Below are 57,671 nucleotides of genomic sequence, written 5' to 3' on the forward strand. Positions count from 1 at the left end.
CGACGCCGAGGTGCTCGACCTGCGGACGCTGCGCCCGCTCGACGGCGAGGCGATCCTTGCGAGCGTGCGCAAAACCAGCAAGGCGCTGATTGTTCACGAAGATAACCTGACCGGCGGCCTGGGCGGCGAGATCGCCGCGCTGATCAGCCAGCACGCCTTTGAGCACCTCGACGGCCCGGTGATGCGCGTGTGCGCGCCCGATGTGCCGGCCATGCCCTACAGCCAGCCGCTTGAGGCCGCCTTCATGCCCTCGCCCGCGAAGATCGCCGATGCCATGCGCGAGCTGGCAGCCTACTGAGCTGCCGAGTGCGATTGCGCCGGCATTCGCCGCGCTCCACGATCGCCGAGCGGCAAAACAGTTTAGGAGTTACGCATTTGCGTGATTCGGCTTCTCGAAGCCGTGCATGGTGCCTGCGGCAGCACGGTACTTTTTGATCATCGTGTGCGATTTTCCGCGCGGAGCTAGGAAAACCGCACACGGTACATGAAGATAATACGGCTCTGCCGAAGGCTGAGCACGCCAACAATGTACAGCAATCGGAGAACATATGCCTACCGAGATCACCATGCCAAAGCTGGGCGAGAGCGTCACCGAGGGCACGATCGGCAAGTGGCTGAAGCGGCCGGGCGAGCGCGTCGAGAAGTACGAGGCGCTGCTGGAAGTGACCACCGACAAGGTCGACACTGAGGTGCCGGCGCCCGAGGCCGGCGTGCTGCGCGAGATCGCGGTGCCCGAAGGCACGACGGTGAAGGTCGGCACGCTGCTGGCGCTGCTCGATAGCGCGGCCGATACCGCGGCGAGCGGCAAGCCCGCCGAAGCGACGGCGGACAAGCCGGCGGCCGGCGCGGCAACGCACAATGGCAGCGCACCAGCGGCTGGGTCGCAGGCGTTTGTGTCGCCGGTGGTGGCGCGCCTCGTGGCCGAGCACAACCTCGACTTAAGCCAGATCGCCGGCACCGGCCAGGGCGGGCGCGTCAGCAAGCAGGATGTGCTGAAGTATATCGAAAGCCGCGCTGCCGCCCGCGCTGCCGCCAAGCCGCCCGAAACACGCGCGGCCGGCAGCGCGCCGCCCACCGCCCCAACGCGCGAGCCGGCGCTGCAAGAGGCCGCCAGCACGGGGCCGCAGCCCGGCGCCCCAGCCGAGGCTCCTAGCATCCCCGACGACGCCGAGCTCGTGCCGGTGACGCCCATGCGCCGCGCGATTGCCGAGCATATGCTGCACTCGCGCCGCACCGCGCCGCACGTCACCAGCGTGTTCGAGATCGACGCCAGCCGAATCGTGGCGCACCGCGAGCGCCGCAAGGCCGAGTTCGCGCGCCAGGGCGTGAAGCTGACGTTCACACCATACTTCGCGCAGGCGGCGGCGGCGGCGCTGCGGGCGGTGCCAAGCGTCAACGCCAGCTACGCCGAGAGCGGGATCATCCAGCATGAGCGAGTGCATATCGGCGTGGCCGTAGCCCTCGACGACGGCCTGATCGTACCGGTGCTGCGCGATGCCGACGAGAAGAACCTGCTAGGCCTGGCGCGCGGCGTGAACGACCTGGCCGATCGCGCGCGCGCCCACCGGCTCAAGCCCGACGATACCAGCGGCGGCACGTTCACCATTACCAACCACGGCGTCGGCGGCAGCCTGTTCGCCACGCCGATCATCAACCAGCCGCAGGCCGCCATTCTGGGCATCGGCGCGATCCAGAAGCGCGCGGTGGTGGTGAGCCAAGGTGGCGTCGACGCGATCGCCATCCGGCCGATGTGCTTCGTCTCCCTGACGATCGACCACCGGCTGCTCGACGGCGCGGTAGCCGACCAGTTTCTCACGGCTGTAAAGGATTTCGTCGAGCAGTACGCCGAGTAGCGCTCAGCGCGGGCTGGCTCGCAGCGACCAGCCGCCGCGCTCGACCAGGCCCTGCGGCGCGGGGCTAGCTGCCTGCCCGCGCCGCAGGCGCTAGCGGTCACGGTGCTCCTCGTAGGCGTTGTAAAGGCTTTCGCACTCAGCGGAGGGCCAGAGGCGCAGCGCCCCACCGATTTGCGCGGAGCGCCCCGGCTCGTGTATACTCGCGTCATCATGGAATCAAAACGCATCCTGCTGCTCACCACGCCAAACTCCTACCGCGACGCGGCATTTCTCGCGGCCGCCGCGCGGCTGGGCGTCGAGGCGGTGCGCGCCGTCGATATGCCGCCGGCGCTCGCCAGCTGCGGCGAGCACACGCTCGGCCTCGACTTCGCCGACCACGACGCCGCCACCGCGGCGATTGCGCGCTACGCCGCCGCGCGGCCATTCCGCGCGATCACCGCCGTCGACGACAGCGGCAGCCTGCTGGCGGCGCACGCCAGCGCGGCGCTCGGCCTGCCGCACAACGCCCCCGCCGCCGCCGAGGCTGCGCGCGATAAATACCTCATGCGCACGCTGCTGGCACGCCACGGCGTGCCAGTGCCCGAGTTCCGCCTGTGCTCGACATCCGATGACATCGCGGCCCTCGCCGAGCACGCGCCCTACCCCTGCGTCGTCAAGCCGCTGAACCTCAACGGCAGCCGCGGCGTCATCCGCGCCGACGACCCGGCCGAGCTTGTGGCCGCCGTCGCGCGCCTCAGCGCGCTGCTCGGTGCGCTTGAGCCTGGCGCAGGCCCGCGCCCGTTCCTGGTCGAGCGCTTCATCCCCGGCTTCGAGGTAGCGCTCGAGGGCCTGCTCGACGGCGGCAGGCTGCGCGTGCTGGCGCTGTTCGACAAGCCCGACCCGCTGGATGGGCCGTTTTTCGAGGAAACGATCTACGTCACGCCATCGCGGCTACCGGCCGAGGCCCAGGCCGCGATCGGCGAGTGCGCCGCGCACGCCGCCGCCGCGCTCGGGCTGCGCGGCGGGCCGATCCACGCCGAGCTGCGCGTCAATCGCCACGGCCCGTGGATCGTCGAGCTGGCCGGGCGCTCGATCGGCGGCCTGTGCTCGCAGACGCTGCGCTTCGGCACCGACGCCACGCTCGAAGAGCTGATCGTCGCCCAGGCCTGCGGCATCCCGGTCGAGTCGCTCGGGCGCGCCGGCGGCGCCGGCGGGGTCATGATGATCCCCATCCCCGGCGCCGGCATCCTCCGCCGCGTCGATGGCGTCGAGCAGGCGCGCGCGGTTGCAGGAGTAGAAGACGTGGCGATCACCGCGCCGCTGAACAACCCAATCGTGCCGCTGCCCGAGGGCGAGAGCTACCTGGGGTTTATCTTCGCGCGCGGCGACCGGCCGGCGGCGGTGGAGCGGGCGCTGCGCGAGGCGCACGCGCAGCTGCGCTTCCACATCCAGCCGAACATTCCCTTGCTATCGCTGGGGTAGCCGAGCACAGCGCCGAGGCAGCGGCAGCCACCGCGCTCGCGGCTCGTGCTTGCGCGGAGGGGCGGCTACTTCCGGCGGGGCGCGCCGCCCTTCGCAGGCCGCGCCGGCGGCGCCCAACCCTCGGGCACCTGCGCATTCTCGCCGAAGAAGAAATCTTCCATCGCCTGCATCAGCAGCTGCTGGGCCTGCGGGTCGGCCAGGTTGAGGCCATAGTGATTAATGATCAGCGTGGCCTGCGCCGGCCAGAGGTTCCAGGCCTGCTGCGACACCTGGTTGTAGATCCGCTCGCCCAGCGCGCCGGGAAACGGCGGCGCGCCGAGGCCGGGCAGCTCGCGGCCAAACTTCACACACTGAACCATTCGCGCCATAGGGGCCTCGCTTTCGCTTGATCGTGCGGCCAGTATAGCCCGTTTGGGTTGGGTGTCAAGCCGGAACCTGCGCGGCCCCGCGCCCCAGACGCTTTCGGGGCCTGCGCGGCCCCGCGCCCGGCGACAGGGGTGCGACGGCACCCCTGCACCCCCGTTTGGGGCTTCGCCCCAAGCCCCTTAAAGAATGCTGCCTCGGTTGCAGCCATCGTGGCGCATGCCTCGCGGCTCGGAATGACGTGTGGCGGTGCCTTGAGATATACTTTGTAGCACAGAATGATCTGCTGGTTTGCCCTGAGGCATGATCGTACGACACTGGTATTGGTACGGCATGCTTTCAGCCGGAAAGGTTGTAGGAAAACCGGCAGGGTTTTCCTGCGCGGGGGGCCGGGGGCGCAGCGCCCCGGTATGACCCACTGCGGAGAGTACAAGAAGCTAGAGAAAGAGAAAAGAACCTAACCGGCAGGGTTTTCCTGCGCGGGGGGCCGGGGGCGCAGCGCCCGGTATGACCCACTCGCAGAGGCTTGGAAGGAACAAAAACCTGCGCACAGTATTTTTCGGCATGGGCGGCGCCACCTCTGCGCTGGTGCTTGGCGCGCTGCTGGCCGCAGGCGTGGATGTGCGCGGCGTCGTGCTGGCGGCCGGGCGCTTCGCGCGCGCCACGCGCCCCGAGCCGATCGTGGCGCTGCCGCCGCCGCTGCTGGCGCTGCGCGCCCCCGGCGAGCCCTCGGCCGCGCAGCTCGCCCACGATCACGGCATCGCGCTGCTCGAGCTGCGCCACGCCGGCGAACCTGCTACCCTGCAGGCCATCGCAGCGCTGCGGCCCGATATCGCCTGCGTGGCGTGCTTCCCGCTGCGCCTGCCCGCGCCGCTGCTCGCCATCCCGCCGCTCGGCTTCCTGAACATGCACCCATCGCTGCTGCCGCGCCACCGCGGCCCTGCGCCGCTGTTCTGGGCCTTCCGCGCCGGCGAGCACGAAACCGGCGTGACGATCCACCGCATGGACGAGAATTTCGACACCGGCCCGATCGCGCTGCAGTCGCCGGTCGCGCTGCCCGACGGCATCGGCGGCGACGCGGCCGAGCGCGCGTGCTCCCGGCTCGGCGCCGAGCTGATGGTCGCGGCGCTGCGCAGCCTGGGCGGCGGCACGCTCGCGCTGCAGCCGCAGCCGCCCGGCGGCGGCTACGAGCCCTGGCCGGCGAGCGGCAGCTGGTGGATCGAGGCGGGCTGGCCGGCGCGGCGCGCGTTCAACTTCATGCGCGGCGCCGAGAGCTGGGGGCGGCTCTACCGGCTACGCGTGGCCGGCCGCGATCTCGCGCTGGCCGGCGCGCTCAGCTTTGCGCCGGATGCGGTTCTCGGCGCGCCGCTGCGCGAGCAGGGCGAAACCGTGCAGATCCAGATGTCGCCGGGGGTGCTGTGCGCGCGCCTGGCCTGGAGCAGGGCGCAGAGCGATTGAGCGTGGCCTTCGCGCCTTGGTGGCAAGCACGGCAAGTGCGCAGGGAATCGGCGCGGCTAGGCGGTGCGCGCGATCTCCACACGCGGGTGCGGGATCTCGGCCTGGAGCAGGGCGCCGCCTCCCGGCTGGTTCTGCACGTGCAGCCGGCCCTCGAGCAGCGCCACGCGCTCGCTGATGCCCAGCAGGCCATAGTGGCCATCGGCGGCCAGCCCGGCCAGGTCGAAGCCGGCCGGCAGCCCGCGGCCATTATCGGCGATAGCGATCAGCAGCGTGCGCGGCGACGTGTGCTTCAGGCTGATCTGCACCGCGCTGGCGCGGGCGTGCTTGCGCACATTGCTCAGCCCCTCCTGCACGATCCGGAAGATCGACAGCTCGATCGCCTCGGGCAAGCGCCCCAGCCGCGCGTCGAGATCCAGCGCCACCCCAACCCCGCTGCGCGCCGACCAGTCGCGCGTGAACGACTGCAGCGCCGAGCCAAGCCCCAGGCTGTCGATCGTCGGCGGGCGCAGGTTCCCGCAGATCCGCCGCACATCGTCGACGAGCGCGCGGATGCTGGTGCGCACCTCGGCCAGCTCGTCGGCCTCGGCGGCCTGCTCGGCCTCGGCCTCGATCTCCTCGAGCTGATAGTTGATGCTCAGCAGATCCTGGATCACCTGGTCGTGCAGCTCGCGCGCCAGCGATTTGCGCTCCTGCTCGCGCTCGGTCAGCAGGCGCCGCTGCGCGTCTTGCAGGGCCAGGTTCGCCCGATCGAGCGCCGACACCTGCTCGGCCAGCTTGTCGATCAGCTGGCGGTTGAGCGAGTCCTGCACCGCCAGGTTTTGCTCGAGCAGCGTCTGCTGGTGGCCGAGCTTCTCGGCCTGCTCGCGGGCGCGGTAGTAGCTGTCGAGCGCCCACATGATCGGCGTGAGCTGCTGGCGGTCGGTGGTGCCCACAAGCGCCGACACCACCTCCTCGCGCCCGGTGGTGTCGGTGCGGTAGTCGGCGACGCAGTAGCCCTGCCGCAGCACCACGATCCGGTCGGCCACGGCGAACAGGTGGTCGAGGTTGTTGCTGGCGAAGATCACCGCCACGCCCTGCTGCTGCCACTGGCGGATGAGGTCGAGCAGGCGCTGCTGGTAGCCATAGCTCAGCGGCATGGTCGGCTCGTCGACCACCACCAGCCGCGCCGGCCGCACCAGCGCGCGCGCGATCGCGATCATCTGGCGCTGCTCGCTCGAGAGGTTGCTGACTTTCTCGCGCAGCGTGGTGAAGTGCACTTCGAGCTGGTCGAGGATCTCGGCGGCGCGCTGATCCATACGCCGCCGGTTGGGCACGCGCAGCCAGCCGCCGGCCGCCGGCCAGCCCAGCTCGCCGCCCAGAAACACATTCGCGGTGATATCGAGCCGCTCGGCCAGCTCGGGGCGCTGGTGGATCACCGAAACCCCGGCGACGCGCGGGTTGATCGGCCAGCGCAGCCGCTGCCCGGCGATGTACATGTCGCCTTCGCTCGGCCGCTCGACGCCGGCCAGCAGCATTGCCAGCACCGACTTGCCCGAGCCGCTACGCCCGGCCAGCCCCACCACCTCGCCGGCGTTCACGGCAAAGCTCACCTGGCGCAGCACCGGCAGCGCGCCGTAGCTTTTCGAAAGGTTAATGCAGCGCAGTAATGGTTCCATGCTTTTCACTAAGGGCTCGGCAGCGGCTTGCTGAAATCGTTGCTCTGCCAGGCCTGGGCCATGGCGTCGACATTCTTGCGCGTCACGATATCCACGCCGGTGTCGATGAACGACGGGTAGCGCTTTCCGGCGGCGATATAGTCGTACACCATCTGCACCGACTCGTAGCCCCAGTTCCAGTACTTCTGGCCGATCAGCGCATCGAGGTAGCCGTCGCGCAGCAGGTCCAGCTCGATCGGCAGCGTATCGAACGCCACCGACTTCAGCTTGCCGGTGCGGGCGGCCTGCTCCCACAGCGGCATCGCGCCGCGATCGGCCACCAGTGGCCACAGCCCGACAAAAAACCAGCCGCGCAGATCCGGGTGCGCCTGCATGGTCTCTTCGACGCCCTGCACGCCCAGGTTGATATCTTCATTGCTGGCGATTGTGGCGACCACCTGCATCTGCGGGTAGCCAGCCGCCAGCCGGTCCTTGAAGCCACGCACGCGCTGGTCCAGGTTCAGCGCGCCCGGCACGCCCGTCAGCAGCGCGACCTTGCCGCTCCCGCCAGTGGCGCGCGCCAGCAGGTCGGCGGCGGTCTGGCCGGCCGCGTAGTTGTCGATGCTGAGAAACGTGAAGCGCTGGCTGTCGGGCGAATCCGAGTCCCAGGTCATCACCGCGATGCCGGCCGCCACCGCGCGGTTGATCGGCGCGATACAGGCGGTCGGGTCGTTGCACGAGATCGCGATGCCGTCGACCTTGCGGGCGATCAGGTCGTCGAGCATGCGCGCCTGCTCGGCCGCGTCGGCGGCCACCGGCCCCACCGGCAGCACCTCCACGTCGTACGGGCCGCTGGCGCTCAGCTCGCGGGCTTTCTGCTGCGCGCCGCTGCGTCCCAGGTTGAACACTGGGTTGCCGAGCGACTTATGCACCCAGGCGATCGTCAGCTTCTTGCGCGCGGCCGGCGCGGCGGGCGATTGGCAGGCGGCGAGAACGAGGAGCGCGAGCGCGACCAGTGATACGCTGCGAGCGGCCCGAGGCCAACGACCGAGGACGACATGTCGCGCTCTGTCAATCATCGCTCGTCTTTCGTCTTTCGTCTTTCGTCTTTCGTCTTTCGTCTCGGCACACTACACCCGCCGCCGTCGCCAGTAGTCGAGCAGCAGCACCAGCAGAATCATGGCGCCGATCGTCACGAACTGCCACTGGTTCTGGTTGGTGAGGCCCAGCAACACCACGCCGTTGCGCACCACCTGGATCAGCGCGGCGCCCAGCAGCACCCCCGTGACGGTGCCCTCGCCGCCGAACAGGCTGGCCCCGCCGATCACCGCCGCGGCGATGATGTCCAGCTCGTAGCCCGAGGCGGCCATTGGCGCGGCCACGCCCAGCCGCGCGGTCATGATCATGCCGGCGCAGGCCGCCAGCACGCCGCTCAGCGCGTACACCCCGGTCTTCAGCCGCACCGGCGAGATGCCGGCCACGCGCAGCGCGCGCTCGCTGCGCCCGACGGTATAGATATAGCGGCCGAGCACCGTCTGGTGCAGCAGAAAGCTCACCAGCGCGGCCAGCAGCGCCATCCACACCACCGGCAGCGGGATGGACAGCGCGCCGAGCCTGAGATCGGCCTGGCCAAGGTAGCGGAACCCCGCCGACAGATCGAGCACCGGCGCGCCGCTGGTGAGGCTCAGCGCCACGCCGCGAGTGATGCCCATGGTGCCAAGCGTAACCATAAACGGCGGCAGGCCGGTGCGCCCCACCAGCAGCCCGTTTGTCAGGCCCACCAGCGCGCCGCACAGCGCGCCGCTCAGCAGCGCCAGCGCCAGCGGCAGCCCGGCCTGCAGCACCAGCGCGCTGATCAGCGCGGCCAGCGCCATCACGGCGCCCACCGACAGGTCGATCCCGCCGACGATGATCACCATCATGGCGCCAAACGCGGCGATCGCATACCACGAAAAGCCCAGCGCCACATTCAGCAAATTGGTGCTGGTGAAGAAGGTGCTGGTGCCGAAGCTCAGCGCCACGCCGAACAGCAGCAGCAGCAGGCCCACCACCAGCTCCTGGCGCTCGATCAGCGAGGCCCAGCCGCGCCGCAGCCAGCGCACCAGGCGCGGGCGCTGCTCGGGGGTTGGAAACGTGGCGAGGTCTATGCGCTGGCTCATGGTTCCTGCTGCCTACCAGTGCATGCCAGCGCTCGCCGCAGGGCCGCCCGGGGCGCGGCCGGCGAGCGCTGGCACATGTTGCTCCGCCGGCTAGCGGCTCGTCCGGCGTGTGTAGACATCGAAAATCACCGCCGCCGCCAGCACGGCGCCGCGCACAATATACTGGTACGAGATGCCCACGCCCATCAGGTTCATGCCATTGATCAGCGAGGTCATCACCAGCGCGCCAATGATCGAGCCGGTGACGCGGCCGACGCCGCCGGCCGCCGAGACGCCGCCCACATACGCCGCCGCGATTGCGTCGAGCTCGAACAGCGTGCCGGCAGTGGTCGAGGCCGAGGTCAGGCGCGCCGCGAACAGGATGCCCGAGAGCGCCGAGAGCAGGCCCATCGAGCCGAACACCACAAAGATGATCCGCCTCACGCTGATGCCGCTCAGCTCGGCCGCGTCGGGGTTGCCGCCCACCGCGTAGATATGCCGGCCCAGCACCGTCTGCGTGCTGATAAAGTGGTAGATGCCCACCACTACCAGCATGATCACTACCGTCCACGAGAGCCCCTGGTAGTTCGCCAGGATCCAGGTGATCAGGGCGATCAGCAGCGAGATGAACACCAGCTGCAGCGTGAAGATATCGAACGGGATCACTTCAAAATGGTAGGCCAGCTGCTTGCGGCGGGTGTTGACCGCGTTGAATATATACAGCACGATCCCAACAATGCCCAGCAGCAGCGTCAGCTTGTGCACGCCCTCAAGCACGCCGATATTCGGGATATCGGGGATGAAGCCGTTGCCCAGCGCGTTGAAGGCCTGGTCTTTAATAATGATCGTACCGGTGCCTTCGGTCACCTGCTGCAGGAAGCCGCGGTAGATCAGCCAGCCCGCCAGCGAGGCCACGAACGAAGGGATGCCCAGCTGCGCCACCGGGAAGGCGGTGATCAGGCCGGCCACCAGGCCTAGCAGCAGCACCATCGGCACCACGAGGTACACCGACATGCCCCAGCGGCTCAGGGCGATCGCCGCGACCGCGCCGAGGAAGCCGGCCAGGAAGCCGACCGAGAGGTCGATCTGGCGGATCACGATCACCATCGTCATGCCCACCGCCAGCACCGCGATGTAGCCAGTCTGGTTCAGCAGGTTGCTCAGGTTGCGCGACGAGATAAACGAGCGCTGCGGGGTGAGAACCGTAAAGATCCCCATGATCACGAACAGCGCGATGAACATGCCATACTCGCGGATGTTCTTGCGCAACACCCGCTGCAGATTCTGGAGGAATGAACCGGACTGCGGCACATTCCGCACCGTGTCAACAGACATCGTTGTGCTCCTCGGTTACAGGACATACGCGGTCGCCCGCGTGAGCTCGGATTGCCTGGCCACTGCAGGCAGAAAAATGCCGGCGGCGAACGCCCGATCAGTTGGTTGCCAGGTGCATAATCTTTTCCTGAGTCGCCTCGGCGATCGGCAGCTCGCCGGTGATCCGGCCGGCCGATACGATATACACGCGATCGCTCATGCCCAGGATCTCTGGCAGCTCGGACGAGATCATGATGATGCTCATGCCCTGCTCGACCAGCCGGTTCATAATGGTGTAGATCTCATACTTCGCGCCCACATCGATGCCGCGCGTCGGCTCATCCAGGATCAGCACGTCGGGCTTGACGAACAGCCACTTACCCAGGCAGACTTTCTGCTGATTGCCGCCGCTCAGGTTGCCAACCCGCTGCTCGACGCTGGGGGTTTTGATGTTGAGCGAGGTTTTGTACTCGTTCGAGATCTTGATCTCGGCGTTGGCGTCGATCACGCTGCGATTCGAGATCGCGCGCAGGTTCGCAAGCGTGATATTCTCTTTGACATCCTGGATCAAGATCAGGCCGTTGCCCTTGCGATCTTCGGTGACGTAGGCCATCCCCGCGCGGATCGCGTCCTGCGGCCCGTGGAAGCTGCGCCGCTGGCCTTTCAGCAGCAGCTCGCCGCTGATCTGGTAGCTCACCGGGTTGCCGAACATGCTCAGCGCCAGCTCGGTGCGCCCCGAGCCCATCAGGCCGGCAAAGCCGACAATCTCGCCGCGCCGAACGGTGAAGTTCACGTCGCGCAGCACGGTGCGGCCGAGCGCCGGGTTGTAGGCGTTCCAGCCCTTGGCCTCGAGCACCACCTCGCCGAACTGCTTGTTGGCGCGCTGCGGGTAGATGTTATCGATCTCGCGGCCGACCATATGCTTGATCAGCACAGTCTCCGACACCTCGCCCTTGTGCGCGTCGAGGGTGCAGATCGTCTGCCCATCGCGCAGCACCGTCACCGAGTCGGCGATCGCGATCACTTCCTTCAGCTTGTGCGAGATCATAATGCAGGTGACGCCCTGGTCGCGCAGGCCGCGCAGCAGGTCGAGCAGGTTGGCGCTGTCGTCTTCGTTCAGGGCCGCAGTCGGCTCGTCGAGGATCAGCAGCTTGATGTCGCGGCTCAGCGCCTTGGCGATCTCGACCAGCTGCTGCTTGCCAATGCCAAGCTCGCGGATCTTGGCGGCGGGGTTGACGCTGAGGCGCACCTTGGCCAGCATCTCGCTGGAGCGGCGGATCGTCTCGTTCCAGTCGATCCGCGGACCCTTGCGGATCTCGTTGCCAAGGAAAATATTTTCGTAGACGGTCAGCTCGGGGATCAGCGCCAGCTCCTGGTAGATGATTGCAATGCCGGCGTGCTCGCTGTCGCGGATGCCGCGGAAGTGCTGCACCTCGCCGTTGAGCAGAATTTCGCCGCTGTAGGTGCCGTCGGGGTAGACGCCACTGAGCACCTTCATCAAAGTCGATTTGCCGGCGCCGTTTTCACCAACCAGGCAGTGGATCTCGCCCTGCGCGACGCGGAAGCTCACGTTGTTCAGGGCTTTCACGCCGGGGAATTCCTTGGTGATGCCGCGCATCTCCAGGATCGGGGTATTCATTGCGAAACTCGCTTTTTCTGTTTCGATCCTGCCGTCGTCGGTCAGGCCCGGCAGGGATCCGGTGGCCGGCCCTCCAGCATGCTCTGGGCCAGAATATTATCGTCGCTTTTGGGGAACTCAGCAAACTGGCCGCGCGCTTTCCGCCACACCGGCGAGCGAGGCCGCTCGGCACCGTGGTACGCCCGCGTGCGAGCGTACCACGGCACTCGATGTTTCACCCGCTCCCGCCAAGGGGGCGGGCGAGAGGAAAGCGGATGATGCTGCGCCTACAGGCCGGTGTAGTCGCTGACCTTGTAGTAGCCCGAGTCGAACAGCGCGGCCTTGACATTGGCCTTGTCGACCGAGATCACCGGCGACTGGATGGCCGGCACGTCGACCTTGCCGTTGTTGTAGCTGCCCTTCGAGTTCGGCGCCTTGCCGCCCAGCAGCGCCACCGCCGCGTTGATCGCGTCACCCACCAGCGTGCGCACGTCCTTGAACACCGTCATCGACTGCTTGCCGTCGATGATGTACTGCACCGATGCCGGCGCCGCGTCCTGGCCCGTGATCACGAAGCTCTTCACGTCCTTGTCGCCCGCAAAGGTATCGCCAATCGCGCGCGCCGTGTCGTCGTTCGGCGCCAGGATGAACACGTTGCCCTTGTCCGCCGCCGACGTCGCCGTCAGGTTCGACTCCGCCAGCGTCTTGGCCTTGTCCGGCGCCCAGTCCGTCGTCACCTGCCCGATGATCTTCGCCTCTTCGTCTCGCGTCAGCTCGGCCTTGCCCTGCAGCGCCACCGCCTCCGACGAGTTCTTGATCACGAACGTCCCATCGGCGACCTTCGGCTGCAGCACGCCCCACGCGCCCTGGAAGAAGATGAACGCGTTGTTGTCCGAGGCCGCGCCCGCGTACAGGTACAGCGGGTTGCCCTTGGTGCTGCCGGCTTTGTCCACCAGGTACTGCGCCTGCTGCGCGCCCACCGCGACGCTGTCAAACGTCACGTAGTAGTCCACCGCGTCGGTGTCGCGGATCAGGCGGTCGTACGAGATCACCTTCACGCCCGCCGCGCGCGCCTCGGCCGCGGTCGACGCCGCCGCCGTGCCGTCCACCGGCGTGATGATCAGCACCTTGATGCCCTTGGTCAGCAGCGACTCGACATTCGCCTTCTCTTTGGCCGAGTCTTTCTCGCTGAACAGGATCTCAACCTGGTAGCCGGCCTTGTCCAGCGCCTCTTTGAACCGCGCCTCGTCCTGCGTCCAGCGCGTCTCGTCCTTCGTCGGCAGCACAATGCCTACGGCGATCGCGGTGCCACCGGAGGTAGCGGCGGTTGGGGCGGCGCCGCCCGAGGCGGCGGTTGGGGCGGCCGCGCCGCCTGAGGCGGTAGTCGCGGCAGGAGTCTGAGGAGCGGCGCCACCGCACGCGGCGAGCAGCAGGCTCGCAAACGTGAGCAGCGCGAGGAGCGCGAGAAGTTTGCTTCGCATGGATTCTGTCCCCCTAACTAACAGTGTTACCGAGGATCAACAGATCGTCCCTTCGATACGAGCGAGGTGGATGAATTGGCCGGAACCTCCTTTCCAGCGCCGCCCGGCTGCGTTGGCGGCATGCGGCACATCAGGCCGATGCTCGGATGCTGAAGCGCCGCGCGTATTGCCGACACCAGGCGGTCATTCGTTCGCTAGAGAAGTTAAAAACGCGTAATGTCAGGGTTAGCTTTAGTCTAAAACGAACGGCGATATTTCTCAACCCTTAACGCCCCTTAATAGATCAAAGGACATCCCCTAGTCGCGTTAGGGGTTTTCCCCTATAGCCGAGCGGGGAGCGGTTGAGCGACGCGCCTCCACATAGAAGAAGGCCAGGCCACCACCAACGCCGTACGCTCATGCCCCAGGGCCAACCATCACCCGTATCCGCGCCACGAGGCATGCGCCACCGGCGTAGCGGCCGAGACAGCATTCTTTTACGGGGTCTGGGGCGCAAGCCCCAGCGCGGGAGTGCAGAGGGCGGGCGGCCACCCTCTGCCGCGGGGCACGGGGGCGCGCAGCCCTCGAGAGGGAGAAGGCGCGCACGATGCGCGCCCTACGGGAAAGGCCGTGCCAGTGGCAGCGTCAGACGCTCATGCCTCGTGGTGTGGACGGGAAAGGCCGTGCCAGTAGCAACGTCAGACGCGCATGCCTCGTGGGGCGGACGGGAAAGGCCGTGCCAGTAGCAACGTCAGACGCGCATGCCTCGTGGGGCGGACGGGAAAGGCCATGCCAGTAGCAACGTCAGACGCGCATGCCTCGTGGGGCGGACGGGAAAGGCCGTGCCAGTAGCAACGTCAGACGCGCATGCCTCGTGGGGCGGACGGGAAAGGCCGTGCCAGTAGCAACGTCAGACGCGCATGCCTCGTGGGGCGGAGTGCCGTAGCGCCGCTGGGCTGTGCTGCGGCGCCACGGCCGGTGTACACGCGGCAGCATTCTTTTACGGGGTCTGGGGCAAAGCCCCAGCGGGGGAGTGCAGAGGGCGGGCGGCCGCCCTCTGCCGCGGGGCACGGGGGCGCGCAGCCCCCGAAAGTACCTCGCGGGGCACGGGGGCACGCACCCCTCGAAAGCACCTCGCGTAGCCCCCAAAAGCACCTCGCGGCAGCCTCCCGCGCGAGCCGGGCCGCGCGCCCGGCCGGTACGGTATAATAGAAGGAGCTGGTTACCTCCGGCGTCCTGAGGTTGGAGCGGAGCGCCAACATCCGAGCGCCATACAAGATCAAGAACTGGTATGTCACATAGCGAAATAGTCAAGCGCGTGCGCGTCTACCTGAACGAGCGCGACATGGCCGAGGGCCAGCCGCTGTACCAGGCGGCGCTCGACCAGCTGAGCCGCGCGGGCGCAACCGGCGCCACAGCGCTGCGCGGCGTGGCGGGGTTTGGCGCCGGGCAGCGCCTGCGCGCCACCGGCGCGGGCGACACAGCCACCGCGCCGATCGTGATCGAGTGGATCGACCGCGCCGACCGGGTCGGGCGCATTCTGCCGCAGCTCGACGAGCTGCTGCGCGACGCGCTGATTACGATCGAGGATGTGCGCGTATACCGCGCGGTGCTGCGCTCGAGCGGCCCGTTCGGCGATCGCACCGTCGGCCAGATGATGCGCGCCCAGCCGGCGGCCGGCCACCCCACAATGCCAGCGCGCGCCGCCGCCGAGCTGATGCTCGCGCGCGAGCAGCCGCTGCTGCCGGTGCTCGACGAGCGCGGCGCGCTGGTGGGCACGCTCGGCGCGGCCGACCTGGCGCTGCGCGGCGGGCTGGCGCTGCCGCTTGGCCTGCTGCCGGCGCTCAGCGCCGCCGAGCGCCAGGCGCTGCTCGACCAGATGCCGGCGCGCACGCTGGCCGAGGTTATGGCCAGCGACCCGCGCACGGTGTACGCCGATCTGCCGGCGGCGCAGGCGCTCAGCCCGATGGTCGAGTGGGGCCTCGACACGCTGCCGGTGCTCGACCACGATGGCCGGCTTGTGGGGCTGTTTGGCCTCGAGCAGGCGCTGCGCGCGGTGGTGCGCCGGCCCGAGGCGGCGAGCGCGGCGGTGCGCGATGCCGAGCCGCCCACGCCGGTGGGCCTGGTGATGCAGCGCTCGGTCGCGAGCCTGCCGGCCGCCGCGCCGCTGGCGGCGGTGCTGGCGCTGCTGAACAGCAGCGCCGATCGCTTCGTGGTGGTGCTCGAAGATGGCAAGCCGCTCGGCACGATCGCCGACGCGCTCCTGGCGCGGCGCCTGGCCGAGCCGGCGCGATCGGCCTGGCTCGACGCGCTGCGCGCGCCGGATCTGCCGCTCGGCGCGCTGCCCGACGCGCCCGGCGCCGCCGCGCTGCTGGCCGATCGCACGATGCCCCGCATCGGCCAGCAGGCGCCGATCGACGAGGCGATCGGGCTCATGCTGGAGGGCAACCACGAGCGCCTGCTGGTGCTCGACGACGAGCGGCTGGTGGGTGTGCTGACGCGCCCCGGCCTGCTGCGTGCGCTGGCCCAGTCGCTCGGCTAGCCCCCTCGCCGGGCGGCCATACGTACTGCCGGTACGTATTCGGAATACGTAATTTCCACGATCCGCCGCGCGGGCGAGTGCGCTACAGTACAGGCAGCACATCTGGCTGCTGAAATACTGCAAGGAGCACTCGCATGGCCGATCTTCAGTCCGACCTCCAGGCGCTCGGCGCGATCCGCGATTCGCTTGACGCCTCGAACCCGCTGGCAGGCATGAGCTGGTGGATTGAGGCCGAGGTACTGGCCAGTGTGGCCGACTACTGGATGCTCAACGCCAGCGACACGAATGTCACCGTCGTCTGCCAGCAGATTGTGGCGCAGGCATCGCAAAACTTCCAGGCCAAGCTCAACCCAATCGACGCGGCGGGTATCTGGTTCGACGACTATGGCTGGTGGGGCATTGCGTTTGCCAAGCTGGCGATGTACGGCGCCGGCCCGCTCAAGGGCCTGGTGAACGTCGACGCCCTGACCGGCCTGGCGCGCCAGTGCGCAAACCTGAATGCGCGCGGCGCGGATACCTGGCGCATCGCCACCCCGCAGCAGCGAAGCAAGTGGGCTAGCCGCGCGCCAGTGGTCAGCATTCCCACGCCGGCCGAAGCATTCCCCGGACTGTGGAACGCGACATTCGATATGCTCGAAGAGGTGATTAAAAAGAATTGGGACGCGAGCCTGGCGGCGATCCAGAACACGGTGACCAATGGCAACTACCTGCTGCTGTGCATGTACATGGCCCAGATCGACCGCACCAATGCCGCCGAGTGGCAGCGCCGCGCCGGCTTGGGAATGCAGTGGTTCAAGCAGTGGATCGACCGCTACGACCCGAACAACCCCGACCCCTCGTACCAGCGCTACCTTGGCGATGTGCTGGTGCAGGGCGACGCGCTGATCCGCGAGCGCGTGCCGTCGATGCCCAGCTTTAGCCCGAATGGCTTCTGGGCCGGCGACCAGGGCATCTGGCTGGGCGTGATGGCCGAGCTGTGGTCGTGGGGCGGCGCGCCGTTCAGCCGCGAGCTGCTGATCGCATACATGAACAACCTGCTGGCGGGCTTTCCGATGCAGCCAAACGGCTACCAGCCAGTCTACTGGCAGAACTTCCAGGGCGGCGACAACGACACCACCGACTATAATACCGGCGGCGAGGTGCTGATACGCCACATGCTCGAGACGCTGCTGCTGATGCAGCAGCTGGCCTCGTTCGACCCCGACGCGCGCGCGATGGTAGACACTCTGCTGGCGAGCCCGCCGCTGGCGCACGTGCAGAAGTGGGCCGCAAACTTCCCATGGCCGCCCACATCCGGCACCGAGTTCTCGCAGGCGGGCGCGTACCTGGCGGTGCGCGCCGCCGCGCAGGTGCTGGCGCCGATCCCGGCCTAGCGCCAATACCTTTCAAGCACGGTGAGCAGAGGACGTTTGCCACAAAGACACAAAGTCTCAAGGGCGCGGCCGCATAGTCTTTGCGTCTTTGTAGCTATTTGACGGGACTTATACGCTGTTCGCTTGATCACGTATCGATTGTGTTGCACGACGTGGCGAGCCACGTCGTGCAACACAAAGGATATTAGGGGCGGCTTCGCCGCCCCCAAACCCCCACCAACGTGTCAGTAGAGCGCTCGCCCGCACTGCTGCACTCCAGGGCCATGCAGGAGGAGCACGCACCCTCCGCCTTTGGCTATAGCGTTTGCGCGCGCCTGAGCAAAACGGCGGGCAGCGAGCAATCGCTCGCCGCCCGCCGCAGCCAACCAACCGCGCCAGCTGCGCTACGCCCGTAGCTCGGCGCCCAGCGTCACCGGGCGAGCCAGCGCGTCGGCCAGCGACTGGCCTTGTTTGAACACAAACGTCGGCACGCGCAGCTCGGCCAGGCGCGCCTGGATGGTGTAGGTATTGCGCCAGCCGCCGAACGACTGCGGGTCGATCAGCACCACCACCGCGCGCACGCCGCGATACACCAGCTGCTGCAAGCTGGCGGCCCAGCGCTCGTCGAGCGAGCAGGTGATGATTACCAGCGTGCAGTTGCGGCCGAAGCGCGTGGCCTCGGCCGCCAGCACCTCGGCCAGCGGCTGTGCGCCGTGCGCGCGCAGCACCGACAACGCCTCGAGCATCTTAAACAGCTGGCGCGACTCGCGCTCGGCCGGGATGACCTCGCGGTGCTGGCCCCACGACACCAGCCCGACGGTGCGGTTCAGCTCGAGCATATGCCGGGCGATCGAGGCTGCCGCCAGCACGCCATACTCCTCGGTCGACTCGGCCACGCGCAGCTCGCGGCCGCCGCGCGCGCTCTGATCGGCGAGCGCGCTGGCGAGCTGCTGCTGGATGCGCTCTTGCATATCGAGCACCAGGTACACTTCGGCGGTCGGGTCGAGCTCGAACTCCTTGACCATCAGCTGGCCGCTGCGCGCGGTGCTGCGCCAGTGGATGCGGTTGAAGCTATCGCCGGGCTGGTACTCGCGGATCGACGCGACATTCGGCGTCACGTGGTATGTTCGGCTCTTCACATCCTGGCCGCCGGGCAGCTCGGCGCTGGGCAGCGCAAACCCCGGCAGCGCGGCGGTTTTCGGGTACACCAGCACCTCGCTCGTGCCTTCGACCTTGCGCTCCAGGCGAAAGATCCCGAACGGGTCGCCGCTGATCAGCGTAGCCGGGCCGAGCGTAAACTTGCCGCGGATGGTGCAGGGCGTGCGCGAAACCCAGCGCCGCCGGTCGTTGGCCGGCAGGTAGGTGACGAAGCCATTGCCGTGCTGCGGCATGGTCGAATAGTCTTGCAGCTCAAGCCAGAGCTTGGGGAATGGCCACAGGTTGCGGATGGTGATCCGCTCGCGCGCCTGGTCGCCCACCTGCGAGCGCTGCGTGAAGGTTTCGCGCTGCACCTGCAGGCCACGCAGGTTCAGCCAGGCCCACACATACGAGAGCGCCAGCAGGGCCAGCAGCAGGTAGAACAGGTGAAAGAACAGCCGGATGCCGGTGCCCTGCGCGGCCAGAAAGCTCAGCCCCGCCAGCGCGAGAACACCCAGCGGTCGTGCCCAAACATGTCTCATTCCAAGCTCGCTTTATCAGGCATGGTAGGAATTACGCAGTTAGCGTCATCAACCTTCGGCAAAGCGGTACTTTCCTTTTGGACGTGTCCCTTTTCCGCGCTCCGCGCAAAAAAGGAACACACGATGATCATGCTGCCGCAGGCGAAATGCACCGCTTCGAGAAACCGAACAACGTATGCCGCATGAGGCGTGAATCCTACCACATCCGGTGGGAGCGGCGCAAGGCGCGCTTACTGGGCGCGGTGATCGAACTCGTGAAAGGTAAAGCGCTTGTAGAATGCGACCGTCGCGTCGGCGGTGGCGGCGATGCACTGCTCGAAGCGCCCGCTGCTGGTGCGCACCTGGCCGATCGCGGCGCGGAAGGCGCGGATGGCCTCGGCCAGGGCCGCCTCGGCCAGCGCGCGCGCGTCGCCGTAAGGTGCCAGCAGCGTCAGCGCATTCTGCTTGCCCTCGGCCAGCTCCTTGTCGGCGCTGTTGAGGTCGTTCGCCAGGCGGATGACGCGGGCCTCGGCGCGCAGCGCCGCGCTGATTGTGGGCAGCTGCGCCAGCGCCGAGGCATCGTTCAGCACGATCAGCAGCGTCCAGGCATCCTGCATGGCGCCGATGCTCAGGTGAGCGTAGGCAAGGTACGCCTCGAGCGATTCGCGCGGCGCCGGGTCGCGCTCGGCCTCCATGCCGGCCAGCAGATCATCGAGCGAGCACGCCCAGGTATCGGCCAGCGCCGGCCACAGCGGCAGCTGCGCCAGCGCGGCGCGCACCTCGGCCAGCAGCGCGGCAAGGTCGTCGCCGGGCGGCGCCGCCGCGCCGCGCGCCACCGCCCGCAGCGTGGCATAGCGCGCGCGCAGCTCGGGCAGCGGCACCGACCAGTCGTCGCTCAAGTCGTCGACGCCGAAGATCCACACGAGGTAGCGCGCCGCAGCGAGCGGCGGATCCTCGCTGCGCCAGCTCGGCATGCGCGTGTAGGTGGTCAGCGCGATGCCAGGCAGGCGCTTTGCGCGCACAAACGCATAGCGCTGCGCCAGCGGCGCAAGCTCGGCCACGATCGCGTCAAGCTCGGCCGCGCGTGTGTCGTCTGTCATGTGTTTGCTCACCCCCCACTACCCCGCTAGCCCACCAGATTCGGATCGACAATATACTGCCACCAGTTATTGCTGACGCCAAAGGTTTCGCCGGGCACATGCGGCAGGTGCTTAAGCCACCACAGGTGGTGCAGGCGCATGTCGCCGCCGCCCCATTCGGCGCAGTCGACGGTGCGGGCGGGGCCGGAGAGATCGGGGAAGCTGTACCAGGCGTCGCAGAAGCTCTGCACTGGCCGGCGATTACCCCAATCGTAATCGCGCACGCTGTTGGGCGCGAAATGCACATTGCCGCACTGCGACAGGCCGGGCGAGGTCTGGTCGTAGCGCGTGAAGCGATCCCAGAGGTTCTGCTCGGGCGGGTGGCGCGCGAACACCCGGCTCATGATCGACTCGGCGCGATGGCCGAAGTTCTCGAGCATGCAGTCGACATCGCGCTCGTAGTTGAAGCCCATGATCACAAAGCGGCCGCGGCAGTGCCCGGTGTTCAGCAGTGGCGGCGAGTTGCACCAGAACGCCCCGTGGCCAGCCATGGTCGACTCGTAGTCGCCCGAGTAGGGGAAGCCAAAGAACCATGCTTCGTCGAACTCGTCGCGGTCGTAGCGCTCGATCAGGTCGAACGCTTGCAGCCGCGCGGCGTAGTCGAGGCCGTCGGGCTCGTGCATGCGCCGCGCGCGCCACAGGCGCAGGTAGCTCTCGCCGGTATAGCTGAAGCCGTCGATCTTCGGCGGAAACCAGTCGGCCACAATTCGCTCGACGATCTGGTACTGCAGGTAGCCATGGCTTGCCTCGGCCAGGTCGGCGATATACAGGCGCGCCAGGCGATCGGGGTCGTTCCAGCTAAAGATCTCGGTCAGCCGCCGGCCGCCCTGAATGTCGACTGGCGGGTTATGAATAACTTGCAGCACGCGCGGCCGTATCGGTTCGCCGGTGTAGGGTGCCGCCGGGGCACGCGCCGGCCCAAAGCGGGCCTTGCCGGCGCCAAAGAGTCGGTTGAACATAGTGCCACCTCGCCAGAATTTCAAGCCGCATCCACTTCCACTTCCACATCCGCACCAGGCGTGCTGCGCTGCCCTGGCGAGCCGAACTTCAGGCCACACGCCGCCTGCTGTTTACCGCGTTATTGTGTAACAAAATCGCGCAGCGCGCAACAGCGCTGGCAAGAAGAACGCCGCCAGCCGGGGTATAATACGCGTGCTACCCTCTCTGGAATCGCGCGGCTTGCGCTGGCCAGCATACCAGGCGCGCACAAGCCTTTTGGTTGCGGCCGAAACGCCGCGCAGGACACCTATGAACCTAGAGCTTTCCCCACGCCAGCAGCGGATGATCGACCTGGCCGCCGAGCTGGCCGCGCGCTTCGCGCCGCGCGTCGACGCCGACGACCGTGCCGGGCGCTTTCCGAGCGAGAACTACGCCGAGCTGCACCAGTCCGGCTACCTGCGCCTGATCATCCCGGCCGAGCTGGGCGGCGCGGGCGCCAGCCTGTACGAGACGGTGCTGATCCAGGAGCGGCTGGCGCAGGGCGACGGCGCGACGGCAATGGCCGTGAACATGACCATGCACCTGATCGGGCGCCAGCGCGAGACGCGCGCCTGGCCGGCGGCGATCTTCGAGGCGATCTGCCGCGATATCGCCGATCACGGCGCGCTGATCAACGGCGCCGCCTCCGAGCCCGAGCTTGGCAGCCCCTCGCGCGGCGGCATGCCCGCCACCACAGCCGCGCCGGCCGACGGCGGCTGGCTGGTGAGCGGCCGCAAGCAGTTCGTGAGCATGGCCCCCGTGCTGCGCTACTTCGTCACCAGCGTGGCGCTGCCGGCGAGCGCAGAATGGCCGCAGGGCGCCAGCGCCAATGCGATCGTGCGCGCGCCGGCCGACGGGCTGCGGCTGGAAGACACCTGGGGCGACGCGCTCGGCCTGCGCACCAGCGGCAGCTACGACGTTTTCTACGATCAGGTGTTCGTGCCCGATGCATGGCTGGTCGATCGGCATGCGCCAGGGCAGGCGCCTGCGGCCGGGCCGCCTACGGCGAGCGCGTGGTTCGCGCTGACCATGGCCGCAGTGTACCTGGGCATTGGCCAGGCCGCGATCGACGCGGTGTGCCGCTACGCGCACGAGCGTGTGCCCAGCGCGCTCGGCCGGCCGATCGCCACGCTGCCGGCCATCCAGCGCCGCGTCGGCGAGGGCCAGGCCCCGCTGGGCGCGGCGCGCGCGGCGCTGTACACCACCGCCCACGACTGGGCCGCGCGCCCCGAGCTGCGCGAAGGCATGCTGCCGCGCATCGCGCTGGCCAAATACCTGTGCACCAACGCCGCCGTCGCCGCCACCGACCAAGCGCTGCGCATCGCGGGCGGCTTCGGGCTCACGCGCACGCTGCCGCTCGAGCGCCTGCACCGCGACGCGCGCGCCGGCCTGACGCACCCGCCCAACGACGACGCCGCGCTCGAGCAGATCGGCCGCGCGGCGCTTGAGCAATGGCGCTAGCTACGCGGCGAATGGCGTGACCTGATCGAGAAACACGCCGGCGACGCGATCCCAATCGTAGCGCGCGACATGCGCCTGGCCGAACTGGCCATACTCGGCGCGCAGCCGGGCGTCGGCCAGCAGCTCGGCCAGCGCGCCGGCCAGTGCGGCGTGATCGCCCGGCGGCACCAGAATGCCGGCCTGGCGCTGCGGTAGCACCTCGGGCATCGCGGCGGCGCTGGTTGCCACCACCGGCAACCCACAGGCCATCGCCTCGAGAAACACAATCCCAAAGCCTTCCTGCACGCTCGGCAGGCAGAACACATCGGCGCGGCGGTACAGCCGCGCCAGGTCGTCGTCGGGCAGCGCGCCGGTGAAGCGCACCGCGTCGTCAAGCCGAAGCTCGGCCGCCAGCGCACGCAGCGGCGCGTGCTCGGGGCCATCGCCGGCGACGATCGCGTGGGCGCGGGGCAGCGCGCGCCGCACGATCGGCAGCGCGCGCAGCAGGTCGGCGATGTGCTTGCGCGGGTACTGTCGCGCGACGCACAGGATCGTCGCGCCGTCGCCGCCGTAGGGCTCGCGCTCGGTCAGGCCGCGCCAGCGCGCAAGGTCGATCCCCTCGGGCACCAGCCGAACGCGCGCCGGGGCCACACCGTAGTGCCGCTCGATCGCGCGGCGGCAGTAGTCGCTGGTGGTGAGCACCGCGTCGGCGGCGCGCGCGTTCGCGCCCTCGAGCCGCGAGAGCAGCTCGAACAGCGCGCGCACCCGCCCGCCCTCGTGCTGCATCTCCTCGGCGATCACGCCCTTGATGCTGGCCAGGTACGGCGCGCCGCGCCGCGCGCGCGACCAGATCCAGCCGTCGATGTCGAAGCCGACTACGAGGTCGTAGCGTAGTGTCTGTAGCAGCGCCGGCAGGTACAGGTTAAACAGCAGCCGGCGCGCGGTGAGGTTGGCCGGCCACGCCGTCGGCGGAGCCAGGCGCGCCACGGCGTGGCCGCGCGCGATCAGCGCCTGGCGCAGACCGCCAATCCCGGCGGCGGTGCCGCTGCCCTCGGCGATCGTCTGGATCCACGAGTCGATGAATGCGATGCGCATACTGCTTCTTTCGTTCGATAACACGGCTTCAAAGCACTCGGCATTCTGGCCTCGGAGTGCGGCGCGAGTCTTGCTTGTGCAGCACGCGGGCACGTGAGCGCCAGGTCGCGCCAGGCGTCTATTATATAGGCCATGCGCCACATAGCTGCTGTGCACGCTTTTCTGCGCTGCCCCTGAAAAATCGCACACAGCGAAAAGGCCGGGCAGCGCTCGGCCAAACTGCATCCATCCTTAAGAAGAAAGAGCTTTTCGATGCACTACCGTTCTATATTCATTATGCTAGCTTGCCTGCTGACGCTCGCAGCCTGCGGCGGCGAGTCGGCTACTACGCCAACCGCGCCGGCGCAGCCCAGCGCCACAGCCGCGCCAACTGCGCAGCCCACCGCCGTAGCTGCGCCAACTGCGCAGCCCACGGCCCAGCCCACCGCCGCTGCCGCGCCAACCGCGCCCGCCGCCAGCGCGCCAACCGCGCAGCCAGCAGCGCCTGGCACCATCGCGCTTGAGCTGGTGACGAGCGACCTGCGGCAGCCGGTGTACGCGACCCACGCCGGCGACAACAGCGGGCGGCTGTTTGTCGTCGAGAAAGCCGGCACGATCGCAATCGTGAAAGATCGCCAGCGCGCCGCCCAGCCGTTCCTCGACATCACGCCGCTGGTGAACTCAGGCGGCAGCGAGCAGGGCCTGCTCGGCCTGGCGTTCGACCCGAGCTACGCCCAGAGCGGCCGCTTCTTCGTCTACTACACCGCGAAAAACGGCGACAACACCCTGGCGCGCTACCAGGTGAGCGCCAACCCCGACGCGGCCGACCCGAACAGCGGCACAGTGCTGTTCGCCCAGCCCGACCCGGCGCCGAACCACAACGGCGGCATGCTTGCGTTCGGCCCCGACGGCTACCTCTACGTCGGCCTGGGCGATGGCGGCAGCGGCGGAGACCCGTGGGGCAACGCTCAGAACCGCAACACGCTGCTGGGCAAGCTGCTGCGGCTCGACGTAGCCGGCGGCGACCCGTACTCCATCCCGCGCGACAACCCGTTCGCCCAGGCGAGCGACGCGCGCGGCGAAATATGGGCCTACGGGCTGCGCAACCCCTGGCGCTTCTCGTTCGACCGCGCCAGCGGCGATTTGTTTATCGCCGACGTGGGCCAGAACCAGTACGAGGAGATCAACGTGCAGCCGGCCGGCGCGCAAGGCGGCCAGAACTACGGCTGGAACGTTCGCGAGGGCCTGCACTGCTTCCGCGCCGACCCGTGCGCAAGCGACGGCATGGTCGGCCCGGTGGCCGAGTACAGCCACGCCGAGGGCTGCTCGATCACCGGCGGCTATGTGTACCGCGGCGCGGCGCTGCCGGATCTGGTCGGCACGTATGTGTACGGCGACTACTGCAGCGGCACGGTGTGGGCGCTCAGGCGCGACGCCGAGGGCGCCTGGAGGCAGCAGAAGCTGCTGAGCAGTGGCGCGAGCATCAGCTCGTTCGCCGAAGACCAGGCCGGCGATCTGTACCTGATCGACCTAGGCAAGGGGCTGTACCGGTTTGCGACGGGGAAGTAGAAAGCTACTCTGCGCGCTTCTCGGCCACCAGCACCTGCCACAGGCTGCCTTCCTCGAACGGCACCGCCGGCATTGTCGCGTCGCCGAATACCGCCAGCGGGCGCAGCCCGGCGCCCTCGAGCAGCGCGGACAGCTCGGGGTAGCCGTACAGCCGGATGCGGTCGCCGGGGTAGCGCGCGTCGATGCCCTGGGCGGGCAGCACGAAGCGGTAGCCGATATGCAGCGTGGCCTCGCGCGGCTCGAAGTGCGCGTCGCGCAGCAGGTAGCCGCCGGCCAGGTGGTGCCAGCCGCCGCGAAAGCCCTCGAGGTAGCGCGCGATCTGGTAGGGGTTGAGGCACTGCACCAGCAGCCTGCCGCCGTCCACAAGCGCCGCCGCAGCGCGCTCGACCGTCGCGCGGTTGGTGGCGTCGTCGAAGAAGCCGAGGCTGCTGTTCATCACCAGCGCGGCGTCGAACTCCTGCTGGTAGCTCAGCGCGCGCATGTCGGCCTGGGCGAAGCGCGCGCGCACCGCTTGCTCGTAGGCGCGGCGCGTGGCATAGGCCACCAGCGTGGCGCTGCTGTCGACGCCCTCGACCGAGTAGCCGCGCCGGGCCAGCTCGAGCGCGTGGCGCCCGCCGCCGCAGGCCACGTCGAGGATGGCGGCGTCGGCGGAGAGGCCTAGCGCCGTCTCGATGAAATCGACCTCGCTGTGCGTCAGGTCGTCGGCGTAGCTGCGGTACTGCTCGAACTCGTAGATCTGAAACAGCGCCTCCCAGTCGACGCGGCCATCGGCCAGGATCAGCGTGGGCAGGTCGGGCATGCGGGTTCCCTTGCTAGGCTGGGCGGCAGGCCACTCGCGCCGCCATCAGCTCACCAGGTCGTCGAGCACCTCGCGCAGCGCGGCGGCGTCGATATCTTTCTTATCGAGGAACGCCACCGCGCCGGCCGCCAGCCCCAGCCGGTGAAACTCGCGGTCGGGGTAGGCACTGATCAGGATCACGCGGGTGTTCGGCGCGAGCGCCTTGATCTGGCGGGCAGTGTCGATGCCGTGCTCGTCGCCCAGCACCACGTCGATAAACGCCAGGCGCGGGCGCGTGTCGGCCACCAGCCGCAGCGCGGTGCTGGTGTTCTCGGCCTCGTAGATCGCGGCCTGCGGGCAGGTCTTCGCCACCATACGGCGCATCTGCGTGCGGTAGCGCAGGTTGTCGTCGACGATCAGGATCGCCAGGTGCTGCGGCCTGGCCGCCTCGACCCTGCCAGTCGAGACGCCAACCGGCAGCTCGGCGTAGCCCAGCACGTCGGGGTGCTGCATGAGGTAGTTTACGGCCTCGAGGCGGCTCTGCACATTGATCTGGCGGTACAGCCGCGTCAGATGGTTCTCGACAGTTTTCACGCTCAGGCCGGTGCGCCGCGCAATCGCGTGGTTGTCGAGGCCATCCTTCAGGCAGCGCAGAATATCGCGCTGGCGCGCGGTCAGCGCCAGCGTGGTGGCGGCCTCGCGGTAGCGCACAAGCTTCTCGACCAGCGGGCTGCAGACCCAGCGCTCGCCGGCCAGGACGCGCTGCACCGCCAGCCGCAGGTCGCTCAGCGGCTGATCTTTCAGGTGGTAGCCGTTGACCCCTGCGCCCAGCAAGCCCTGCACATACACATCGTCGTCGTACGCGCTGACCACCAGGATCTTGAGCGACGGGTAGTCGCCGTGGATCTGGCGGATCGTGCCGATCGGCTCGAAGTGTGGCATTGTCACGTCGGTGACGAGCACGTCGGGGTGGGTGCGGCGCAGCAGCTCGAACAGCGCCTGGCCGTCGCCAACCTCGCCGACAATCTCGATATTCGGCAGCTCGCGCAGCGCATTTGCGATGCCGGCCCGCACGATCGCGTGGTCGTCGGCCAGCACCAGCCGCACAGTCGTGGCGCTCATAGGTGTGCTTTCGTGTGTGTCCATAGTAGTATTGAGGAAGGCGCTCAACATACGATTATCGCCGTCGCCTTCGTCTCCCATACGCGGTACGATAGTCGTGTCAGCCACCACCCACCCCGTATCGAGACACTCCTAATGCTACTCGATTTTCGCGCCCTGTTCAACTGGCTCCGCGCCGCTCTCCGGCCGCAGCCGGCCGGCTCACCCCTCCCTCCCGATGTCGCCTGTCTGCTCGCCCAGCCGCGTGTATATTACACGAGCTACGCGGTGGAGGGTTCGGGGGCGGCCGCCCCGATTTTCTTTAGGAGCTACGCACTTGCGCTATTCGGCTTCCTCAAACGACGAGATTGAGCCTGCGGCAGCGCGGAGCAAGGCGGCTGTCACGACGATCAGCGGGAGTTGCGCGGCACCATACACCACATGAAAGACATAGTGTCGTAGAGATTGCTCCGGGTAGAATGGCAGGAAAGGGAATGGTAGAACGCTCAGGCCACCCCCAATCAGACTTACCAGCCCCCACCCGAGCAGCATCCAGAGCGTGAGGCGCTGGCCAGGAAATCGCCACCAGGCCAGCCAGAGCACAAGGTACACCAGCGTCGGCAGGCCCGTCTCCGGGCTGAGCAGCGACTGGCCGGGCAGATCGGCGATATTGTGGATGAAGAAGCCGAGCCAGGCCAGGGCGGTGGCCGCAGCAACCCACCATGATCCTGGCCGAGCGATGCTCTTTGTCATCAATTGCCTACCTCTAGCTGCAGACCCGCCGCTACGGACGGGCCGACTGAATCGCCAGACCGCTCTCGGCCCCAAAAAAAAGTCCTGGCCGGTAAATCGCAATTGACCGTTCGCAGCATGGCAGCTGGCACAGGTGCGGGCGAAGCACTCGCCATCGGCTACCAGCTGCGGAGTGATCGTAGCCGTCAGCTGCGGCACCGGGTTGGGCCGTATCGCATTGAGCTTACCATAGCCCACCAGCGCCAGGGTGGCCGCAGCGCCGAAGAGCGCCCCGAGCAAGGCCACAGAGAGACCGCCAGCGAGCTTGACCCAGCGCCGGCGCGCGGAACGCCCGCAGCGCCAGGAAGGCGCCGAGCACGGCAAGCGCGCTGATGCCTATCAGGCCAGGGTAGTCGATCGGGTGCTCCTTGCACCGGGGTCGCGCAAGATCGCCCCAACGACCTGCGCGGGTCGGCCGGAACGGCAGGGAGTGCGTTCATCTTCGGCGCTACGTGGATCACCTCAGCGTTGCGGCCCAGAATCCTTGCACGGCCCGAGCGGTCGCCTCCGGCTGCTCCAGAGGCACCAGGTACGCCGCATCGGGCACGATTGCGAGCTGCCCCTCGGGCACCAGGGCGATTGCGGCGCGCGCCTGCTCCGGCGTGAAACCTGTGTGCCCAGCACCAGTCACGAACAGAGTCGGCACCTGGATGTTGGACAATAGGCTGGTAAGATCCTCGCGCCCCAGCGAGATCGACACAACCGCGTTGCGCAGCCGGCGGCGATCCGCACTGCCGATCTGAGAGCGAACGTAGTCGGCCGCAGCGGGGTTGCGCTCGCGTGTCGCAGGCGAGAGCAGCGCCTCGGCGACTGCATTCCGGATGAACCCGACCGAGCCGAGCAGCCGGTAGATGCCGAGCAGAAGCCGCGTCTCACGCGCCTCGGCTGGCGTATAGGCCGCGACGGGCGCGCCGATGGCGATCAGGCTGCGCAGCCGATCGGGATGCGCGGCGGCGAGGGTGATGCCAACATGACCGCCCCACGCATTGCCCACCCAATCCACCCGCTCCGTCACCCCCAGCGCGTTGAGCACGTCGAGAGCAGCCTCGGCGCACGCGCGCATGCTGTATGGCTGCCCCGAGTCGCCGCTCAGGCCGTGGCCTGGGCCATCAATCAAGATCAGCCGCCGATCCGCGCTGAGGTATGGCCCGACATGGTGCCAGCTTGCGCTGTCGACGAACAGGCTATGCCAGAGCACCGCCGGCGGGCCGGAGCCGGCCTGGCGCACGTGCAGCGGCCCGACGCGCGTAGCGATCACGGTGTCGTTGGTTTGTGCTGCCTGCTCGGCAGCGAGCACGGCGGTGTGCTCGGCCAGGTGCTGCGCCGGGGTATGGAACAGCCCCTCGATCGTGTAGAAGCCGTGGCCGTAGAAGTTCGCCCCGAGATCCCACTCGCCGTCGGCAACCGTGTCAAGGCTGGCGAGAACGGCGGCCATAGCGGCATCGTAGCGGCGCACCAACGATACGCGGGTGACGCCGCGGGCGTTCCAGCGGTTCATCCAGTAACTCGCCGGGTCGGCAAACCAGGCCGGATAGTTGAACATCCCGCGGCCCTGGCGCGCACTCGCCACCTCGGCCGGCAGCTGCTCCAGTGCCCAGGTCAGATGTACCATCACCTCGCACACCGTCCACGCGCTGCCTGGACACAGCTGCTGCCAGCGCGTGTCGGGGAGAGCCTCTACCAGCGTGCGGAGCTGGTCATTCGTCGCTGTGAGCTCGACGCGCAGGGCTGCCCGATCGACTGCCCGTGGTGCTGACGCCGCCTTCGCTGTGATCGCGGTCATCACGCCTCCTCCTTCCTGAATAGATGGATATCGCGAGATCGGCGCCGCCGTAGGTGCGCCAGATCATCGAGCGCTGGGTTCGCTGCATGTGACCGCCATGATCAGCGCCTGAACGGCTGCGGCATACGCGGGCACCTCGACAGCGGGGTCAAGCGCCTTTTGTAGCTCAAACCCGTAGTAGAGCGAGAGCAGAATACGCCCGAACGCCTGCGGATCGAGGGCAGGATCAAGCTGCCCGCCAGCCTGGGCGCGGCGGATGATCTCCGTCAGGGCGGCGAGGTAGTGCGCCATCACGCGCTGGAGCGTCTCGCGCAGCGGCGGGTTGACCAGCGCCTCGCCCCAGCTCTGCACATTCACGCGGCCCGCGCCAAGCTCGGCGGCGCCTTCGAGGCCGCGGAAGAAGAAGGTGATCAGCTCGCGCAGCGCCTTGAGCGGGTCGTCGCTCGCCGTGGCGGCGGCGAACAGATCCAGGCTGCGCTGGTAATCGAACTCGAAGCTGGCCTGGATGATGGCATCCTTGCTCGGGAAGTAGTGATAGACCGCGCCGGGGCTGAGCTGGGCTTCCTCGTAAATATCGCGCATGGATGCCTGGTGAAAGCCCTTGCGCGCAAAGCAGCGGTACGCCGCGTCGATGATCTGCTGGCGGCGCGCGGCGCTATGGGCCTCGGATACTTTCGGCATAGGGCGTCTCACAAATAAATCGAACAACCGATCTTTTTTATTCTAGCGTATAACCAGGCTCGAGTCAAGCGCTTATGGCGTTGCTGAGCGCAACCGGTGCGCCTGGCGGCAGCCTCAAGCCTGAATGCGGCTCGCATAGCCGTCGAAGAGGATGCGCAGCTCATCACGTAGCTCATCGGGGCTGATGCGCCTGTCGAGCAGCGCTGCGCAGAGCGATCGGTTTATCGACCGGCCACACCGCTGCACCTCCTGATCGCTTGCCACTGGAAGTTGCCGCTGTAAGTTGACCTTGAATGCCTGCTCCGTGCCTGTGAGCAACGTCTCGATCACCTCCCAGAACGATTCGGCCCCCAGCTCCAGCGCAGCGTGAAGAGCAGGCCGGCAAAATCCGACGTGGCTCACGATCAGATCAATGCCTTCCTTGATACACTGCTGCGGGTCTGCCTCTGCCAGGTGCTCGAACTGAGCGTGGAAGTCCTGGCACCTCTTGCCGCATCGAGAGCCGCCGGGCGCGCTCGCGCTCGATCAATGGCGCAACCGCGCATCAGAACCTCGGTATCGCGACGCGCCTGAATAGGCTCGCCTTGCGGGAGATGAAAACACAAGGCATGAAGCTGGCGGTTGTCGGCACCGGAGGCGACGCTGGGCACGCACCTGCCAGAGCCGCCTATGAAAAGGTTGGATACACGGCGCTGCCATTGGTGCGCTACTACAAAGCCCTAACCGACGACGCATGAAGGCGAGCTGTCCGTCCTCGGGAAGCCGTAGCGGCGCGATTCTATCGCGCCGGTGCTTGGTGCGCAACACAGGCGCCGTACCGTGGCGCATCACCATCCTCGGAAAGCCGTAGCGGCGCGATGCTCTCGCGCCGGTGCAAGGGTAAAGGGTGCGCGTAGCAAAAACGGCGCACCCACACCATACCAAATTACAAACGTATGCACCAGGAAACACTGGCTGCTGCCTCACCACCCGGCCGCCCCAGTAAAATCACCTCTCGCTAGGTACCGTTGTTCCGCACAACCCCAACCTCGCGCGCTGCCTCACCTGCCGCCCGCGCCAGTTCCTTGATGCGCTCTTCGTGCGCGCGCAGCAGCAGCAACAGCTGCCCGATCACCTGCTCGACCGACAGCTCCTCGCGTTTCCAGCGCGCTATCAGCTCTTCCAGCGAATAGTGGCTCATTCTTTTCCTCCTGCATGGCCGGTGTACGGGACGGGAAGCCAGCCAACCCGCCCCGTACGGACAGAAGGCACACCGGGACTTCCACGGCCCATCCAGCGTGGCATGCGTTGTAGCCGCAGCCGCAACGCACGCCAACGAACAGCGGCCCCCCGCAAACAAGGCGAAGGAGCCGCTGCCGCCACGCAGTGTGGTACAATGCGCGGTAGCCTCGACACCTGCCACTACAGGTTCGGGGTTAGCGGGCCGGATGGTGTTGGTAGCACCATCCGGCCCGTGCTGTTTCTTTGGATGAGTTACCGGCTATGCTACGACGAACTGCCCAACCTGTCAAGCGCACACTTGACACCGTTGGCGAAACGTTTGTAGCAGCGAATCGCCTCGTAGTGCGGAGCCAGCAGAAAGCCTTAGCGCTGATGTGTAAATGACACGAGTTACGCGGTGGGAGTTCGGGGGCGGCAAAGCCGCACCCGAAAACTTCCTTTGGCCGGTCGCGGCCACGGCGGTGGCCGCGACCGGCCAAAAAGAGATGATTTTGGAGGGCTTACGCCCTCCAAGCCTCCCACGCGGGAGGACACCGCGTAACTCGTGTAAATGAGGAAGTGTTTTGGCCCGACCGTATGACGTTTAGTTGTCGCGAGCGCGCCAGAAGGCGATTTCAAAAAGCAACGATCTCGCGCGAAGCGGTCAGCTGCAACACCGTGTTGAGTGCTGCTTCTAGCTTTACTTCTGGTGAGACAGAAATGAATCAAGATCGTTGTTTCCAAGCCGAGTTTACTGCTTGGTAATGCGACTGCTGTATCTCGGAAGGTCCTTCATCAATTTGGACGAGCATCATATTCTGAATATCAGTGAGCACTAGATGATGAGCGGTAAGGCCAATGACGACCTGATTGCAATACGTATATTGCGATCCCTCAGCTGTAATGAACCCTAGTGTGATTGTTTGGAGGGATTGGCCGATGAGGCGATCGTCGTGCCATTGCTCCCATCGCCGGTGGTGGTGGTGGCGCGATAATAGGTGGTCGGGCTGATCTAAGTTGACTGGAAAACGACCGAAAGATGCTTGTGCACCAGAGGTATTGACAAAGATAGCCATCTCGATGGTTGTTGTGCAAAGCACAAGCCCATCATCAAAATGATCGGGTAAGCTCTCGTAGGTCGCTACGGGGCGGAAACAGGCGGTAAGAGTTCGCCCAACGAGCTGCGCACGCCATATCGCTAAAAACGCTGCAAAGGCATCCGTGTCGTTGAAGTGATACTGCATATTACTATATAACTGGTGAGATGGTTTTGATGGGATGAATAAGCAGAGAAAAATTGGTCATATTCGCATTTATTAGACCTGATGCCTCAAAGAACCCAACGCCCTGCGCATCACCCGCGCCGGCAGGCTGGCACGGACGCTCCCAAGCGGGAAAGCAGTTTACCGCATACCAGCGCGGAAAATCGCCACGATTCAGGCGATTCGGCTGCACGCATTGTTGGGCCGAGCGACATCGATACTCGATAGTTCGTCTTTAAAGGAAATCAGTCGTTGGTTGGTGGTTGTTTGCGTGTGATATCGCCATACAGTTGTTCTATCTGCACACGATCAGCCGGATTATAAAAGACTGTGGACTTCCCTGCTGGTGGTGCATCTCTAGCTGGCGTAATCGGGTAAATGGTCGGTGTTTCGTCGCTTAATACTTCTATGACGTCGTCTTCTGTGCTGATAAGGTAGTGTTTCAGGTCTGGATAGAGCACATCCAAGAGCGATTCGTGCTGCTTGAGTTCTGCGATCCACGGGGAAACGACCACGAGGAGTGTCCAACCAGTATCAGGTGTACCGGCAAGAGCATCCCACAATTCCAGACGATACTCTTCGAGAAGGTTTCGATAACCCGGATAGCGGGTAAAATCAACTTGAAAACGATGACGTTGTGGATGGCGTTGGTCTTCGAGAACGATAGAAAGTCTCCCCTGCACGTCGGTCAGTGAGACAAGAGCAAGACTTTGTGCATCTGAGACAGGTGTGTCCCATCGCTCAAACACCCAGTTGTCATACAGCGATGCCAAGAGGTGCTCCTCACGCATAGACCAAGACATCTCGCTGAAGATTACAATAGCACAGGGGCGATGGGCTGGCAATCACAAAGCTCGGCCCAACGGATTGCGCATCAGCTGCCGACGAGGCGCGCGGCACAGGATAACGCCAAAATAGCAACGATCTCGCGCGCGAAGCGGTCAGTTGCAAGCGCTTGTTAGCCGGCAGTGCGGGTCAGGCTTTATTGCATTAGGACGCGCCAAAGGGGCGATCTAGAATTATGCAACAATGCCACATTCTATCTGCATGCCAAAACCACAACCTGTAGTGGCTTGCTGATTTTCTGGCTACGAAATGGCGGAATAATTGTGCAACAAAGCCTGCGGGTCACCTTAATGTTGGAGATAAAAGATGATCTTCAAGCGAACAGCGACTTTCAATTCGTATTTTAGGAAAATTTAATCGATACATTCTAATAGCTCAGCGCAAAATGCTTGTGCTTTAAGCAAATCTCCTGCTTCAAGTTGATCTTCATTGACATGGCGTAGCTTATTTCGCACAAAGACGAGATGATCTTTTCGTTCTTCGAACCTAAATCTTGCCTTCTTTGTATCACGGCTGAGGCGGACGAATTTAGTCGACAAATCGGTCCATTCAGTTCCTAATAGGAAAATATCAAAAAGATCGCCTAGATCCAAGTTCTTTAAAACATCACCATTATTTAGAAAAGATTCCGGGCTTACTCTTGCCCTTTTGAGAATTTCTTTCCATTGCTCTGGTGACGAGGAAGTAATCCGTTTCTGAAGCCAATCTGGCTTGTACTTATTATCAATATGAATTGCCAGTACATGGCGCATCTGTCGTTCTGTTTTTTTCAGTAATGAGTCGACGTGATCTGCTAAAGTGGGTGTAATAGATATCGCTCCAAATTTCCTGAACCATTCTTGAAATAAGTCGCCTGCTACAATTGCCATTTCTGAAACATTATCAATACGCACAACTCCCGTGTGTGATAATATAGAAAGGCTACGGTTAGCCGAGCTACCAAATTCTGAAAGTATAATAGCTCTTTGTATTGCTCCTCTGTCCATGATTTGCGAATATATGGCAGCGGCAGTATTGCCGAATTTGTCAAGCCAGTTCTGGAACAAAAAATTTTGTTCAGTGATAAACTTTATTCTAGCCTGCGTAAGTGCTTCATTTGGATTCCTCGAGCTGCTATTGTGAACGAAGCTCATCATATACTGTATTAGAAAAGGATGTCCGCCTGTCATGTTGTAGACATCTGTGATAAACTGATATGTCCACTGCTGTTGAGATGGTATAGTCATCAGTAGTTTTGTATCTTCCTGATTGAAAAGTTCTAGCTCACGCCATGTCAGTACGTTTCCAAGAGGTGAGCCAATATCCTTTGCGATCTCGAACATTTCACTAGAACCAGCAAACACAGCACTAACGTACTCAGATAAGTTAGGAGTATTATGCAACAAGGATCGCCAATTAGCAAAAAAACTTCGTCCCCAATGCATTTTTGTGATGGGTTCCACCTCATCAAACAATAAGATAATTTGTGGTCTATAGTTTTGGCAAGTATCGATTATTTTAAGTAGGTATTCACTAAAGTTTACTCTATTCACAGGGCGATCATTAGAAAAAGAAATTTCTACCAATCGATATAATACCTTAGCGAGTAGATCTGATATTGCTTGAAAAACCAGATCGGGAGAGTTATCAAACGATATCGAGCCTGTTTCGATGTAGATCGGTAGTACAAGAAGACCACCTCTTTGAGCCTGATGTGAGTATGCCAGTAAATCTTTTTCCACTCTACGTAGTAGAGTGGTCTTCCCCATTTTACGGCCACCTGTTATGCCAAAAGAATGCCCTCCAACTAATTGGTGTACCAAATCGTTGGCTAGGTCAATTCTCCCAAAGAACATGTTAGGATCAACACGTTGCCAGTTGTAGGGGTTGGTCGTATTCATAGTGGATCCTTATAACCAAGACGATAACGCCTTAGCCATCTGTAAAGGAGGTTGATCTTTATGTAATAGTTATTGTCTCTGTAATCAATAATTTGATAACCTATTAAATGTCTTAAGGCAATATCGATTGGTTCATTGGTCAATGTGGAGAGCTCATTCTCCTCGGAAAGACCTTCCGCAATAAAGTAAAACAAGTCTTTCTCTTGTGGAAAATAGTTTAGTCTTTCCAAGATCTCCTCAAAAATATCACCTTTCTGACGAAGGAAAGATTCGGTGCCCTCAACGACCATTTTCTGAGTAATGTGGAGAGGTCTCGAAGAACTAAGATGTACTATATGACTGCAAAATTGCCTGGTGATATATGGATGTCCTCCAGTTTCGTTGTAGATGTGTTCTAATGCCTCGTTCTCGAATGAAACGCCCATGCCTCTCCCAAGTTTCTCTATCATTTCATAGCACTCTTTTTGGGCTAGGGGTGGAAGAAACATATCTTTATAGAACTGAAAAACAGGATTATCCCTACCTTCCCACTTACCCTGTTCACTTACAGTTGGGTTAGCAGCTGTAACAATACTAACGACTCTCCCCTGAGTGGTTTGGGATATCCCTCTTAGATGAGCAAAGAAAGAAGAATACCCGCGAAATCCAGGGCTATACCCTGGGGCTGGAAGCATCCATTCTAATTCGTCGATCGTGATAACAATCTTACTTGGAACAGGGCCTTCGATATCATCGAGTGAATCAATAATTTGGTTGATATCCGAATCGAAGCGTAGGGGATTTCTTTCCTCTGGCTTGTCGATTTTCTCGTAATCTTCCTCACACCCTAACTTGAGATTTAAATCCTTTATCTGAATTCCGTTCTGCCGCTTGTCCTCGATGCTTTCTTGTAGCGCTCTTGCTATTTTCCAATAGAGATACGCACAATCATTGCTTGCCCCAGCTATCTTTTGAAGATCAATATAAACCACTATGTCGTTGGGTCTTTTTTCCTGAATTTGATACATTAATGATGTTTTACCAACTTTTCTCAGCCCATATATACCGGTGTGTTGACCATCATCTATATTGCGCATCAAATTTTGAAGCTCTGACTCCCTTCCGTAAAACTGTCTTCCAGATACAGGGAATCGATAGTGAAATAAATCTCTTCTAGAAAGCCATTGATCCAAAATCTGTCGCAGAATTGTTACAATGTTGTGTTCTTTATTTTGCAAAAACAAGCTATTTTCAATAGGCACAATGACTTCACGGCTATCTTCCACTATTCTATAAAGGGCGTCGCGCCATTCGTTAATATTTTCTGCAATTAGGAAAGCTATTTCCGTGTTAAGGTTAAAACCGCGATATTTCCGTGATTTTCTGATCGTTTGTAGAAGATCATTTATATTTTTCCATTCTGCGGGATGAAAAAGACATCTTGCTAATATTCTTCCTTGCAAATCATAAGATTCCGTGTATTCAATTTGCTTCGAAGCAATTAGCAAATCGGCAAAATTATCATTAAAATCCTCCACACGAATATCAAAACCTGCAGCTCGCAAGAAATCCCAAGATTTACGACCTAACTCTGGACCAGTAACGAGACTTAGCTTGTGGCGGATATCGTTTGGCATGGCATCGAGCGTCATACCTAGATGTTTAGCCTGTTCAGCATGAAAAGCAGCCTCTTGGAAGCTTGCATCGTCATCAGTACTGGCAAGAACAATAGCTAATGACCAGTGCAATTGTTTAGCAAAACTAGGAGCAGCTCTAAGTCCTCTTCGGAAGATATCTGCAGCACGCTTCAGATCGCCTCGTCGTCGCAATCGCATGCCAAAATGCTCATAGAGAATGCCTTCAGCAGGAAGTATTTTTATGCCCTCTTGTAGTACCCTTAGCGCGTTATCTCCACGCCGTGCTGACTCTTCCATTGCTGCGTAGGAGAGGAAGACGTATGGATTTGTTGTGTGTTTTATTGCTTTTTCAAATAAAGATTTGGCTTGGTCGAAGTCGCGTTCGTCCTTTGCAGCAAGCGCTTCACGGTAATACCGCTCTGATTGGTAGCTAAGAGGATCAAGTGTTCGAAAATTAGGTCTCGCTAAGATATCGCTTTCCGGTTGATCTACTGTAACTATAACTTCTTTTGCAGCCCAACCTTTTGGAACGCTTATGAGATCGAACTCAACAGAGTCTCCAACCTTTAATGACCTCCCCCAAGCTTCGACGTCACTATAGTTAAAGAATACATTCCGGCCATCTTTAGCTTTGATAAAGCCATAGCCGCGATCATGGAAATATCTAGATATAAACCCTGTAGTTCTGGACATACATTTGCTCCCTCAGAAGAACCCATCTGTGGCATTATAGCATTGTGAAGTTGTGATTTCAAGGGTAATGGAACGAGGAGACCCAGAGATGCGAACAACGCATATGTACTAAATCCGTGTAGTTAACTTTGGGCAGTAGTAATTGTACAAGTTTGATGCTGCCGGCTAACTCATTATTAGATGGATTATTACAACTACTACACATATATATGCAGAGGTATATACCATTACACTTTATTAGACATTATCAAGATTCGGCTATGCTGTCATCCGCCAAGAGGTGTCGTACGCGCAGATTGTATAGTCCACAGCAAATTGCCATCACCTGATCGCGTATATCCGAACACCAGTGGCGAATGACATCATGCACAATCCGATAGACTTTCACACCACCAATACTATGCTCGACCAGCACTCTGATGTGCGAAATCCACTGATTCTCGGCTTTTTCTTCCGGCGTCAGCGTGCCCTTACGGGGTTTCTTTTTCGGCTGGAGGATTGTCACACCTGGCAGCGTAAAGCCCTGAAAACCACTCTCTTGCGCAAGCACACTTCCTTCGGGCAAGTGATACCCAGCTTCATCGGCAATCCGTTTATCGTGCACGCGCCCTGCATAGGTCGCACTCAAGAACCAAATCCAGCCATCTGCATCCACCAGGAGGAGATTCTTGATCGTATGGTCCTTCTGCTTGCCGCTATAGTAGATTTCCTGCTCATCGGCGTCTCTTGGTCGCGCTATCGGCCGCTCAGTTCCGTCTTGGCAAAAAAAGGGGGCGCTTCGGGATCGAGCGATTGCAGTTCGTGCTGCAAGTAGCTGGTGAGTTCCGTGGCAGTGCGCGCCGGAAGCAGGTTTTGCTCCGCCAAAGCGGCTTCCAAGATCTCGAGCAGTAGCCGGACCCACTTGCTCACATTCGGTTGACTCATACCGAAGAGCTGTCCATGCACGTGCTGTATCGCATTCTGTTTGAGGTAGGTCAAGATAAACAGCAAGCGATCAGCGGCAGTTGGCAATGGACTGTTGGCGTACGTGCTCGCGCGCTCGCCTTCACGGAGATAGCCATCGAGTGTGGTGCGGTCAAGATAGCGCTGCATTGCCAGAGCGAAGTGTGTCAAAAGGTCGGCGAATGTGGCGTGATCAAGACCAGTAAAGGCGCGTATCGCTGCTCGTTCTGAAGGATTGCCTCGAACTTTGGCATCATTCTACTCCGTAGAGGTGTCATCAGCCGGGCAGTATATCACGAACCTTGATAATATCTAGTGCAAACAACGATATCGAGGCTCCCGCCATCCGATACCCTCTCGGTCAGCAAGCGAGAAAGTATACGCTCAAAAGCTACCGTATATTGGGTGAAGAAGCATGAAGAATTCCTACAGCAAAATGTATATGGGACGACCCCCTACTAGCATGGCGATAAAGCTAGCATAGCACAAATTCGCATAATGACAAGAGGTACCGCGTAAAGTTGTGTAAATAGGCTTAGATATGCGAGTGCCTAAAAGCGAAGCTTCATTGCAACGCTCTGCTGCTTCGCTCCCAACGACGCGCGCCCGCTCGCCGGTATTCGGCGAGCGGGCGCGCAAATGCCAGCAGCGGCGCGATTACTCTTTAGGGCGGCGCGCGGTGCGCACCGGGCGCTTGCGCTTCGAGCGGCGCGTGAGGCCGATCGACTCGATCACCTGCGCATCGTCGCCGTACTGCGCGGCGATGTTCGCCTTTGCGCCCATGATCGCGTTGTGGAACGCCCAGCCGGCCTCGATCTCGGCGTTGCGCTGCGCGGCAAGTTGTGTCTCGCCGCGCTGCACCGCCTCTTTGCTTTCGCGGTGCGCTCGCTCCAGCGCCACCAGCGACTCAACGCTCTGCTGCGGGTTCAGCGCCCGGTAGTCCTCCAGGTCGCGGATCGCCACCAGTGCCGCGCGATCGTTGTCCAGCCGGTCGTCCGGGAGCCGATAGTTGGAAGTTACTGCCATGGTGTCTCCATTGTTCTTCCAAAGAAGTTTCCACCCCGACTACTCACCACCCCACCACCCAACGGGTATTACTATAGCCGATCGTCGGCGCCCCGCCAATCCCCCGCCAGTCCTGTCTGGCTATAGCCCATACACACCTGATCTGAGACTCGCTGGTAGACCAGGAGTTTTGTGTAGACGAGCCTACAGAACATGTAGACCAGCCTACAGAACATGTAGACAAGCCTACACAACGTGTAGACTGAACTGACAGAACATGTAGACGAGCCTACAGAACATGTAGACGAGCCTACAGAACATGTAGACGAGCCTACAGAACATGTAGACGAGCCTACAGAACATGTAGACGAGCCTACAGAACATGTAGACTAAGCTGACACAACGTGTAGACTAAGCTGACACAACGTGTAGACAGGTCATGATCACTGGCGCGTGCAGGGCATACGTGCGCGTGGGAGGCATTCCAATGCGGTGGCGGCACAATGATGGCTTGAGCGGAGCTGGGCATGTGTGATGGCATGTCTACATATGGTGAGCCAAGGAGGTGACTCAATGACTTATGGGATAATATCACACTTGATCAGCACAAATTCTATTCTTGCGAATTAAAATCAGTCAATCGCAAATCCCAATGCATATGGTACAGGTAATACCGTATATGGAGGAGTGGCCATGATCCTGCCGAAAGACCGCGACCCGCGCCTGATCACAATCCGGCGCGGGGGCACGCTTTCAGACACCGACCACCAGCTGCTCGCCCTGTGGGCGGCCGCGTGCGCCGAGCACGTGCTGCACCTCTTCGCGGCGGCGCGGCCCGACGACCCACGGCCGCGCCAGGCGATCGAGCAGGCCCGCGCCTGGGCGCGCGGCGAGATCACGATGTCCCAGGCGCGCGCGGCGGGAGGCCACGCCATGGCCGCAGCCAGAGATCTGCGTGGCGCAGCGCGGCACGCCGCGTACGCTGCCGGCCAGGCCGCCGTCGTCGCACACGTCGCCGCGCACGATCTCGGCGCTGCCGCGTATGCGATCAAGGCTGCGCGTGCTGCCGCCCCGCACGGCGAAGGCGAGCGCGCCGGCCGGCTGGAGTGCCAGTGGCAGCGCGAGCAGCTGCCGGAGGCGATCCGCGAGCTGGTCATCGACGATCAGCGGCTGCGCAACGACATCTGCTGGTCGGTGTTCGACTGCTGATACTCCAGCGCATGGCGGCTGTGCAATGGCCACGGCTTCAGCCAGGCGCAGTTTCCCCTTGCAACCGTTAGAAGCTGTATGAAGAGGGTGGCCGCCCCCCGTTTTCAAACAGGCTATTAGCGCTCCAGCGCGTCGGCAAGGACTTCAGCCAGGTGGCGCGCGCGGCGCCCGGCGCCATCGGCGATCTGGTGGCGGCAGCTCGTGCCCATCGCCACGACCTCGGCCTCAGGCGGCAGCGCGCGCACCGCCGGCAGCAGCGCGCGCTCGGCCATGCGCATCGACATATCGTAGTGCTCGGCCTCGTAGCCGAACGAGCCGGCCATCCCGCAGCAGCCGCTGTCGACCTCGCGCACCTCGGCGCCGGGGATCATGCGCAGCAGCGCCAGCGCCGCCCCGGTGCCTGCCAGCGCCTTCTGGTGGCAGTGGCCGTGCAGCAAGAAGGTGCGAATTTCTTTGCCGCGAAGACTCGAAGACTCTAAGCCCTGAGAATATTTTCCCGAACCTTGAGTCTTTGAGTCGTTGTGGCTACTAAAAGTCAGGCTTGTGTGGCCAGCGTGTATCTCGCGCGCCAGAAACTCGTCGAGCAGGAGCGTCTGCCGGGCCAGCACCTCCGCGCGCGGATCGTCGACTAGATCGGGCAGCTCGTCGCGAAACGTCAGGATGCAGCTCGGCTCAAGCCCGACGATCGGCAGGCCGGCGACGGCGTAGGGCGCCAGCCACTCGAGCTGCTCGCGCGCCAGCGCCTGCGCCTGGCCCAGCAGCCCCTTCGAGATCAGCGGCCGCCCGCAGCACACCCGCCGGCGCGGCAGGATCACCGCGTAGCCGGCCGCCTCGAGCACCCGCACGGCGGCCTGCCCCACCCTCGGCTCGTTGTAGTCGGTGAAGGTGTCGGGAAACAGGACGACCGACCGAGAGCCGAGAGCCGAAGATGAAGAAGCGTGTGTGCCATCCCCACTCGTGGTTCCTGGCTCGTGGCTCCTCCGGCGCTCAAACCAGACGTGGAACGGCTCGCGCGCGAACTCGGGCAGCGCGCGGTGGCGGCTGATCCCCAGCAGCCGCTCGCCCAGCCAGCCCGCACCAGGGGCGCGCAGCGCGGCGTTGGCCAGCGGCGCCAGCGCGCTGCCGGCCCGGCTGAGCTGCCGAATATGGCCGAACAGCCACGCGCGCAGCGGGACGCCGCGCTCGGCATACACCTGCGCCAGCCACTCCGACTTGAGCCTAGTCATATTCACGCGCGAGGGGCACTCGGCGGTGCAGCCCTTGCACTCGACGCACAGGTCCATCACCTCGCGCATGCGCTCGCCATCCATCTCGGCAGCCGGCAGGGCGCCCGAGAGCAGCATGCGCAGCGCATTGGCGCGCCCACGTGTCGAGTGCTGCTCGTCGCGCGTGACCATATAGCTCGGGCACATGGTGCCGCCGCCGGCCTTGCGGCACAGCCCGTTGCCATTGCACAGCTCGGCCGCGCCGGCCATACCGCCCGTGTCGGCGAAGCGGAAGTGCGTACTCAGCGGGATGGCCACGCGGTAGCCCGGCCCGTAGCGCAGGTTCGTATCCATCGGCGGCGCGTCGACGATCTTGCCGGGGTTGAGCAGGCCGTGCGGGTCGAAGGTGCGCTTCAGCTCGCGAAACGCCTCGTACAGCTCGTCGCCGAACAGCCGGCGGTTGAACTCCGAGCGCAGCAGGCCGTCGCCGTGCTCGCCCGACAGCGCGCCGCCGAACTCCAGCACCAGGTCGCGCACGCCCTCGGCGATCGCGCGCAGCTTGGCCACGTCGCCGGCGTCCTTGAGGTTCAGCAGCGGGCGCGCGTGGATCAGCCCGACGCTGGCGTGCCCGTACATGGCCACCGCCACGCCATAGCCCTGGCAGATTGCGCGGAAGCGGCGCATGTACTCGCTCAGCCGCTCGGGCGGCACCGCCGAGTCTTCGACCACCGTCTCGGGCTTGAGGTCGGGCGAGAGCGACTGCAGCAGCGGCATGCTGGCCTTGCGCACCTGCAGCACCGCGCGCTGCTGCGCGGGCGTGGTGGCGCGGGTGAAGTCGAAGTCCAGCTCGCAGCGCCCGCGCACGTGCGCCTCCAGCCGGTCGAGCCCGGCCAGCGCCGCCTCGGGCGTATCGCCGAAGAACTCGACCTGCAGCAGCCCGCCGGGCGAGCCGCGCACGAACGACGCCAAGTGCCCGGCGTAGTCGCGCGATTTGCGGGCCAGGTCGAGCAGGATCTCGTCCATCAGCTCGACGGCGGCCGGCCGGCACTCGAGGCACGGCACCACCGCGTCAAGCGCCTCGGCCAGCGACTCGAACGCCAGGATGCCGATCGCGGTGTGCCGGGGCACCGGCACCAGCCGCAGCTTGGCCGCTAGCACGATCGCCAGCGTGCCCTCGGAGCCGACCACCATTTTCGCCATATTGAAACGCGGATCTTGTAAGGAGGAAGGGCGAAGGGCGGAGGACGAGGGCCGGCTCTCAATGTGGGGGGTGCTTGCTTCGGCTGGTACACCGCTTTCGTCTTTCGCCTTTGATCGTTCGCCTACGGGCACAAACTCATCCAGGTTATACCCGCCGACGCGCCGCAGCACCTTGGGGTAGCGCCGGGCGATCTCGCCGGCGTGCTCGCGGGCCAGGCGGCGCACCGCGCGGTAGGCGCGACCTTCGAGGCTGTCGAGCAGGAGCTTGGCGCGCAGCTCGTCCTCATCCAGCGGCCCAAGCTCGGCCAGGCTGCCGTCGGACAGCATCACCCGCAGCGCCAGCACGTGGTCGATCGTCTTGCCGTAGACCACCGAGTACATTCCCGACGAGTTATTGCCGATCATGCCGCCGATCGTCGCGCGGTTGGACGGCGAGACGTCGGGCGCGAACTTCAGGCCGTGCGGCGCGAGCCGGGCGTTCAGCTCATCCAGCACCATGCCGGGCTCGACCCAGGCCCAGCCCTCGGCCGGGTTAACCTCCAGCAGGCGGTTCATGTGCCGGGTGAAGTCGAGCTGTAGCCCGCGCCCGACGGCCTGGCCGGCCAGGCTGGTGCCACCGCCGCGCGGCTGGAGCGGCACGCCGTGGCGGCGGGCGGCCCGCAGCACCGCCGCGACATCCTCGGCGTCGCGCGGCGCGACCACCCCGAGCGGCTCGATCTGGTAGATGCTGGCGTCGGTGGCGTACAGCGCGCGCGACACCGCGTCGAAGCGCACCTCGCCGCGCACGCTGGCGCGCAGCTCGCTTGCTAGCGCCTCGCTCATTGGTTGAGCCTTTCTGCTCTTCCTGGTGCGGTATCTCTTTCCTGGGCACTTCGCCCGCGGCCCTCCGCTCCTTCCGCCCCTCCTCGTACAAACCGATCTCTCCGGGGCGCTTCGCCCCCGGACCCCCGATTAGGGGAGCGAGCCCGCTCCCCTAAAACCCCTTCGGCATTTTATGCCGATGCAGCTTTACTGGCAACTTGTCATGCCCAGCCCATGCACAGTAGTGCCTACGCGGTACGGCTGCACGCTTGATTCGTACAATCGATCTGAGTCGCGGTAGCAAGTGACGAATCAACCAGCAATACGTACTGAGACACGGGTACTGCGCGCGGGCTGGGCATCCGCGCAGGACATTGAGCATACGCAAGCATAAAATAGGGGGTCTGGGGTGCAAACCACCGCCGGGGTGCAGGGGCGGCGGCCCGCCCCTGCCGCGGGGCGCGGAGGCGCGCAGCCCCGAATTGCATTGTAGACAAGATAACACGCGGGCAAGGGGGGCGCGCAGCCCCCGGATTGCATCGTAGCTGAGATAGCGCCGCCGCGCGTTGCAAACCGCGCAGCGGCGATCAGCGGCGCGCGGCGCGGCTCAGCGCGCTCAGCGTAGTGAGCGGCGAGATCGCGTCGGGGTCGATCCGCAGCTCGAGCAGCGCCGCGCGCCCGGCCGCGAGCGCGCTCGAGCGCGGGCGCAAAATCGGCCGTGCGCTCGACCAGCTCGCCGTAGGCGCCGAAGGCCCGCGCGTAGTCGGCAAAGCTCGGGTTGCTCAGCGCGGTGCCGATCGCCCGGCCAGGGTAGTGCCGCTCCTGGTGCATGCGGATGGTGCCGTACATGCCATTGTTAACCACCAGCACGAGGATGTTGGCGCCGTAGTGCACGGCCGTAGCCAGCTCCTGGCCATTCATCAGAAAGCAGCCATCGCCGGCGAACGCCACCACAGTGCGCTCGGGGCGCGCGATCTTGGCGGCCACCGCCGCCGGCACGCCGTAGCCCATGGTGCCGTTCACTGGCGCCAGCTGGCTGCGGTAGGCCGAGAACTGCAAAAAGCGGTGGCACCAGGCAGTGTAGTTCCCGGCGCCGTTTGTGATGATCGCGTCGGGCGGCAGCCGCGCGCGCAGGTGCGCGAACACCGCGCCGAGGTCGAGTGCGCCAGGCATCGGAACCGCGTTGAGCGTGGCCACATACTCGGCGCGCGCCTCGGCCAGCCACCCGGCCCAGCGCGCGCCGTCGAGCGGCGGCAGCGCCCGCGCCGCCGCCGCGAACTCGGGCATGCCGGCCATGATCGCCAGCTCGGGCTGGTAGACCCGCCCAAGCTCGGAAGCGTCGGGGTGCACGTGGATCAGCCGCTGGCGCGGGCGCGGCACGTCGAGCAGCGTGTAGTCGAGCGTGTCCAGCTCGCTCATGCGGTCGCCGACGGTCAGCAGCACATCGCAGCGCTTCACGCGCTCGGCCAGCGCCGGGCTCGAGCCAACCCCCAGCGCGCCGACATAGTAGTCGGCGCGGTTGTCGACGATGTCCTGGGCGCGAAACGCCGCCACGGTCGGCAGGCGGCTGGCCGCGGCGAAGGCGCGGATATCCGCAGCCGCTGCGGGGCTCCAGTCGCCCCCGCCGACGATCATCAGCGGGCGCTCGGCCGCCGCCAGGATCTCGCGCATGTTCGCCAGCCCGGCCGCGCCGGGGTGCGCCTGGGCGCGCTGGTATGGCGCCGCGTCGGGCACGGTGCAAACCTCGGCGAGCATATCTTCGGGCAGCGCCAGCACCACCGGGCCGGGCCGGCCCGACACCGCCAGCGCGAACGCGCGGCCGAGCAGCTCGGGCACGCGGCGCGGGTCGTCGATCTGCGCGACCCACTTGGCGATCGAGCCGAACATCTGGCGGTAGTCGATCTCTTGAAACGCCTCGCGCCCGGCAAAACCGCGCGCCACCTGGCCAACAAACAGAATGAGCGGGGTCGAGTCGTGGAAGGCGGTGTGCACGCCGATGCTGGCGTTGCACGCGCCCGGCCCGCGCGTCACAAAGCACACGCCTGGGCGGCCCGTCAGCTTGCCGTAGGCCTCGGCCATGAACGCCGCGCCGCCCTCCTGCCGGCAGCTGACGAGCTTGATCGCCTCGGCGTCGTACAGCGCGTCGAGCACCGGCAGGTAGCTCTCGCCCGGCACGCAGAAGATCGTGTCGACGCCGTAGACCTTCAACTGGTCGACCAGCACCTGGGCGCCGGTGCGGGAAGCAAGCATTGTCATGAGATACCCCTGTGGATTACTCTGGCTTGGCTGAGCTGGCTCGCAGCTGGTTTGTGGCGTCCCAGTCGATCGCGTAGTGCTGCGGCAGGCGCACCAGCTGATCGGGCGCGCCGAGGTAGCGCACGGCCACGCCGTACTCGCGCCCGGCGGCCTCGATCGAGACATAGCCGTCGACGACATCCTGCAGCACTCGATCGGCCGGGCGCGCCAGCGGATCGCCATAGCCCCCGCCGCCGGGCAGGCACAGCTGCACCTCGTCGCCCGGCTCAAACCAGACCACCGTCTTGGGCGGGAGCGCCCGGCCGCTGGCGAGCTGAAACGCGCCCGGCGCGCCCGGCCGCCCGCCGACGAGGCCTTGGGCCGCGTGCTGCGTGCGGTCGATCATCGCCGACACGCTCCAGGGGCCGTCGCCGCGCCGGCTCCAGGCGGTGGCCTGGCCCAGCCCGCCACGGAACTCGCCCGCGCCGCCCGAGTCGGCGCGCAGCTCGCGCCGGCGCTGCACCAGCGGCGACAGCGTCTCGACCACCTCGGCCGGCACACCGGCCACGCCGCTGGGGAAGCCGGTGGTATGCAGACCGTCCTTGGTCGGCCGCGCGCCCATCCCGCCCACCTGGAAGTTCGAGACCATAAACGGCGCGGTGCCGTCGGGCCGGCTGCCGCGCCACACGCTGAGCCAGATCGGGTCGGCCCCGCCGGCGATCACGCGCTCGGGCATGGCCTGCGCCAGGGCGCCGAAGATCGCGCTGGGCAGGAAGTGGCCGACCAGGTGGCGGGCCGCCACCGCCGCCGGCGGCTCGCAGTTGAGGATCGAGCGCGGCGGCGCCGCGACGTGCACCGGCCGGAAAGCGCCCTCGTTGTGCGGCACGTCCGGGCTGATCGCTGCCTTGATCGCAAACGAGGCATAGCCGTGGGTGTAGTTCAGCACCACATTGATCCCGCGCCGGCTCTGCGGCGATGAGCCGGCGAAGTCGATCGCGATCTGATCGCCCGCGATCGTCACAGCCGCCCGAATACGCAGCGGCTCCTCGAAGCCGTCGCTCCAGACCTCGTGCTCGTAGTGGCCATCGGGCAGGGCGCGGATGGCCGCGCGCATGGCCGCCTCCGAGCGGGCGATGATCGCGTCGCCCAGCGGGTCGATGCTGCCGAGCGCGAACTCGTCCATCATCTGCAGCAGGCTGCGCGCGCCCACCGCGTTGCACGAAGCCTGCGCGTACAGGTCGCCGATCGTCTCGTCGGGCGTGCGCACATTCGCGCGGATAATCCTGATCAGCTCGCGGTTGGGCTCGCCGCGGTCGAACAGCTTGGTGATCGGCACGCGCAGCCCTTCCTCGTACACCTCGTGGGCGTCGGCCGAGAGCACCCGCCCGCCAATGTCGGCGGCGTGGCACAGGTTGCCGAAATAGCCGACGATCCGCTCGCCACGGAACACCGGGCTGAGCACGGTGAAATCGTTGAGCTGGCCCGACGTCAGCCAGGGGTCGTTGGTGATCAGCACGTCGCCGGGCGCCAGCTCGGCGGGTGGGTAGGCCGCCAGCAGGTGCCGCACGCCCGTGGCCATGGGGTTGATGTGGCCGGGCGTGCCGGTGAGCGACTGCGCGATCATCTGGCCGCGCGTATCGAACACGCCGCAGGCGAGGTCCTGCGACTCGCGCACGATCGTGCTGAAGGCGGTGCGCATGAGCGCAACCTGCTGCTCGTTCGCCACCGACAGCAGCCGGTTCCAGAGCATCTCGAGCGTGATAGGATCGAGCGTCATCGCGGCTCTCTTTGTGTAAGTTTCACCACAGAGACACAGAGGCACAGAGATTTTTAGAAATAATTTCGGCGTGGTAAGGTTATTATGGTTCTAGGTCAACTACAAGGTTCCACTGCTCATCCACGCGGCAGCGCGCGCCCGGCCCAACGATCGCCGTCGACTCGCGCTCCTCGACGATCGCCGGCCCGGCGAAGGCCATGCCCGGCGCAAGCCGGTAGCGATCGTAGATTGGCGTGCTGACGAAGCCGCCGGCCTCGGGGAAGTAGGCCAGCCGCTCGCCCTTGCGCGCCTGCGCGATATCGCTGCTGGCGGCTGCGGGAATAGACAGCGCCACCGATGGCCGCGGGCCGGACGAGACCACGCGCCAGTTCAGGATCTCGAGCGGCACGGCCGGGCCAAGCCGCTCGTACAGCTCGCGGTACGCCGCCTCGAAGGCCGCCTGCAGCGCGGCGGTATGCGCGGCGCCGAGCGCGCCAGGCGGCAGCGGCACGCGGATCTCGTGGCCCTGCCCGACGTAGCGCATGTCGGCCTCGCGGCGGTGGCTGATCGCCTCTGGCGCCACACCCGAGGCCTCCAGCAAGGCCCGGCCCTCGGCCTCCATGGCCTCGAGCAGCGCGTTGGCCCTGGCCCAGTCCATCGCCTGCAGCTGCTCGCGCCACGAGCGCACGAAATCGAACGCCAGCGGCGCCGAGAGGAAGCCCAGCGTGCTCATCACCCCGGCGCCGAACGGCAGCAGCAGCGTGGGCACGCCCAGCGAGAGGGCGATCCGGTACGCGTGCACCGGCCCGGCCCCGCCGAACGCGAACATCGGGAAGCGGTGGGGGTCCTTGCCGCGCTCGAGCACATGCACGCGCGCGGCGTTGGCCATGTTCTCGTTGGCGATCTGGTGAATGCCCCAGGCGGCCTGCTCCACCGACATGCCCAGCCGCGCGGCCACCCTCTCGGCGATCGCCGCGCGCGCCCCCGCGACATCGAGCGCCATCTTGCCGCCCAGGAAGTAGCCTGGGTCGAGGTAGCCCAGCACCAAGTCCGCGTCGGTGACGGTCGGCTCGGCGCCGCCGCGCCCGTAGCACACCGGCCCAGGCGCCGAGCCGGCCGAGTCCGGGCCGACTTTCAGCAGCCCGAGGCTATCGACGCGGGCGATCGAGCCGCCGCCAGTGCCGATCTCGATCATCTCGATCACCGGAATGGTGATCGGCATGCCCGATCCCTTCTTGAAGCGGTAGATCCGATCGACCTCGAACGACTGCGCGATCAGCGGCTGGCCGCCGTCGATCACACAGATCTTGGCGGTCGTGCCGCCCATGTCGAACGAGAGCAGATTCGGATGGCCGGCCGCCTGGCCGTACACCGTCGCCGCCAGCGCGCCGGCAGCCGGGCCAGACTCGAGCAGCCGCACGGGGTAGCGCGCGGCCGTGTCGACTGTGGCGATCCCGCCCGACGAAAGCATCAGGAAAAAGTCGCCGTCGAGGCCAAGCTCGCGCAGCCGCACCTGCAGCGTACGCAGGTAGCGCTCGACCAGGTCCTGAACATACACATTCGCAATCGTGGTCGAGGCGCGCTCGAACTCGCGGATCTCGGGCACCACGTCCGACGAGATCGATACTCGGATGCCCGGCGCGGCGCGCTGCAGAGCCTCGCGGGCGGCGCGCTCGTCGGCGGGGTTGGTGAAGCTGTGCAGAAAAACAATCGCCGCCGCGGCGATGCCATTGGCGGCCAGCTCGCGTGCTAGCCGTTCGACGTAGGTTATGTCGAGCTCCACGTCGGTCGAGCCGTCGGCCAAGGTGCGCTGCGGCACGTCAAAGCGCAGGTAGCGCGGCACCAGCGGGCGCGGCTGCTCCAGCAGCAGGTCGTACAGGTCGTAGCGCTGCTCGCGCCCGATCGCCACCGAGTCGCGGAAGCCGGCGGTGGTGAGCAGCGCGGTGGGCGCGCCCTTGCGCTCGATCAGCGCGTTGGTGACGAGCGTCGTGCCATGCACCAGGTTGCGCACCGCGCCCGGCGCGATTCCCGCCTGGCGCAGCGTTTCGGCCAGGGCCGTCTCCACCGCGCGCGAGGGGTCGTCGCTTGTCGTCAGCACCTTGCCCATCGCAAAGGCGCCCGTCTCCTGGTCGACGACGATCAGGTCGGTGAAGGTACCGCCAATGTCGACGCCTACGCGGTAGCGCTGGTTGGGTGGCATGTATCTTTCTCGCTCTCAGAAGTTGTTTGAAAAGGATGGTTTGGAGGGACGAAGTCCCTCCAAGTATCCACTTGTTCTGGCAGGTGGCGGCCACATTCGTGGCCGCCACCTGCCAGAAGAATGCGAGGGGCATAGCCCCTCGCGCACCCCTTTTCAAACAGGCTCTCAGGAAAAGCTGCTATTTGCAAATGGCCTGTTCTGCCTTCGGCAGAGCGGTACTTTTCCAGGCATTGTGCTTGTTTTCGCGCTCTGCGCGAAAACAAGCACCTTGCTGCCGCAGGCCAAATCGGCTCGGCACAGCCAGAGGGCTGCGTCGCGGACGCCCCTGAGCACTTCCCAAACGCTAGCCCAGCTTGGGGAATTTGCTCAGCGGGAAGATGTCGACGGTCGCCGAGCGCTGCTGCACCAGCATGCCGCCGTCGACCACCAGCGTGTGGCCGGTGATATAGCTCGCGTCGTCGGAGGCCAGGAAAACCGCAGGGCCGGCCATCTCGGCAGATTCGCCGACGCGGCCGAGCGGAATATTTTCGCCGCGCGACGCCTTCACCTCGGGGGCCATGCCCTTGCTGTCGATCGAGCCGGGCACCAGGGCGTTGACGCGCACTCCGTATGGGCCAAGATCGAGGGCCATAGCCCGGGTCATGGCCTCAATCCCGCCCTTTGCGGCGTCGTAGGCCACGTTGCCGCGGTGCGCCTTGGTGGCGCCGCCCGACGACAGGTTGATGATCGAGCCTGTTCGGCGGCGGGCCATGAGCTGGGCGGCGAGCAGGCTGCAGCTGAAAGCGCCGCTCAGATTGACGTCGATAATGCGCGACCACCACGCGATGTCGGCCTCGAGCACGTGCCGCTCGGTCTTCACCAGTGCGGCGTTATTCACCAGCACGTCGACCGCGCCGAAGGCCGCTATGGTCGCGTCGAACAGGCGCTGCACCTGGTCGTGGGCCGAGACATCGACGGCCACGGCAAGGGCCGCGCCGCCGGCCGCGACGATCGCCGCCGCCACAGCCTGGGCTTCGGCGGCGTTCTGGTCGGCCAGCACCACCCGCGCGCCCTCGGCGGCAAAACGCTCGGCGATCGCCCGGCCGATGCCCGCCGCCGCGCCGGTGACGATCGCGGCCTTTCCGTCCAAACGCCTATGCTGTAGGGTCATAGCCGATACCTCCGTGGCTAGCAGTAAACGTGCGGTTGAGCTGAAAGCGACCGATCGGGTAGGCGGTACGGCCGTGCGCAACCAGGTCGGCGAGGATGCGCCCGATAACCGTGCCGAACTTAAAGCCGTGCCCCGAGCAGGGCGAGGCGATCACAATCTGCGGGTGCTCCGGGTGCAGCCCGATGACGAAGTGCTCGTCGGGCGTCATCGTGTAGCGGCACGTCACCGCCTCGATCACCTGGCTGCCCAGCGACGGCAGAACGCCGGCGGCGTAGTTCAGCAGCAGCTCGAGCTGGCCCGGCGCCGGGTCGCGGTCGGGGTCGCCAGGCTCAACCGTCGGGCCGGTGCGGTCGAAGATCATCTTGAAGCCGGCGTGGCGGAAGATCGGGAAGCCGCTGCCCAGCGTAGTGGTGTTGGCGAAGCGGTGGATGAAGATCGGAAAGCGCTCGGGCAGGTAGGCCTGCGGGTCGGGCGGCTGGAAGTACGCAACCAGCTCTTTAGTCACCGTCAGCGGCAGGGCGATGCCGAGCTGGCCGAGCAGCGGGCCGATCCACGAGCCGGCGCTGAGAACCAGCTGGCCGGCGGTGTAGGTGCCGCGAGCCGTGCGCACCGCTACGCCATCGGCGAGCGGCGTGATCTGCAGGGCCGCCTCGTGCTCGTTGATCCGGGCACCGTGGCGGCGCGCCAGGCTGGCCAGCGTCGCCACGCACAGGTCGGCGTCGAGCAGGCCGTAGTCGGGCTGGTAGTAGCCGATCGTGCCATCGGGCAGGTTGAACTTGGGGTAGCGCCGCACAATCTCGTCGCGGTCGAGCGCCTCGTAGGCTACGCCAGCGGCCTCGTAGGTAGCGCGAATCTCGTCAAGCGCCAGCGCGCCGGGGGCGCCGAGGTCGAGGCCACCGATCGTGCGCAGCAGCGATTGGCCGCTCTCGGCCTCCAGGCCACGCCACAACTCATAGGCCGCCCGCGCCAGCTGCACATAGTCCTCGGTGTCGTAGGCCAGCCGAATGATCCGCGAGGGGCCGTGCGAGCTGCCGCGCGTATGCACCACCCCGAACTGCTCGAGCAGCAGCACGCGCCGCCCGTCCTTCGCCAGGTGGTAGGCCGCCGCGCATCCCATAACGCCGCCGCCGATAACAATCACGTCTGCGGTATACTCGCTCGCCACGGCAGGTCGCCCCTTTCGTCATTCAGGCCCAATCTCTGAGCAGGCGGTTCTCGAGTTGTTCGCGGCGGGCACGCTGCGCGGCTGCCGTGGGCGGCGCATCCCTGGCGCGGCAGGCCCGGTAGATCGCGTGGTAGTGATTGATGAACAGGCGCTTTTGATATTTTATAAAATATATTTTACGCGCGCAATTCTGTCAAGAACCGCGTATTCCGTGTCACGGAATAGCGATCGGGATGCGCAGTGCGTCGGGGCCATCGTCGGGGGCGCCGGGGGCGGGCGCAGCGTCGAGCGGCAGCCGCTTGCCGCTGGCCGGGTCGTACACGCCCAGCGACAGCCAGTAGCGCCCCGGGCTCGCCGCCAGCGCCGTGGGGATCGGCACCGTGGCGGTGACGAAGCGCCCCGGCTGCCACTGGCTGGTTGGCTCCGCGCCGCCGGGCGGCACGTCGGCCCGCCCGACCACCTGGCCATTCGCGTCGATCACGCGCACAAACATAAGGTAGTCGGCCGGCAGTGGCGCGTTCACCTGCCACGTCAGCGTCAGCGTCAGCGCCCCGGCCTGGGCGCGCGCGTCGATGTCGTAGCCAAGCAGCCGGATGCCCTGGCCGAATCCGGCCGGCGCGGCGTGGGCCACCGCCGGGATAGCCTGGTAGACATACGCGTACTCGATGCCGTGGATGCGCACCACATGCAGCGGCACGAGCTTCCCGAGGTACTGCGCCGTCACCTCTGGCGCATCCTGGCGCTGAAGCTGATCGATATACAGCACCACGTAGCCGGCCTTGCCCGGCGCGGCCGCGGCGTACAGCGGCAGCACGGCGGTATGCACGAACGGGCGCAGGATCGGCTCGAACCAGGTCGCCACCGGCCGCGCCGCGCCGTCGGGCTGGGCGTCGATAAACGCCCCGGCCTGCTCGTAGCCCTCGCCCCAGCCCACCGGGATGCTGCGCGCCGCCGCCGGGCCGCCGCCGAGCAGCGGGCTGAAGTAGGCCAGCTCGTAGGGATGAAACCACGCCAGGTTCGCGGCAAGCAGCAGAGCAACCACAAGCCAGCCGGCAGCGCTAGCCAAAGCGGCTCGCGGCTTGCGGCTTGCGGCGCTTGTGCTGCGGAAAGATAGCAGCCACTCCGCGACGGCGGCCAGCCCAGCAGCCGCGAGCACATCCAGCGCCGGGTAGATCGGCAGCACGTAGCGATCGAACTTCTTTGGCGGCACGCTCATCATGGCCACGAACAGCAGCGCGAACAGCAGCAGCAGCGCCAGCGCCGCGCGGCCGCGCGTCTGCCGGCGCGCCAGCAGCGCCAGCCCCACCGGCACGCCAAGCAGCGTCCACGGCGCCAGCCGGAACGCAAGCGTCACCGGGTAGAACAGCACGCCTGGGTCGGCCACGGCGTGCCCGAGGAAGAAGTTGCCCCACGCGTGCGGCGTGCCGCCGTCGGCCTCGGCCTGGTGGAAGATCGACCAGGCTGCGTCGAGCGGGCCGACCCACGCGGCCGGCCACAGCGCCAGCCAGGTAGCCGCCGCGATCAGCGCCCACAGCGCCAGCGGCCACACGATCAGCCGCAGCCGGCCAATCCGCCACGCCTGGCGCCCGGGCTGCGCCGCGCGCCACAGCCCCACCAGCGCGATCAGCCCCACCATCGGCGGCACGAGCACTGCGGGCGACTTGGTGAGCAGCGCCAGGCCGCCGCACAGCCCCGAGGCCGCCAGCCAGCGCAGGCGCGGCGCGAGCAGCTCGCCGGGCGCGGGATCGTCGAAGCGGAATGCGACAAGCGCGTACAGCAGCGCCAGCGTCACAAACGAGGCCAGCAGCGCATCGACATGGAGCAGCTGCGAGTGCGCCACCACAAACGGCTCGCCCGCCCACAGCAGCGTGGCCAGCAGCGCGGCGCGCGCGCCGAGCAGCCGCCGTAGCGGCGCCAGCGCCAGCGCCACGCACAGCGCGGCAACGGCCGCCACCGGCAGGCGGATCAGCGCGCGAAACACAAACAGGCTGTCGCCGTCGGCCAGGCCGGCGTCGATCAGCCAGCGCCGCAGCACCAGCCCGAGCGAGCCAAGCCACATCGTGGTGACGCCAGGGTGGCCTACCAGGTTCGTCCCGGCGTAGTTGCCGCTCTGCAGCGCCTGGCCGAAGCGCGCCGCGCGCTCAAACCAGTGGTAGGCCTCGTCGGCCGTAACAATGCCGCCGGGCGCAATCGCGCGCGGCGCCAGCGCCAGCGCAAACAGCGCCAGCGCGAGCAGCCAGCGCGCAGCGACGGCCCTGCCGCCCGAGCGCACAGCCAGCGCTGGCGCCGCGCGCGCCGCCGGTGTATCGCTCACTGGTCGCCCTCCGCGCGCGACATGCGCGCGGCGCGCATGTCGCCGCCGAGCGCCATCACCAGGCCGCCCAGCAGGCTCACCGCCAGCTTCACCGAGAAGATCAGAAATGCCAGCGCCAGCGCCTGGGCCGGCGCCACGCCGATCTGGCCGAGGTACAGCGTGAAGATCAGCTCGCGCGCGCCGAGGTTGTTCACAAAGATCGGCACCAGGCCGATCATATCGGTGAGCGGCACCATCAGCGCATACAGCAGCAGCGGCGCGCGCAGGCCCAGCGCCAGCCCGCACACCGCGTGCAGCGCCACCCACAGCAGCTGGAACAGCAGCGACAGCGCCAGCACCAGCGCCAGGCGCCGGCCGCGCGGGGTATAGGCCGAAAGCACCTCGGCCACGCGCCGTAGCGGCGCCCGCGCCCGCTCGGGCAGGCGCGGCCCGAAGGCGCGCTCGAGCCACGGCGCGGCCAGCGCGCCCGCCAGCGCGCCGATCGCCGCAAGGCCAAAGCCCAACGCCAGCCAGCGCAGCGCCGGCGTGGTGGCCAGCGCGGTTGGCGCCAGCACGCTCGCCGCCAGCGCGGCGTTGGCGATCAGGCTCAGCGCCAGAAAGCCGGTGAGGCGCTCGACAAAGATCGACGCGCCGGCCTCGCCATAGCTGCCAATCCGGCGGCCCAGCTGCACGCCGCGCATCGCGTCGCCGCCGATCGTCGTCGGCAGCACATTGCCGACAAACTGGCCCACCAGGTAGGCGCCGAACAGCCAGCGCAGCGGCTGGCCGCGCCCACGCGCGCGCAGCACCACGCCCCACTTGGCCGCGCTGATCGCAATGCCCGCCAGCTGCATCAGCAGCGCCAACCCCAGCAGCGGCAGGTCGATCGCGCGCCACGACTGCCAGATCAGCGCGGGCTGCGCCCGGCCGACGAGGTACACCAGCAGGCCGCCGCTCACCGCCACGCGCAGCAGCGTCAGCGGCCAGCGCCGCGCCGGGGCGGCATTGCTCACGAGCCCACCCCCGCGCCTAGCTCCTCGCGCACCACATAGATCGCCTTTGCCTGCGTCTCGTAATACGTGCGCACCACCAGCTCGCCGATCAGGCCCATCGTCACCAGCTGGACGCCCACGACAATCAGCAGCACCGCCAGCATCAGCAGCGGCCGGCTGCCGATCGACTCGCCCGCGACCAGCTTGGCGTACGTCAGGTACAGGCCTAGCAGAAATCCGAGGCCGCTGATGCTCAGGCCCAGCAGGCCGAAGATCTGCATCGGGCGCGTGCCGTAGCTCAGCAGAAAGCGGATGGTGATCAGGTCGAGGATCACGCGCAGCGTGCGGCCAATGCCATACTTCGAGCGGCCGAAGCGGCGCGGCGCGTGGTGCACCGGCAGCTCCGTCACCGCCACGCCCTGCCAGCTGGCGATCGCCGGGATGAAGCGGTGCAGCTCGCCGTACAGCCGGATGCCCGCCAGCACCTCGGCGCGATAGGCCTTGAGCGAGCAGCCGAAGTCGTGCAGGTGCACGCCCGTCACGCGCGAGATCAGCCAGTTGGCGATCATCGATGGCAGCCGGCGGTTCAGAAACGGATCTTGCCGGAATGCGCGCCAGCCGCTGACGACATCGTAGCCCTGGTCGATCTTCTCGAGCAGCATGCCGATGTCGTCGGGGTCGTTCTGCAGGTCGGCGTCGAGCGTCACCACCACCCGGCCGCGCGCCCGGTCGAACCCCGCCGAGAACGCCGCAGTCTGGCCGAAGTTGCGGCGCAGCCGCACCACGCGCATGCGCGCGTCGGCGCGCGCCAGCTCGCGCAAAATCGCGAAGCTGTTGTCGCGGCTCCCGTCGTCGACGACGATGATCTCGTAGCTCGCGCCCAGCGCCTCAAGCGAGCGCGTCAGCCGCTCGGCCAGCGCCGGCAGGTTCTCGGCCTCGTCGAGCACCGGGATCACTACCGACAGATCGATCGCTGCGGGCGGCATTTCCGCCAGCTCCGAGCCGCCGTAGTCGCTCGCGCGCTCTGCGATTGCCTCCATGTCGTATGTCCTTCTATCCACCGGCGCAGCGGCCCGCGCCCGGTGCGTGATGTGTGGGCGCATTATAGTACACCTTGATGACATCTCGTTTACGATTCGCAGCGGAACTGAGTACCACGCCGCATCATAGATGTGCGAAAGTAGCCATGAGCTTGTTCTGAGCTCGGCTTGTGCATGTATCGAAGGGCAGCTCAGCACCTCACACCGCCTTACGCTAACGCATCAGGAGCTTTGTCTATGCACCGACCTTCGAGCCAGCCGCGCGCCGCACGCGCGCCGCACGCGGCCACACTGCTCGTGCTGCTGGTTGTCGCCGCGCTGGCCGGCCTGCTTCAGCCGCCACCGGCCCACGCCACCATCACCGATGCCTACGCCAGCGCATTCGACCTGACATCCGCGCTGACGGCGGCGCCGTTCAGCTTCAGCGATGCCGCGACCGATGTTTCGACATTTACGCGCGACGCGGCCGAGACCGACGGCCTGAGCACATGCGGCAGTTACCCGCCCATCCCCGACAACACCTACAGCGTCTGGTACAGCTTCACGCCGTCGGCCAGCGGCTGGCTGCTGCTCGGCACCATGAATGCCGCCACCAACTACGACACAGTGATCGAGGTGTGGCAAACCGCGCTGCAGCCAGCCAACAGCATCGCCTGCAACGACGACGCGGTCGCCGGCAATCGGCGCTCGGAGCTGAACTTCCAGGTGACTGCCGGCACCCACTATATCATCGCCATCCGCCGCTACGGCGTATCGGCCATGGCCGCGCCCAAGCTGGCCTTCGACGCCGCGTTC

The 57,671-nt window shown here is 65.4% G+C and carries 41 protein-coding genes and 2 pseudogenes (2 of these 43 cut by a window edge); 10 read left to right on the top strand and 33 right to left on the bottom strand.

Annotated features, from left to right (window positions below):
• The 3 genes from U0177_RS17380 to U0177_RS17390 all read left to right on the top strand — a co-directional run.
• On the top strand, positions 1-298 hold the end of the coding sequence (locus U0177_RS17380; RefSeq protein WP_409571923.1) for an alpha-ketoacid dehydrogenase subunit beta. 686 nt of this gene lie to the left of the window's left edge; 298 of the gene's 984 nt are visible here — the last part of the coding sequence; its start codon lies beyond the left edge, outside the window; it ends in the stop codon at positions 296-298.
• 250 nt (positions 299-548) lie between these two features.
• Complete coding sequence (locus U0177_RS17385) at positions 549-1,853, top strand: dihydrolipoamide acetyltransferase family protein (RefSeq protein ID WP_409571924.1); 1,305 nt, start codon at positions 549-551, stop codon at positions 1,851-1,853.
• A 210-nt stretch (positions 1,854-2,063) separates the two neighbouring features.
• On the top strand, positions 2,064-3,314 hold the full coding sequence (locus U0177_RS17390; RefSeq protein WP_409571925.1) for an ATP-grasp domain-containing protein: 1,251 nt from the start codon (positions 2,064-2,066) through the stop codon (positions 3,312-3,314).
• Between the two features lie 65 nt (positions 3,315-3,379).
• On the opposite strand, the gene U0177_RS17395 is transcribed toward U0177_RS17390, so the two are convergent.
• Entirely contained in the window at positions 3,380-3,682 is a 303-nt protein-coding gene (locus tag U0177_RS17395; RefSeq protein WP_409571926.1) for an oxidative damage protection protein, read from the bottom strand.
• 502 nt (positions 3,683-4,184) lie between these two features.
• Between U0177_RS17395 and U0177_RS17400 the strand changes: the two genes are divergently transcribed.
• The gene (locus U0177_RS17400; RefSeq protein ID WP_409571927.1) at positions 4,185-5,135 is read left to right on the top strand and encodes a methionyl-tRNA formyltransferase; all 951 of its coding nucleotides are present in this window, start codon (positions 4,185-4,187) and stop codon (positions 5,133-5,135) included.
• A gap of 56 nt (positions 5,136-5,191) precedes the next feature.
• On the opposite strand, the gene U0177_RS17405 is transcribed toward U0177_RS17400, so the two are convergent.
• The 6 genes from U0177_RS17405 to U0177_RS17430 form a co-directional block, all read right to left on the bottom strand.
• Positions 5,192-6,790, bottom strand: coding sequence for an ATP-binding cassette domain-containing protein (locus tag U0177_RS17405; RefSeq protein WP_409571928.1), 1,599 nt, complete (start codon positions 6,788-6,790; stop codon positions 5,192-5,194).
• A gap of 8 nt (positions 6,791-6,798) precedes the next feature.
• On the bottom strand, positions 6,799-7,848 hold the full coding sequence (locus U0177_RS17410) for a sugar-binding protein (RefSeq protein ID WP_409571929.1): 1,050 nt from the start codon (positions 7,846-7,848) through the stop codon (positions 6,799-6,801).
• 51 nt (positions 7,849-7,899) lie between these two features.
• Positions 7,900-8,928, bottom strand: coding sequence for an ABC transporter permease (locus U0177_RS17415; protein WP_409571930.1), 1,029 nt, complete (start codon positions 8,926-8,928; stop codon positions 7,900-7,902).
• A 90-nt stretch (positions 8,929-9,018) separates the two neighbouring features.
• Complete coding sequence (locus tag U0177_RS17420; RefSeq protein ID WP_409571931.1) at positions 9,019-10,242, bottom strand: sugar ABC transporter permease; 1,224 nt, start codon at positions 10,240-10,242, stop codon at positions 9,019-9,021.
• Positions 10,243-10,339: 97 nt separating this feature from the next.
• On the bottom strand, positions 10,340-11,860 hold the full coding sequence (locus U0177_RS17425; protein WP_409571932.1) for an ATP-binding cassette domain-containing protein: 1,521 nt from the start codon (positions 11,858-11,860) through the stop codon (positions 10,340-10,342).
• Between the two features lie 266 nt (positions 11,861-12,126).
• A complete protein-coding gene (locus U0177_RS17430; RefSeq protein ID WP_409571933.1) occupies positions 12,127-13,320 on the bottom strand; it encodes a sugar ABC transporter substrate-binding protein in 1,194 nt (397 codons plus the stop codon).
• A gap of 1,270 nt (positions 13,321-14,590) precedes the next feature.
• Between U0177_RS17430 and U0177_RS17435 the strand changes: the two genes are divergently transcribed.
• Together U0177_RS17435 and U0177_RS17440 are read left to right on the top strand one after the other, a co-directional pair.
• Entirely contained in the window at positions 14,591-15,841 is a 1,251-nt protein-coding gene (locus U0177_RS17435; RefSeq protein WP_409571934.1) for a DUF190 domain-containing protein, read from the top strand.
• A 134-nt stretch (positions 15,842-15,975) separates the two neighbouring features.
• Entirely contained in the window at positions 15,976-17,214 is a 1,239-nt protein-coding gene (locus U0177_RS17440) for a hypothetical protein (RefSeq protein WP_409571935.1), read from the top strand.
• A 383-nt stretch (positions 17,215-17,597) separates the two neighbouring features.
• Here the strand turns inward: U0177_RS17440 and U0177_RS17445 are convergent, their stop codons facing one another.
• The 3 genes from U0177_RS17445 to U0177_RS17455 form a co-directional block, all read right to left on the bottom strand.
• A complete protein-coding gene (locus U0177_RS17445) occupies positions 17,598-18,872 on the bottom strand; it encodes a DUF58 domain-containing protein (RefSeq protein WP_409571936.1) in 1,275 nt (424 codons plus the stop codon).
• Between the two features lie 230 nt (positions 18,873-19,102).
• Positions 19,103-19,951: a terpene synthase family protein gene (locus tag U0177_RS17450; protein ID WP_409571937.1), complete on the bottom strand. Its 849-nt coding sequence runs from the start codon at positions 19,949-19,951 to the stop codon at positions 19,103-19,105.
• 26 nt (positions 19,952-19,977) lie between these two features.
• A complete protein-coding gene (locus U0177_RS17455) occupies positions 19,978-20,949 on the bottom strand; it encodes a hypothetical protein (RefSeq protein ID WP_409571938.1) in 972 nt (323 codons plus the stop codon).
• Between the two features lie 289 nt (positions 20,950-21,238).
• Here U0177_RS17455 and U0177_RS17460 point away from each other — a divergent pair, with 289 nt between their 5' ends.
• Positions 21,239-22,429: an acyl-CoA dehydrogenase family protein gene (locus tag U0177_RS17460; RefSeq protein WP_409571939.1), complete on the top strand. Its 1,191-nt coding sequence runs from the start codon at positions 21,239-21,241 to the stop codon at positions 22,427-22,429.
• On the opposite strand, the gene U0177_RS17465 is transcribed toward U0177_RS17460, so the two are convergent.
• A complete protein-coding gene (locus tag U0177_RS17465) occupies positions 22,430-23,503 on the bottom strand; it encodes a glycosyltransferase family 4 protein (protein ID WP_409571940.1) in 1,074 nt (357 codons plus the stop codon).
• A gap of 252 nt (positions 23,504-23,755) precedes the next feature.
• On the opposite strand from U0177_RS17465, the gene U0177_RS17470 reads away from it, so the two are divergent.
• Positions 23,756-25,051, top strand: a complete 1,296-nt coding sequence (locus U0177_RS17470) for a PQQ-dependent sugar dehydrogenase (protein ID WP_409571941.1) — start codon at positions 23,756-23,758, stop codon at positions 25,049-25,051.
• A 4-nt stretch (positions 25,052-25,055) separates the two neighbouring features.
• Here U0177_RS17470 and U0177_RS17475 read toward each other — a convergent pair whose 3' ends face one another.
• From U0177_RS17475 to U0177_RS17535, 13 genes and pseudogenes are all read right to left on the bottom strand, one after another.
• A complete protein-coding gene (locus U0177_RS17475) occupies positions 25,056-25,850 on the bottom strand; it encodes a class I SAM-dependent methyltransferase (RefSeq protein WP_409571942.1) in 795 nt (264 codons plus the stop codon).
• A 45-nt stretch (positions 25,851-25,895) separates the two neighbouring features.
• The gene (locus tag U0177_RS17480) at positions 25,896-26,951 is read right to left on the bottom strand and encodes a response regulator (RefSeq protein WP_409571943.1); all 1,056 of its coding nucleotides are present in this window, start codon (positions 26,949-26,951) and stop codon (positions 25,896-25,898) included.
• Between the two features lie 321 nt (positions 26,952-27,272).
• A complete protein-coding gene (locus U0177_RS17485) occupies positions 27,273-27,683 on the bottom strand; it encodes a hypothetical protein (RefSeq protein WP_409571944.1) in 411 nt (136 codons plus the stop codon).
• A gap of 496 nt (positions 27,684-28,179) precedes the next feature.
• Complete coding sequence (locus tag U0177_RS17490; RefSeq protein ID WP_409571945.1) at positions 28,180-29,505, bottom strand: alpha/beta fold hydrolase; 1,326 nt, start codon at positions 29,503-29,505, stop codon at positions 28,180-28,182.
• 63 nt (positions 29,506-29,568) lie between these two features.
• Entirely contained in the window at positions 29,569-30,186 is a 618-nt protein-coding gene (locus U0177_RS17495; protein WP_409571946.1) for a TetR/AcrR family transcriptional regulator, read from the bottom strand.
• A 114-nt stretch (positions 30,187-30,300) separates the two neighbouring features.
• Positions 30,301-30,588 carry a hypothetical protein gene (locus U0177_RS17500; RefSeq protein ID WP_409571947.1) on the bottom strand — a complete coding sequence of 96 codons (288 nt, stop codon included), beginning with the start codon at positions 30,586-30,588 and terminating at the stop codon, positions 30,301-30,303.
• 595 nt (positions 30,589-31,183) lie between these two features.
• Positions 31,184-31,366: a hypothetical protein gene (locus tag U0177_RS17505; protein WP_409571948.1), complete on the bottom strand. Its 183-nt coding sequence runs from the start codon at positions 31,364-31,366 to the stop codon at positions 31,184-31,186.
• 745 nt (positions 31,367-32,111) lie between these two features.
• Positions 32,112-32,630: a hypothetical protein gene (locus U0177_RS17510; RefSeq protein ID WP_409571949.1), complete on the bottom strand. Its 519-nt coding sequence runs from the start codon at positions 32,628-32,630 to the stop codon at positions 32,112-32,114.
• A 263-nt stretch (positions 32,631-32,893) separates the two neighbouring features.
• Positions 32,894-33,421 (bottom strand): hypothetical protein, encoded by a 528-nt coding sequence (locus U0177_RS17515; RefSeq protein ID WP_409571950.1) that lies wholly within the window; start codon positions 33,419-33,421, stop codon positions 32,894-32,896.
• Between the two features lie 426 nt (positions 33,422-33,847).
• A complete protein-coding gene (locus U0177_RS17520; RefSeq protein ID WP_409571951.1) occupies positions 33,848-35,374 on the bottom strand; it encodes an AAA-like domain-containing protein in 1,527 nt (508 codons plus the stop codon).
• Positions 35,371-37,683: a cold shock domain-containing protein gene (locus U0177_RS17525; RefSeq protein WP_409571952.1), complete on the bottom strand. Its 2,313-nt coding sequence runs from the start codon at positions 37,681-37,683 to the stop codon at positions 35,371-35,373. Before U0177_RS17525 ends, U0177_RS17520 begins: the two co-directional genes overlap by 4 nt.
• Positions 37,684-37,930: 247 nt before the next feature.
• Positions 37,931-38,879, bottom strand: a pseudogene (locus tag U0177_RS17530) (transposase family protein).
• Positions 38,880-39,282: 403 nt separating this feature from the next.
• Complete coding sequence (locus U0177_RS17535) at positions 39,283-39,651, bottom strand: hypothetical protein (protein WP_409571953.1); 369 nt, start codon at positions 39,649-39,651, stop codon at positions 39,283-39,285.
• Between the two features lie 672 nt (positions 39,652-40,323).
• On the opposite strand from U0177_RS17535, the gene U0177_RS17540 reads away from it, so the two are divergent.
• Entirely contained in the window at positions 40,324-40,839 is a 516-nt protein-coding gene (locus U0177_RS17540; RefSeq protein ID WP_409571954.1) for a putative immunity protein, read from the top strand.
• A gap of 116 nt (positions 40,840-40,955) precedes the next feature.
• Here the strand turns inward: U0177_RS17540 and U0177_RS17545 are convergent, their stop codons facing one another.
• The 9 genes and pseudogenes from U0177_RS17545 to U0177_RS17585 all read right to left on the bottom strand — a co-directional run bounded on the left by U0177_RS17545 (position 40,956) and on the right by U0177_RS17585 (position 56,822).
• The gene (locus U0177_RS17545) at positions 40,956-44,066 is read right to left on the bottom strand and encodes an FAD-binding and (Fe-S)-binding domain-containing protein (RefSeq protein WP_409571955.1); all 3,111 of its coding nucleotides are present in this window, start codon (positions 44,064-44,066) and stop codon (positions 40,956-40,958) included.
• A 566-nt stretch (positions 44,067-44,632) separates the two neighbouring features.
• Positions 44,633-46,301 (bottom strand): annotated as a pseudogene (locus tag U0177_RS17550) (thiamine pyrophosphate-binding protein).
• A gap of 16 nt (positions 46,302-46,317) precedes the next feature.
• Entirely contained in the window at positions 46,318-48,057 is a 1,740-nt protein-coding gene (locus U0177_RS17555; protein ID WP_409571956.1) for a hydantoinase B/oxoprolinase family protein, read from the bottom strand.
• An 82-nt stretch (positions 48,058-48,139) separates the two neighbouring features.
• Positions 48,140-50,236 carry a hydantoinase/oxoprolinase family protein gene (locus tag U0177_RS17560; protein WP_409571957.1) on the bottom strand — a complete coding sequence of 699 codons (2,097 nt, stop codon included), beginning with the start codon at positions 50,234-50,236 and terminating at the stop codon, positions 48,140-48,142.
• Positions 50,237-50,579: 343 nt separating this feature from the next.
• Positions 50,580-51,386 (bottom strand): SDR family NAD(P)-dependent oxidoreductase, encoded by an 807-nt coding sequence (locus tag U0177_RS17565; RefSeq protein WP_409571958.1) that lies wholly within the window; start codon positions 51,384-51,386, stop codon positions 50,580-50,582.
• Positions 51,370-52,551, bottom strand: coding sequence for an N-methyl-L-tryptophan oxidase (gene solA / locus U0177_RS17570; RefSeq protein ID WP_409571959.1), 1,182 nt, complete (start codon positions 52,549-52,551; stop codon positions 51,370-51,372). The genes U0177_RS17565 and solA overlap by 17 nt, the downstream gene beginning before the upstream one ends.
• Before the next feature lie 214 nt (positions 52,552-52,765).
• On the bottom strand, positions 52,766-54,865 hold the full coding sequence (locus tag U0177_RS17575; RefSeq protein ID WP_409571960.1) for a glycosyltransferase family 39 protein: 2,100 nt from the start codon (positions 54,863-54,865) through the stop codon (positions 52,766-52,768).
• Positions 54,862-55,857 carry a lysylphosphatidylglycerol synthase transmembrane domain-containing protein gene (locus tag U0177_RS17580; protein ID WP_409571961.1) on the bottom strand — a complete coding sequence of 332 codons (996 nt, stop codon included), beginning with the start codon at positions 55,855-55,857 and terminating at the stop codon, positions 54,862-54,864. Before U0177_RS17580 ends, U0177_RS17575 begins: the two co-directional genes overlap by 4 nt.
• A complete protein-coding gene (locus U0177_RS17585; RefSeq protein WP_409571992.1) occupies positions 55,854-56,822 on the bottom strand; it encodes a glycosyltransferase family 2 protein in 969 nt (322 codons plus the stop codon). The genes U0177_RS17580 and U0177_RS17585 overlap by 4 nt, the downstream gene beginning before the upstream one ends.
• Before the next feature lie 291 nt (positions 56,823-57,113).
• Here U0177_RS17585 and U0177_RS17590 point away from each other — a divergent pair, with 291 nt between their 5' ends.
• Positions 57,114-57,671, top strand: the start of a protein-coding gene (locus U0177_RS17590; protein ID WP_409571962.1) for a DUF1565 domain-containing protein. Its footprint extends 3,495 nt past the window's final position; 558 of the gene's 4,053 nt are visible here — the first part of the coding sequence; its start codon is at positions 57,114-57,116; its stop codon lies beyond the right edge, outside the window.

Source organism: Kouleothrix sp. (assembly GCF_046328425.1).
Taxonomy (GTDB): Bacteria; Chloroflexota; Chloroflexia; order Chloroflexales; family Roseiflexaceae; genus Kouleothrix.

Bases quoted from the DNA above. Each gene is read 5' to 3' on its own strand.
- U0177_RS17385 (WP_409571924.1), top strand. From the start codon at position 549: ATGCCTACCGAGATCACCATGCCAAAGCTGGGCGAGAGCGTCACCGAG.
- U0177_RS17390 (WP_409571925.1), top strand. From the start codon at position 2,064: ATGGAATCAAAACGCATCCTGCTGCTCACCACGCCAAACTCCTACCGC.
- U0177_RS17395 (WP_409571926.1), bottom strand. From the start codon at position 3,682: ATGGCGCGAATGGTTCAGTGTGTGAAGTTTGGCCGCGAGCTGCCCGGC.
- U0177_RS17400 (WP_409571927.1), top strand. From the start codon at position 4,185: ATGACCCACTCGCAGAGGCTTGGAAGGAACAAAAACCTGCGCACAGTA.
- U0177_RS17405 (WP_409571928.1), bottom strand. From the start codon at position 6,790: ATGGAACCATTACTGCGCTGCATTAACCTTTCGAAAAGCTACGGCGCG.
- U0177_RS17410 (WP_409571929.1), bottom strand. From the start codon at position 7,848: ATGATTGACAGAGCGCGACATGTCGTCCTCGGTCGTTGGCCTCGGGCC.
- U0177_RS17415 (WP_409571930.1), bottom strand. From the start codon at position 8,928: ATGAGCCAGCGCATAGACCTCGCCACGTTTCCAACCCCCGAGCAGCGC.
- U0177_RS17420 (WP_409571931.1), bottom strand. From the start codon at position 10,242: ATGTCTGTTGACACGGTGCGGAATGTGCCGCAGTCCGGTTCATTCCTC.
- U0177_RS17425 (WP_409571932.1), bottom strand. From the start codon at position 11,860: ATGAATACCCCGATCCTGGAGATGCGCGGCATCACCAAGGAATTCCCC.
- U0177_RS17430 (WP_409571933.1), bottom strand. From the start codon at position 13,320: ATGCGAAGCAAACTTCTCGCGCTCCTCGCGCTGCTCACGTTTGCGAGC.
- U0177_RS17435 (WP_409571934.1), top strand. From the start codon at position 14,591: ATGTCACATAGCGAAATAGTCAAGCGCGTGCGCGTCTACCTGAACGAG.
- U0177_RS17440 (WP_409571935.1), top strand. From the start codon at position 15,976: ATGGCCGATCTTCAGTCCGACCTCCAGGCGCTCGGCGCGATCCGCGAT.
- U0177_RS17445 (WP_409571936.1), bottom strand. From the start codon at position 18,872: ATGAGACATGTTTGGGCACGACCGCTGGGTGTTCTCGCGCTGGCGGGG.
- U0177_RS17450 (WP_409571937.1), bottom strand. From the start codon at position 19,951: ATGACAGACGACACACGCGCGGCCGAGCTTGACGCGATCGTGGCCGAG.
- U0177_RS17455 (WP_409571938.1), bottom strand. From the start codon at position 20,949: ATGTTCAACCGACTCTTTGGCGCCGGCAAGGCCCGCTTTGGGCCGGCG.
- U0177_RS17460 (WP_409571939.1), top strand. From the start codon at position 21,239: ATGAACCTAGAGCTTTCCCCACGCCAGCAGCGGATGATCGACCTGGCC.
- U0177_RS17465 (WP_409571940.1), bottom strand. From the start codon at position 23,503: ATGCGCATCGCATTCATCGACTCGTGGATCCAGACGATCGCCGAGGGC.
- U0177_RS17470 (WP_409571941.1), top strand. From the start codon at position 23,756: ATGCACTACCGTTCTATATTCATTATGCTAGCTTGCCTGCTGACGCTC.
- U0177_RS17475 (WP_409571942.1), bottom strand. From the start codon at position 25,850: ATGCCCGACCTGCCCACGCTGATCCTGGCCGATGGCCGCGTCGACTGG.
- U0177_RS17480 (WP_409571943.1), bottom strand. From the start codon at position 26,951: ATGAGCGCCACGACTGTGCGGCTGGTGCTGGCCGACGACCACGCGATC.
- U0177_RS17485 (WP_409571944.1), bottom strand. From the start codon at position 27,683: ATGACAAAGAGCATCGCTCGGCCAGGATCATGGTGGGTTGCTGCGGCC.
- U0177_RS17490 (WP_409571945.1), bottom strand. From the start codon at position 29,505: ATGACCGCGATCACAGCGAAGGCGGCGTCAGCACCACGGGCAGTCGAT.
- U0177_RS17495 (WP_409571946.1), bottom strand. From the start codon at position 30,186: ATGCCGAAAGTATCCGAGGCCCATAGCGCCGCGCGCCGCCAGCAGATC.
- U0177_RS17505 (WP_409571948.1), bottom strand. From the start codon at position 31,366: ATGAGCCACTATTCGCTGGAAGAGCTGATAGCGCGCTGGAAACGCGAG.
- U0177_RS17510 (WP_409571949.1), bottom strand. From the start codon at position 32,630: ATGCAGTATCACTTCAACGACACGGATGCCTTTGCAGCGTTTTTAGCG.
- U0177_RS17520 (WP_409571951.1), bottom strand. From the start codon at position 35,374: ATGAATACGACCAACCCCTACAACTGGCAACGTGTTGATCCTAACATG.
- U0177_RS17525 (WP_409571952.1), bottom strand. From the start codon at position 37,683: ATGTCCAGAACTACAGGGTTTATATCTAGATATTTCCATGATCGCGGC.
- U0177_RS17535 (WP_409571953.1), bottom strand. From the start codon at position 39,651: ATGGCAGTAACTTCCAACTATCGGCTCCCGGACGACCGGCTGGACAAC.
- U0177_RS17540 (WP_409571954.1), top strand. From the start codon at position 40,324: ATGATCCTGCCGAAAGACCGCGACCCGCGCCTGATCACAATCCGGCGC.
- U0177_RS17545 (WP_409571955.1), bottom strand. From the start codon at position 44,066: ATGAGCGAGGCGCTAGCAAGCGAGCTGCGCGCCAGCGTGCGCGGCGAG.
- U0177_RS17555 (WP_409571956.1), bottom strand. From the start codon at position 48,057: ATGACGCTCGATCCTATCACGCTCGAGATGCTCTGGAACCGGCTGCTG.
- U0177_RS17560 (WP_409571957.1), bottom strand. From the start codon at position 50,236: ATGCCACCCAACCAGCGCTACCGCGTAGGCGTCGACATTGGCGGTACC.
- U0177_RS17565 (WP_409571958.1), bottom strand. From the start codon at position 51,386: ATGACCCTACAGCATAGGCGTTTGGACGGAAAGGCCGCGATCGTCACC.
- U0177_RS17585 (WP_409571992.1), bottom strand. From the start codon at position 56,822: ATGCCGCCCGCAGCGATCGATCTGTCGGTAGTGATCCCGGTGCTCGAC.